We start from the raw sequence: 57,671 nt of genomic DNA, 5'->3' as shown, positions 1-57,671 counted from the left end.
ACGTTTTTAGTTATGCCACTCGAGCCTGACGAAAATATCACCTTATTCGGCGAAGTCGATACAAATAACCCACTTGCGAGCGAATATGCCAATACGGTTAGCTACGATAAGCAAACAGGCAAACATTTAACTAACTGGGATATTCGCGAAGTTGGCGTTGGCTGGCAAGTAATTGATAGCTTTAGAAAACTTCATTTTGGCTACTTTGCAGGGCTAATAAGTAAAATACTGTGGTGCGTAATTGGTTTGAGCCCAGTGTGGCTAGCAGGTACTGGTTTTTACTTGTGGTTTACCCGCCGTAAACGTAAAAAACAATCACAAAAAAATCGCTCAAGTAAACGCAGTACAGCAAGTGCTTGATTAAAAACCCACCACATTGTAATGTAAAATTTAACAATGGAGTGGGTTTATGATGTTTTATAAAATAGCAGTCTGTATTACTTTTTTATATTTAGTTGGATGTAACACAACCAAGGTTCACCAAGTAGAACAACAAATAGAGCTTGAACAACTATTAAACCATTCTTTGTTTAATAAACTCGACACTCCTTCTGAGTACAGTATTTTCGAGCTGCCAAATGCTGAAAAAGAAAAATTTTTAGCCTATGCCGAAAAACAAAAACAGTCTGAAATCCGTCATGACCGCATTATTTACAACTACCTCGAAAGCAACTTAGCTAACTTTAAATACCACGGCGATACACTTACTTCAGCCCAAACCTTAAAACTTTCGCAAGGCAACTGCATTAGCTTAGCTGTTTTAACACAAAGCTATGCACAAGCTCTCGGATTAGAAACGAGCTTTCAAGAAGTAACAAGTCAGCCTGTATACGCAAAAGAAAATAATGTTGTTTATGTAGCAAGCCACTTTAGAACAAGAGTATACGCCCCAAAAGTAGAGAAAAAAGATGATAATATTGTTGAATTTTTCAGAGCGGGCACCTTAATCGACTACTTTCCTACCCGTCGCAGCTTTTATTCAAGCAGTGCAGATTATAACGATTTAGTTTCTAAGTTTTACAGTAATTTAGCTGCAACAGCGCTAGCAGACAAACAGCTGGATATTGCTTACTCACTTATTTTACAAGCAAACAAATACACTCCCAATGATCCTGAATTATTTAATATAGCGGGCGTTTTGCATCGTCGGGCAGGTGATTTACAAAGCGCTAAAAATATCTATCAAACAGCACTTAGTAATAATGAAATAAGCATTAATTTAATCAGCAACTATCAGCTTTTAGCTAAAAAATTAGGCGACAAAGAGCTTGTTAAAGAGCTCACGTCACAATTAGTTAATAAAGAAAAAGACCCATATGAATTACTAGTAATCGCTAAAAACAACTTACAAGCTGGCCATGCTCATCAGGCTAAAGCACACCTTGAGCAGGCTATTACTAAAGCGCCTTACATTGCTGAGTTATACTTGGAACTCGCAAAAGTTCGCTATCAACAAGGTAATATTAAACAAACACAAACCTTGCTTGAGAAAGCTATCGAACTAGAACGTGATAACCAAAAAATCGATGTATATCAAGCTAAGTTACTATCCTTGCAGATGGATAAGTAACTTAGCCAATTAATATTTATAGCGAATAATAAAAGCTCAGCCACGCTCGCATTTCATCCTCAAAACTGTCGTCTTCTACTCGCGACAGTCCCATATTAAATATTAAGTCATTTATACCAGCAGGCCCCATTCCAAAACTAAAATCACCTTGGTGTTTTATCCCGTAACTTTGTGCATATACGGTGCCGTCGAGTTGATGCTGCTTGTAATAAAGCCACGGCATGCCTTCTTTAAAGCTAAAGCCGCCACCGTAACCTTGATAGCGCTTTGCAGCTGCGCTATAAAAAGGCAGCTCAGATGAAAGTACATATTCACTATTTTGCTGCTGATTAATAAGATTTGAGCTAAAGCCACCTAATGCAAGGCTCCTGTCGTCACGTTGCTTTTGAGAAAAGTTTGCATAAAGAGGAATACCAAACGCTTTACCAAAAATTTTGGCGGCTAAATCATAACCTTGCCAATTATTACTTTTGCTACTGCCATCGTACCAACTCGCATAAATACTTTGGCCTATAGCAAAGTCTTGACGATCATATTGCCAATTTTGAGCAATACCTAAACGCGTCCAACTTTTATAGCTTTGCTTATAATCAGTGTAATTGTAGGCAAGCTCTGGCGTTAAACTTAACTGCCCAAATTTAACGGGGTAACTTATTGCGGCAAAACCACCACGGGCATCCATGTCTGCACTTAGACTTTGCTGAGACTGGCGCGATGTATCTAAATTGTAGTCAAACAGTGCAAGTTTCAGTTTTACATCAAGCGCATTATATTTTGCCTGCACATAACCACCGTGCAATGCCCCATCGTGTAAATCAGTGCTATAACCCGCTTGTAAGTCGAGCTGCTTTAATAAGTCGCTACTTTTAATGCTTAAATCTAACAAACTGGTAGAAGCCGAATAATACTGCGTCCCTAGTGCAAAAGTAGCGTGCTGCTCGAGCACGTTGTAATTTGTTTGCTGCGTTGTTTGATGCGTATATATTTTAGCTTTTGGAAGCGTATGTTCGTTTACAATGAGCAGCGATGCTTTTTTATTAGCCGAAAATTCAGTAACTACAGTGCTGTTTATAGCTTTTGGCAATGTTTTTACATTTGGCCCATCTGCGGTTATCGAAAAATAGAGTAACGAGCTATCAGCCATTTCAATCGGGTGGGCAACGGCTTCCTGCCCTTGGGTTAACTTGGTGAGTTTTTTACTCTCTATGTTGTAGTTATAAATATCAGTAGCGCTATTTAAGCCTGCAACAAAGTAAAGTGACTCGCCATTATGGCTAAAGCTAGGCTGACTTAAATATTGATACCCGTTTGGCATAGGTACTGACAGCTGTTGTTCGCCGTTTATACCTTGTATATACAATTGCCAATTTTCATTTAATGACGTTGATAAATAAGCTAATTTAGTTTCATCAGGACTGAGTATTGGGTAATCGTAAGTTGTCTCAAGGCTTTTTGTAAATAATGGTGTGATGGTTTGCGTATTGAGATCAACCTTTACTAATTCAGAGTAGCCATCTCTTATTTGCTCGCCATACAAGGTTTCGCCGTTACTGGTTACGCTAAATCGTCGTATACCAGCAAGTTCGGTAAGCTGTGTAATATTTCCAGTGTCAGTGTTATAGCTAAATATATCAGACACTTTGTTATAAATACCCGACTCTTCATTGCTGTACGCATTAAAGTATAACGTTGTGCTATTTACCCATTGCGGGTTTGCAATACCGGCTCGATTAATTTGATTAAGCACTTGTTTTTGTTCGCGCTTAAACACACTTGGCGCTGTATCGGGGATGTCCTGTGCATCGTTTTCGAGTAGCTCTTTTTGCGCTTTAGTAAACTCTTCTTTCGCCTTTATGTTGTCATCCGTGCTATAAATTACAAGCTTGGTATTACTCTCTTTATCTCGCTCAACAATCGCAATCTTACTACCATCTTTTGAAAGTGCTGGGTTACTTGCATATAAGTTAAGCTCAAGCCAAAGTTCACTATTAAGTAACACCTCCCCTTGCTCTATTTGCATTGCTTTATAGGTATATTCAGCTATAAATCGGCGATATAGCTTGGCTGCACTTTGCCCAAACACACCGCTAAATGCCTCATCAAAGTCACGCGTTTTTACGCCTTGCATTCGCGTCCAAACACTATCGAGTGTTTGCTCTGAATAGTTTTGCTCTAGCCAATTTAAAAAGCGACTACCCATTAAATACGCCATTGAGCCGCCCATAAAGCCCTGCTCGCCATTTAATTGCCCATAGGTTGGCAAAGCACCTTGCTGAGCAAATTCTCGCAGTATTGACTCTGAGTAGTTATCAAATAAACGCCCACGGCCCGTCATTTTAGACTCAATCAATGTGGCATAACCTTCGGCTACCCAGCGCGGTGTATCACTGTAAGTTAAGTCGTATAAATCCCATATGCCACGTACTTTTTGCTGCCAGTGATTGCGTGTAGGCTGTGCTAAATGCACTAAGTGAATATATTCATGCAGTACAAGTAACTGCTGCCAGCCAGCGCTGTTTGATATAACGGTGTCGGATTGTGGTGGGGTTGTAAAAAGTGCCATTACAGGATTATTTGAGGTAGGTAGCGCAAAGCCATTTGCCGCATTTAGGGGATCAAACACCACTACATCAACTGTTTTATCAAGTGCTCGGCTTTGCTGTTCAAGCACTTTGGTGCGTACTATTTCAAGCTCTGCTGCAGTTGATTTAGCAAAATCAGCATGCTCAACACTGTAGTGAATGTTGAAATGTTCGGTATGAATAGTTTGCCAATCGGCTGCAAAGCTCGGTGCTGCTAACAATAAAGCCGATGCGATAAGTGTTTTTTTCATGAGCGTCCCTAAAAGAATTCCTTAATACCATCTAGGGTATTATTAAATGTCTTTCATGGGCAGTAAGAAAGTGTAATAAAACATGTGAAAATGGGTATTTCCACATGCTTTATTAGGGAAATTTACATCCAACTGCGAGTATCTGACTCAATCTGCTTAATTGTAAAATCAATAATAAAGTCAGCATCTTGCTGCTTTATGTAGGGCATAAATGCAAAGCCTGAAGCAAGTTGTATATACAGGCTTTTTAAGCCAGATTTTCTCATTAAGTACGTACTTATACTGCGTGCACTTTGCGCTTTATAAAGCTCAAAAACACGGTAATGAACGCCAATCATACCTTTACGTACAACCATGTAAAATCGGCCATTATCCTCATGCATGTAATAACCATAACGCTGATACGACAAAGTAACCAACCCAGAAAACACCACTAAAACACCAAGGCTTATCAAAGTATTAATATCAGCAATAAAACAAAAGCCAAACACTAATACACAGGGTAACAGTGAATAAAAGCCTAAATTTTTATACAAAAGCGCGCGCTCTGCGCGCTTAAAAGCGAGTTTTTTACTATTAAACCACGGGTAAATCCATTGGCATACACTATCAACTTGTTCGCTATTTAATACAGGTAGTACTAACGTTTGTTTATTTTTTTTAGCCGCCACACCGGCTGCTATTCCGCCGCTACTTGCTTGTAAACACTCAACGGTAAATCGCTTTAGTAATCGCCCCATTAGGTTTTGTTTAATAACAATAGATTGCACCTTGTCCATGCTCATTGAAAGCTGATGGCGCTCTAACAAGCCAGCAATACGTTTAAATTTTTGACCTTTAAAATAAAGCTCAAAATTATAAAAGCGAATAAGCGACATAGTCACCGATAGCATTACAGCCACCACAACTAACAAACCAATTAAGGTGATCATCGCAAAGGTAGCAGCGCTGGCCAGCATACCAAGCTCTTGTTGATAAAAGCCTTCTACTTTCGCAATAATTTGCTTCTCTAAAAAATCAACAATTAGGTTTATAAAAGGGGCAAAAGCAGCGATTGCTAAAATAGCCATATTCGACATTAAACCAAATTTGGCTATTTCTTTATTGCTAATGCTTAGGCTGTTTTCGATAGTGTCTGTTTCGCTTTGTTCAATATTTGGTGCTTCTTGCTGTTGCTGCGCTTTAAAATCAAATATTTGTTTACGCATTTGCTGTGCATAATCTTTAGTAACACCAGGTAAAACAACTTCTTGCGACACACTGCCAGCGGCATCAAAAATACAATTAACTAAGTTTACGGGGGTAAAATAAAACGGCTCGGCAATATTAACGTTTTGCACACGGCCAAATTTAAGCGTAAGTCGCTCTTTTTTAAATACACCTTTGTTAAGCAATATTTCGTTGTCGCTACTAATACTAAACTTAAAATTTAAATAATATAAAAATGAGTAAACAAGTAGCAAAATTAGTGCAATACCGCCTGCAACCTGCGCCCAGAACAATTTATTTTCTACTTGAGTAACAAACACGACTAGCATGGGCAGTAAGTTTAAAAGGCCATCTTTTACAAAGCGCACACTAAAGTGCACAACAAAATATAAAAGTGCCCAGGGCGATACTTTTTGCCAGTAAATAGGGCTGGCTTTATCTTCGATAGTTGTATTACTCATCGACTAAAGCTGCCTGAGTAGTTGCGTCGTCTTGGCGGTAGTTTTGTACAAATTGGCGCATATTTTTACAATCATCATGGGTTAGCCCACTAATTTGTAAATCGGCACTTACACCGCCAGCGCTAAATAATTTAATACTCGCAAGGCTAAGTTTTCGCTCTATTGGCCCTTGGTGTATTTCCATATGCTGTACACGCGCTAAAGGTAATACCGTCACTTGTTGCCAAATAACGCCTTTTTTAAAAGCAATGTCATGATCTCGCACTGCAAAACCTCGCAACCTCACACTTATTATGTTGTACGCCATAGATACGGCCACCAAAATTGGCATACCAATTAGCAAATACGTTTGTGCGTTATTAGCAAAGGCTTCATTAAAATAACAAACAGCAATAAGCGCTCCAATTAGCGGTACATAAAACAGAAGCGAGCTAAGTTGTGTATGTAATAAGGCTTTATCAGCCAATGGCTTAAAGCTAATATCACTATGCTTTGGTAAATCCATTATTTGTTGATTGTTAAACACTATTTGTCCCTATTTCTGCTTTTAATTATGACTAGCTTACCAACTAATGGTGGTTATTAATGTGTGGCTTTGTTTTGGCTCAAGCGTTACTTTATCTGTCAGTACATTAGCGGCCTCTAGACACAGCATTGTTTTATATTCATCATCAGCAAAGTTAGATAAGCGTTTTGACTTTTCTATCCATGGATTCCACAGCACACACGAACTTGAGTTTTCGCGGCTCACATTAATAACACCTTCTGGCGTATTAATGCTTTGCACTGTACTTGCTTGTGTATAAACCATATCGGTTTCGCGATTAAAGCTTACAACATCATTTTGTACAAATGGCCCTTCACTAAACTCAATATATTGCGCGCCTTGCAAACCATCTACATGGGTGTTTGTAATATCTGAGGTAGGAAAATAGGTATGCAGTGCTTGAGTAAAGCTAAATGGCACACTACCTAAGTTAGTGGTCGTTAAGCGAACCTGTAATTTATCACTTAATACAAACTCAACTTTTAATGCGCACTGATGCGGCCAATACGTTGTATTAACAAGTTTCATGGGGAGCTTTAAACTAACTGTAATTTGCTCATCAGATTCGTGTACTTCATCGGCTTGCCATACGCTTGTGCGCGCAAAACCGTGGGCAGGCCACCCATCATTAGCGTGTGTACCAAACCACGGCCAACAAATAGGAATACCGCCTCGAATACTCGCCCCTTCTTGATAGGTTTCCTCTTGTGAAACCCAAATAAGTGGCTTGTTATTTTTAGGGATAAACTCGGTAATTTGCCCACCTTGCAAAAATATTTTTGCGTCGCACTTTTCACTAGCTACTTTAATAAACTCAAGTCCGGATTCGCTTTGCTCAATGCTAACTGATGGCGATAATTTCATACCTTCCCCTATAATACTGATACTAAAGATTTTTAATGTTTACATCTAAACAATAATGCATGCTTAAAGTATACGCTATTGATATTAAATATTGATTGCTGAATTTGTTCATTGCCGATTAATACATATACAGTAAACTCACAAACAATTACTTTGTACTAACAGCTGTAAATGAATAATACTAAAGTCTATACAATAAGACTTGCCAATTATTCACAACATACGTACTGTGCGCAACTTAATGCACACAAGGTGCTAAGAAAATTTACCAATATTTAAACAATATAATTTTACATTAGTTACTGCTCTAACTATTAAAAACCAATAAAAGCGGGCTAAAGTACAATATATTATTTGAATTCAATTTATTTGATGTGTAACATTTCGCGATTACGGCAAACTACCGCCCCATCGACGAGATAAGCAAATGCAAAAATATGACGAGTTATTGGTTTCTTTACGTAAAGTTATCCGCGCGATTGACTTACATTCTAAGCAGCTAAATAAAACTTCGGGTTTAACTGGCCCACAATTGCTTATAATGCAAGAAGTGCAAAAAACCGATGGAATAACGGCGAGCCGTATTGCTCAAAATGTAAATTTAAGCCCAGCAACGGTCACCAATATTCTCGACAGAATAGAAAGCAGAAACTTAGTAACACGCGTACGCAGTCAAATGGATAAACGCAGAGTGAGCTTATACCTCACCGATAAAGGAAAAGAGTTACTTGATAAAGCACCTCAGCCATTGCAAGAACACTTTATTGAAAAGTTTTCTGCACTTGCTGAATGGGAACAGAGCCTTTTACTCTCATCAATGCAGCGTGTAGCCGCAATGATGGATGCAGATAAATTAGATGCATCGCCCCTTCTAGAAGTTGGTGCGCTTACTCAAGCTCCTAAAGAATAAATAATAAAAAAAATACATAGTTTTTGTACTTACCCTAAACGTAAGGCGTTTTTTTACGTCTTGAATTTTTTATTTTTTAATCAAAATCTGAGCGGCAATTATGACTAAACTCTCAAAATTAACACTAGCACTAGTTCTAGGTGGTGTTACAAGTACTTCTTATGCGTCTGATGATCTAGACACGTTACAAAGCCAACTTAAGCAGTTAAAGCAACAAATGCAACTGCTTGAAAATAAGTTAGCTGATGAAAAAACAAAACAGCAAAAAATTAATGAGCAACACAAGCAAGAAGTTGCAAAAATTAGTAAAAAAGCTGATAACAAAGAAGTTGTTGTTGCTGCCGCCGAATCTGAGAAAAAAGACGAAGGCGTTAAAATTGGTGGCGCAGTGCGTTTTAATTACAGCACTAATTCATACGATGAAGACACTCAAGATCGTAGCGGCGACTTAGATTTCGAAGTATTTCGCATTAACTTATCTGGCGAAATAAACGATATTTCTGTTAATGGTGATTTTCGCTTTTACGATTACATGACCATTGTTAAGTATGCATACTTAGGTTACGAATTTACTGATGGCTGGGAAGCACAAGCTGGTATTGCACCTGTCCCTTTTGGTAATGGCCCATACAACTCACACAGCTACTTTTTTAGCACTAACTACTATGTTGGCCTAGAAGACGACTTTGATTTGGGTGTAACAGTAAACCGTAAACTAAAAGATAACTGGAAACTAGACCTAGGCTTTTTCAAAAATGATGAAGTAGGCGGCGTTGATGGCAGCTCTGAAGTTAACGAACGCTACTCTTTTGATATAGTTGGTAGCCGTGCAACAACCGAAGGTACATACGATGCACCTGGCTCTCGCCTTGGTGAATACAACACATTTGCAGCTCGTACAGTGTACCAAATTGAGCATGGCGAAAACGCTAAAACCGATGTGGGTGTATCACTATTAAGCGGTGGCTTACATGATGGTAACGACCGTGCAGGTAACTACGGCGCATGGGCGTTCCACGTAAACAGCCAAATTAATAATTGGAATATTCAATTTCAGCACGGTGAGTACGACTACGACCTAGACGACAACAGCAACCGCTTTGTTGTAGGTGCGTTTGACTACTACGATACCGTATCAAGCGAAGCTACCATGACTAACTTTAACGTAGCTTACGACCTATCGGTTGATTTAGGCCCTATAACAGACGTACAGTTTTACAACGATTACGGGATCATTTATGACAAATCTGACGACAGTGCAGATACATGGATGAACGTAACAGGTATGAGCGTATCAGCAGGCCCGTTATTTACCTACTTTGACTTTATTCAAGCACGTAACCAGCCATTTATTGGCGGAACAATTATTGGTGATGGCGATACAGAGCGTCGCTTTAACATCAACGTAGGTTACTACTTCTAGATAAGTAAAACCTATTTTATAAATTTAAAAGGGCAAACTTAGTTTGCCCTTTTTTATGTTTTTACACTTCGATTTTATAACTATTTGACCTACAATCGAAAGTATCAGCCATTACTAAAAAGAGCCTAAGTGAATATAAAAGCAGTGTTTATTTGTTATAAAAACTTATGGTTTAAAGCACTTGGCTTAATACTTGTAGCCTTGGGCATTATTGGCATTGTGCTGCCGGTCATGCCTACCACTATATTTTTTATTTTAGCGCTCACCTGCTTTACTCGCTCATCACCCGCGCTTGAACAATGGCTGTTAAACCACCCTCGTTACGGTGTAACTTTGCAGCAATGGCAAGCCCATAAAGTAGTGCCTGTAAAAGCCAAATGCTACGCCGCCATTGGCATGTTAATTGGATTTACATTTTTACTGTATTCAGCCGCCCCTATTTGGGTTATTTATCTCGTTGCAGTAATAGAAGTATTGGTAATGATTTACCTTATTTTAAGACCTTCCAGCCCTCCTAAGCGTTAAATATTCATTTTTTACCTGCTTACCGCCTTTGTTTTAAAGTTTTTATGTAAAGATAAGTAAGTAAATTTGTAATAGCTAATGCAAATCATTATCATGCTGTAAATTTAATTTATTTACTGTTTTTATGTCGTTTATTAACAAGCGGGCTTTGTATAGCACAAGCCGTGCTCTACATATTTATATTTCTACAGCTTTGTTTTTTTTGCTTATCTTATTTTGCGTTAGCGGCATTGTGCTCAACCATATTGATTGGCTTAAAAACGATAAAAATAATGGCCAAGTAACGGCGGTAATTCCAGCAGAGCTAGTTACCAAAGCGAATGAGCAGCTAAATACGCTGCCAACGCTTTACCCTGAAATAGAAGCTTACCTAGCCGAGCAATATGCACTTACAAAAGTAAAAAGCATTGAGTGGGAAAAAGAAGACGCGCTTGTCATGCTCGACTACCCACTGCCTGCTGGGTTTGCCTACGCAGAGCTTGATTTTACAACTGGCGAGCTAAATCTTGATTACCAAACAGGTGGCTTTTTAAGCCTTATTGGCGACTTACATAAAGGCCGCCACAGCGGTGAAGTATGGAGTTGGGTAATTGATATATCTGCCGTACTAATGATTTTATTTGCCATCACCGGCATGATTATTTTGTTTCAAAATAGAAAAAAACGCTTAGCAGGAATATGGATAACCGTACTAGGAGTGGCAACTCCACTGGTTATTTATTTATGTTGGGTTCCACAAATAAAAGGAGTGTCTTAATGGTTAAATTTAAATTATTTATAAGCGCCGCATTACTGCTCGTAGCTGCGTTTTTTCAAACAACGGCGCATGCGCAAACACCACAGCTAGAGGTTGAATTAACGCTTCCCGACTTAGAAGTACAACCGTATCACCGCCCATACGTTGCAGTTTGGCTTGAAACACCAGAGCGCAAACACGTTACAACGCTTGCACTTTGGGTGCAAAAAGCAGAATGGTTTAAAGACTTACGCCAATGGTGGCGTAAAGCTGGTAAAAGCGATGCCAACTTTGACGGCATTAGCGGCGCAACAAAACGCGCAGGTACTTACACCATAAATTGGCAAGGTAATGATTTAGACGGTAACCCAGTAAAACCAGGTAAATACTTACTAAATATTGAAGTTGTACGCGAAGAAGGCGGCAGAGACTACACCCGCGTTGAGCTCGATTTAACTAAATCAGGCAAACTAACAATTGATGGTAAAAACGAGTTTTCTAAAAGCTTCGTCACTGTAAGCACTAAGTAGCTGCTACTTAATCATTTGAATTTAAGGAAATACAATGAAAATTAATTTATTAAAAACGGCATTAATCGGCGCATTGAGCTTATCTGCTTTAGTGTCAACTTCAGCAAGTGCACACGGACGTTGGTTACTACCTTCGCATACATCTTTATCAGGCGATAAAGCGCATTACGTAATGATTGACGCTAGTATCTCTAACGAAATGTTTGCACCAGACAAAGCCTTTAAACCTAAAGAAAAAGGCGCCGAGTACGACGACACATTATTAATGGCACTTGCGCCTAATGGTGAGCCAGTATCTGAAACCATTCGTGCTTATTACTTAAAGCGTAAAAGCTCAGCTGCGGTAAGCTTAACAGAGCAAGGCACTTACCACATTGCAATGACCCAAAAGCCAATGTACATGACCTTCTATAAAAACGAAGAAGGTAAGCGCAAGCGCGTATTTGGTAAAAAAACAGAAGCCGAGTTACCTAGCAATGCAAAAGATGTAACCACAACGAAGGTTGTTTCAACAGTAGATACATTTGTAAGCCGAAATGGCACCTCAAAACCTGCACAACTTGGTTTAGGCCTTGAGCTTAGCGGTCCAACGCATCCAAACGATTTATTTGTAGGTGAACAAGCACGTTTTCAGTTACTACAAGATGGTAAATCTGCTGGTGAAGGCGTTGAAGTAAGTATTTTAAAAGGCGACACACGCTACCGTAACGAGCGTGGCGAAGTAAAAGTAACGACCGATAAAGACGGTATGTTTACAATTACGTGGAAAGAGCCAGGCCTATACCTAATCGAAACCTCTAACAAGGTTACCGTAAATGAAGAAGGCGTAGATGCAGGACGTTATGCATTATTTACAACGCTTGAAGTTGCCCCTGAATAATTTAAATTACTAAATTTAAAAAATTGAAAGGCCAAGCATTTGCTTGGCCTTTTTACGTCTTACTAACTTTTATCTAAAATCCCCTTGAATTCGCAACCATTCGACACAAGATTGCAACTACAACGATCCAAACGCCTATATCACGCGTAGACAGTGACCTTACTTGTTAACAACTTAGAATATCTTAGATAGTTTTTATCTTTGCACTAGGGTAGTCGCTTCTATATGATGCGCTCCTTTTTAAAATCAATAGTCAGCAGCCCTCAAGGGAATCAACATCATGTTAAAGCCATTATCAGCCAAAAAAGTAGCACTTAGCCTGGCCGTTTCTTCTGCACTTAGTGCACCCTATTCTTCTGTATTTGCTGCAGAACAAGATGTTCAAGCCGAAAAAAGCATTGAAGTGATTTCAGTAACAGGTACTCGCCGTAGCTTACGCAGTATTGCCGAAAGCTCAGTACCTGTAGATATTATTACCAGCGGTGATATGCAAAGTACGGGTCAGCTAGAAATAAGCCAAATACTAGCAAACCAAGTACCTAGCTTTAACTACCCAAGTGCCACTATGGGTGATGGTACTGACCATGCAAAACCAGCTGTTTTACGTGGATTAGCACCCGATCACACATTAGTACTTATAAACGGTAAGCGCCGCCATGCCGGTGCGCTATTAAACTTAGCAGGTGTTGTTGGTCGAGGCTCTACCGCTGTTGATTTGAACATGATCCCAACCTCTGCAATTAAACGTGTTGAAGTACTTCGTGATGGCGCAGCCGCACAGTACGGTTCTGATGCAATTGCTGGGGTAATTAACATTGTACTTAAAGATGCCTCAGAAGGCGGCAGCGTTAGCGTAACGTACGGTAAATACGATACTCAAATGGCTGGCGTACCTCAGCTAGAAAGCACCTACGCAGATGCAAACGGCGACTTAGCCTTTAATACCGGTGGCGACAGAGAAGTAAACGACGGTGCAACACGCACTGTCAGCGCAAACTCTGGTTTTGCGTTATCTGATAACGGCTTTGTAAACGTATCAATTGAATACCGCGATAACGACTCAACGCAGCGCTCAGGCTTTGACCCACGCGAACAATACAGCCGTCTTGATGATGGCAGCCTAGACCCACGCGAATTTACTATCGATCGTTACAACCACCGTTTTGGTAAAGCAGACCTTGAAGATTACGCGTTGTTTTACAACATGGGTTACGATTTAGATAACGGCTTAAACCTTTATTCATTTGGTAGCTACTCAAAGCGTGAAGGTAATTCAGGTGGTTTTTACCGCCGTGCAAAAGACAGCCGTAACGTTTTAGAAGTGTACCCAGATGGATTTTTGCCGCAGATTGAAACAGACGTACAAGACTACTCATTTGCACTGGGCTTAAAAGGCGAAACTAACGACTGGACATGGGATGTAAGTACCAACTACGGCCGTAACGACTTTGGCTTTGGTGTTGTAAATAGTATAAACACATCACTAGGTGCCGACAGCCCAACCGAATTTGATAACGGTGCACTGGTTTACGATCAGTTTTTAGTAAACGCAACAGCCAATACCACACTCGATTTAGGCTTACCTGATGACGTATTTTTTACCGTAGGTACTGAATACCGCCACGAAAGCTACAAAATAGAAGAAGGCGAAGAAGCGTCTTACATCACCGCACTTGATAGCGACGGTAACCCAATTGCAGCCGGTGGCGCGCAAGTACTTGCTGGTTTTGGACCAGAAAGTGCGACTGACGAAAGCCGTCATAACATCGCTTTATTTGTTGAGTTTGATACCTACTTAACAGAAAAATGGAACGTCGTTTTAGCGGGTCGTTATGAAGATTACAGCGACTTTGGCGACACGTTTACCTCTAAACTTGCCTCGCGTTACAGCATTACTGAAAACCTATCACTGCGCGGAGCAATTAGCACAGGTTTCCGTGCACCATCTTTAGCGCAAAGCTCGTACCGCCAAATATCAACCGTACTTGAGAACAACCAACCATTTGAAGTTGGTTTATTCCCAACCGATTCAGCCGCAGCGCAAGCACTCGGTGCTCAGCCGTTAGATGCTGAAGAGTCAGTAAACGTTACTGCGGGCTTTATGTACACGCAAGGCAGCTTTAGCTTAACCGTTGATGCGTACCGTATTGATATTGATGACCGTATTGTATTGTCTGAAAACTTAGAAGGCGATGCAGTTGTTGAAATACTACAAAATGCCGGTGAGCTAAATACCGAAAGCGTACGTTACTTTACCAACGCTATCGATTCACGCACGCAAGGTGTAGATATAGTTGCCACTTATAACCTAGATTTAGACAACTTAGGTGATTTACGCCTAAACGTAGCAGCTAATTTTAACGACACCGAAGTAACACACGTAAACGACAACCCAAGCGAACTTAACTCACTAGGTGACGACTACGTAGTGTTTGCGCGTCGTGAAGTAGGTCGCTTTGAAGAGGGCACGCCAGATAGCAAATGGAACCTATCAGCAGTGTGGAACTTTAACGAATGGCAAACAACGCTTCGTGCCACACGTTATGGTGAAGTCGCTGACATATCAACAACAGCTGATCGCGATGAATACTTAGACCCTAAATGGATCACCGACCTAGAAGTGGCATACCGTCCAGACGAATATTGGAAATTTGCCGTTGGTGCAAACAACTTGTTCGATCAGTACCCACAAGCCACCGTGGATAACATTGGTTACTCTGACTTTGGTCAAATATTCCCGTACACACCGTATGCACCTTACGGATTAGACGGACGTTTCTTATACGGTAATATTACTTACAGCTTTTAATTAGTTTACTAGGGCGTGTTGATCTTTGGTGGGTGAATTTGCAGCAGTATGTTTGGTTTTTAGGCAAGGCAGAGCCTATGTAGTGTGGTTATTCCCCATAAATAGGCGATAACGCAGCATAAATACCAAACATGCGCTGCCCTTTGGGTTCTTTCTAGGGACGATTAACTCTTTGTTGCTCGGTTTTTACTTAGTCCACTAGGTTACAAACCTCGCGCCGCGATTTAATCGCCCCTAGATTGAACAAATTTCAATCCACAAAGCTCAACACGACCTAATAAAAGCAGAGCAATTATAAAAGGATGCATCGCGCATCCTTTTATATTAATAATTAGTTATTTTAACCACTTATTAGTATTTCAACTTTCATAAAAAACCACCACCCTATATAAAACAATAACTTACATTTCGGCCTTATTTTTGCTCTATATTGTTTATATAAATACAAACAATAAATACCAAAGGACTAAACATGAGCTCATCAACTGTATCTAACATTACAAAACCACTTTCACTTATTGGCGGCATTTTATTATTAAGTGGCTGTGTATTTCACATATCGCCAAGCGTTGCCTCAGTAAAGCAAACTCAACAGCTATCACTGCCAAGCAATAATCTTGAATATTTAAATGTATTAAGCGGTGCAGGTAGCCTTGAAATAAAAGGCTCAAAAACGGCCACCAGCATTAGTGTTGATGCCACTATTTACACAGCCGACATTGAAGACGAATACGAACTAACGCTCGAGCAAGACGGTAAACAAGCAAAGCTTGTTGCCCAAAATAAAAGCCGTAATGGTATTAGCTTTTACAGTGGTCAATCTCCAAGTATTAATTTAGTGGTTACTGTGCCAAGTAATCTAAATTTAGATATTGATGATGGCTCTGGCGATATTTTAATAAGTGCTATGCAAAGCAATATTGATGTTAAAGACGGCTCGGGGAATTTAACGATAAGTGGGGCTAAAAACCTAACTGTTGACGATGGATCTGGTGAAGTAAACCTTGAAAACATCGCAGGTAATTTAGAATTAACCGACGGCTCTGGCAGTATTCATATAAACAACGTAAGCGGCAATGCAACTATTGACGATGGTTCTGGCGAAATGCTCGTGAGCAACATAACCGGTTCGCTAAACGTTGAAGATGGATCGGGTGATTTAGTGATAAGCCATATAAGCGGTGCTGTTAATGTTGATGATAACTCTGGCGACATGGTCATTGAGCATATTGGTTCAAGCGTAACAATTGAAGACGGTTCGGGTGATATTCGCGTTAACCATGCAAAGGGGCTGACTATTACAGAGTCGGGCTCGGGCGATGTAAGTATCGATAATATTAGCGGTTCAGTAAAAGTAGCTGACTAACTTTATTTAAGCGTTATTTAACTGCCATTTAATATACTTTATGCCCTATCAATCTGGGCATAAAGCACTCCCCTCAAAGTATAAATTATTTAAAATCAGCACTGTTTCGCGTTAACTATTTCCTAAAATAATGAAAATTTATTTATTTGATTTATTTTTTTGCTTTATATCTAATTTAGGTACATATTAATATTCAACTTATTAAAAGGATATTAATATTATGAAATGGAAGTTATTAGTTTTAATTACTGCTTTATTCACCCTCGTAGCTTGTGGCTCTGGAGGTTCAGACCCCAAAACAGTAACTAAACCGCTCAGCACTAACACAAAGCCTATTGCGGTTATTACCACCGAGCAATCGGAGTTTAAAGTAAATACCACCCTCGTTTTTAGCGCAGCACAAAGTAGTGACCCCGATGGCGATGCACTCACCTATCAATGGCAATTAACCAGCAAAAACGAACAAGTAGAAATACCGATTACGGTTAATAACGAAAGTACCGTTGAGTTTTCAGTATCTGAAGCACAAGAATACCAATTAGTATTAACCGTGAGTGACGGCAAGCTTTCAAGCAGTCCTGCACAAAAACAATTCACCGTTACTGCAAATACCCAACTAACGGCTAACGCAGGTAGCACACAAACCGTTAAACAAGGTGATGTTGTGCTTTTAAATGGCGCGCAAAGTAGCACAACCAGCGGCGCCATTAATCAATACAAATGGCAATTTATTACCAAGCCCGTAGCAAGTAATGCAACGCTTGAAAATGCGACTCAAGTAAAAAGCCAGTTTGTTGCCGACGAAATAGGCGAGTTTAAGGTTGAACTTACCGTTACTAATTCACAAGGTGATACAGCAAGCACTGTCGTACTCATAAAAAGTGAATCGCTTAATTCTAACTCATCGCCACAAGCGGTTATAAACGTAGAAAATAATACAATTGCCCCAAATGAAGTTGTTACGCTTTATGGTAACCAAAGTACTGATCCCGATAAAAACGATACGCTTAGTTATGCTTGGGCAATTACATCAAAACCCGAGGGCAGCACGCCAGCTCTTTCAAACATGCAAAATCATACCGCTGGGTTTTCAGCGTCAACAGCTGGAGATTACACGCTTTCACTCACCGTTACCGATCAACAAAACGAAAGTGATACCGCATCTGTTACTTTAACTGTTACCACAAGTAATAAAGCCCCCGTTGCAACACTTGAATCCGAACGTGATATTACGTTAAACGAATCAACCACTTTGCAGTGCCAACAATGTAGCGACCCAGACGGAGATACGCTGAGTTATAACTGGCAGTTACAAGCCAAGCCTGTAAATAGTACATCACAACTCACTAACAACACATCAGCAACGCCCTCTATTGTTGCCGATAAAGAAGGCAACTACGTTGTAGTGCTTACAGTGTCTGATGGACAATTAAGCTCAAACCAAGCAACCTCAGCACTGCATGCCAGTAGCAATAAAAAGCCTGTTACTTTGGTAACTTATGAAACCTCTATAACGGTTGATGAACAAGTTTTACTTGATGCTTCCAATAGTTACGATCCAGAAGGCCAGCCACTAAGTTACCAATGGGAAATCATTTCGTCGCAAGGCCAAGCAACGCTTAGCAGTAATACAATATCAAAACCAACGTTTAGCGCATCAGTAGAGGGACAAGTAGTTATTTCGTTACGCACTAACGATGGCGTGCAGTTCTCTGACACAAAAACCCTAACAATTGATGTAATACAAAACGCATTGCCAGTAATTAGCTTCACGGGGGAGCAATCACGCTACGATGTAGTGGGCAATGCAGTTAAATTTGATGTAAGCCAAAGTTACGACCCAGAGGGAACCTCTCTCGATTACGCTTGGACGCTATCAGCGCCTTCAGGCTCGAGCACCAGCTTAAGCAATATAAACCAAAGTATTACCGAATTTATCGCCGATATGACAGGTAGTTACACGCTAACCGTTATAGCAACTGATGCTGATGGATTTTCAAAAAGTGTGCAATTCTCAATTACAGTAACTAACTCTGCCCTACTTACCGGTCGTATTAAAGGACAACTCACTAATGTGCAAAAAGCGGCTATAAGCAATGCACAGCTAACAATTAATGGACAGCAGTACAGCACCAATACAAATGGCTTTTTTGATGAAGAGGTTAATTTAGCGCAAGGTGAAAAAATAACGATAAAAACAGCAGATCAAAGGCTAGCAACTGGGGAATACAACTCTGTAGCAATTACGCAAAGCAACTTTACTGTGGATATAGGCCAAAATAGCATGCCCGTTTTACAAGCTGTTGAGGTTTCGGTATTTTTGTGTGCTGAGTTTTCAGGCCCCGACACAGTTAACCTACGCTTTAACATGGTAGATACACTTTTAGCGTCAGATAGCTTTCAATTTAGCTTTGATCAAACAAAACCACTTACTTTGCAAAAAAGCGGAAGTACTTACCTCGATAGCGAATTAGACATCGACCTACCTGCATCTGCCGAATTTGAAGTAACAGCAATTGAAACAAACGTTGAAAATACAATCAGCTCAAACATTACTATTTACCATTCTGATTCAGGCCAACCAAGCTCAGCAATTATAAGTATTTGTAATATTTAGTCCCCAACAAGCCCTTCAACACAAAGTGCTATTTTTAGCCCAGTAGTTATAACCATTAGTGTTATAGCTACTGATAAATAAGCAACTTTGAGCCATATAATCCATTGTATTTTATAAGCAGCTAAGCCATTCTAAAAGCCTTGATGTTATTAGGATAAACGCGTGTTAGAAATTGCTTTAATTTACTTAGCAGCAGCCATAGTCGCTGTGCCTATTGCTAAACGAGTCGGACTTGGCTCAGTATTAGGTTATTTAATTGCCGGAATACTCATTGGCCCTTATGCGCTGGGTGTTGTGGGCGATCAAACTGATGTAATGCACTTCGCTGAATTTGGCGTAGTAATGATGCTGTTTTTAGTTGGTCTTGAACTACAACCTTCGCGTTTATGGACATTACGCCACTCTATTTTAGGGCTTGGCGGCTTGCAAGTTGTGTTAACGGCAGCGGCAATTTTTGCATTTTGTTATTGGTTTTTTGCCATGCATTGGCAAACCGCACTCGCCATTGGTTTAATGCTCGCGCTCTCCTCTACGGCTATTGTGCTGCAAAGCCTTGAAGAAAAAGGCTGGCTAAAGCAAGAAGCCGGACAAAACGCGTTTTCGGTATTGCTGTTTCAAGACATCGCAATTATTCCTATTTTAGCCCTATTGCCACTGCTTGCATTTGCCCCGCAAACTAGCACAAAAGAAATCAGCGATTCAATTATTGCAAGCTGGCCTGTATGGCAACAAGTATGTGTATCGGTTGCGGTTATTGCCGCTATTATTGCCGGCGGTAAATATGTATCGGCCCCGTTATTTAGATACATTGCCCAAACACACATGCGTGAAATATTTACTATTTTTGCACTGTTTTTAGTGGTCGCTATTGCACTGGTTATGCAAAGTATTGGTTTATCGCCTGCTTTGGGCACATTTTTAGCGGGCGTTGTACTTGCCGAGAGTGAATTTAGACACGAATTAGAAGCCGATATAGAGCCCTTTAAAGGCTTACTGTTAGGATTGTTTTTTATAACTGTTGGCGCATCAATTAACTTTGAACTGCTATTTAACGAGTTTAGTACCGTTATTGGCTTAGTGGTTTTACTTATTGTAGTTAAAGCCTGCATTTTATTTGCCCTTGCCGTTACCTTTAAAATTAACCGCAAACAGCAGTTATTATTTGCCTTAGCGCTTGCCCAAGGGGGTGAGTTTGCCTTTGTACTTTTAAGCGTAACCACCACCTTAAGTATTTTAACGCCCGAGCAAACCAGCCTTGTTACCTTAGTTGTGGCGGTATCAATGCTAATAGCGCCGTTATTACTTATGGTTTATGAGCAAATACAAAAACGCAGCAGCAGTGCTCTGCCTGAGTTTGATAAGCCAGAGCAAATTAGCACCGCTAAGCACGTAATTATTGCGGGCTACGGACGTTTTGGGCAAATTATGGGGCGTTTACTGCACGCGCAAGGCTACGAAATTACCGTACTTGATCACAGCCCTAGCCAAATAGAATTACTACGCCGTTTTGGTAACACCGTATTTTATGGCGATGCCGCACGCCAAGAACTCCTTGAAGCCGCAGGCGCGCACACAGCGCAAATGCTGGTAATTGCAATTGATAACCCCGATAAAACCATTGAGATAATTAAGCTCGCGCATAAAAACTACCCGCAGCTTAAAATAGTTGCTCGCGCAATCGACCGCCGCCATGCGTATCAGTTACTTAATTTAAAAGTAGATGCGTTTAACCGCGAAACAGTCGACTCAGCTATTAACCTTGCCGTAGAAGCACTCGAGCTATTAGGTAACACTAAACAAGATGCAGAGCGTGCTGGTAAGCTGTTTAGAGACCACGACCGCGCTGCGGTTGTGCAACTTGCCGAGCTGTGGGGCGACGACGCCAGCTACGGCGTAGCAGTTCGCCAACGCATGGAAGATTTAAAACAAGTGCTGCAACAAGATAAACAAGCACAAAGCGATTTAAATACCTGCGACAGCGGCGATTGCGAAGATGGCCTAACAGAGCTAGCTGATAGACCCAAAAAGCCTGATGATGCTCATTTGGAGTAGTTTAGGTGATTAGTAAACTATGATATTGCCTCGTTGAGAGGCAATAACGAATAAAATAATCTAGTAGTAGAAAAAGACGATTATTGTTCATCTGATTGAATAGTTCACTGTCCAGCTATTTGCTCTTTTTTTGAAATATTCAGTTCCATTTTAGAGTGAGCTTCAAGTAACTTTTCATGAAGCTCACTCAGACTAGCTACTTTTAGTCCAAAACCAATCTCTTTTAATAAAGAGCCCACCATTGAAGATATTGTTTTTAAAGCTTCTAATTCTGGCTGAAAAAAATCGTCAATATTACTAAAGCGGTATCTCTCATTAATGAATCTTACGAACTGAAAAACCTCCTCGTTAGACCAAGTCTGAAGAGCTGCTTTGACAATATTTACATTAAGATTTTGAAAAAATGGCGTGTGCATCAAATTTTGGTGAGCTTCATTTTTTACACTAGCCCATGATGCTTGAAATTTTTGAGAAAATTCCGAGTTTTTATTACTAGCCTTTAAAGTTTCTAACTCTGCTTTCTTCAAGTTAAATCTTTTATCAACCTCTTCATTGTAAAAACTAATACGGCTTCTTTGATCAAAATCATCCTCTACTGCTGTAATTTTAAATTGATTAACGTCAATATCATCACATAATCTTAACAGGGTAGCTTTCGTATACGTTGTCGATTCGATCACTTTGTTAGTCTGCATATATATGTATATATCACAAGTGCTAAACCACTTGTAAATATCTATATCATTTTTAGAGAAGATGTACTCTTCTAGTAATTGAACTCCCTGTTTAAAATCACTTTCTGATAATTGGTTTTGAACCCATATAGATTGCATAGCATCTAGGAGCGTCTGTCTCATTGGTAAATTTAGTTCAACTTCTAAGTTGGAGAATTCATAAAGCCCATCACAACAGTAACTTAATAACTTCTGATTCGATCCATTAATCGCGCCTTCAAATATTGCATCTAATTTTTTATAACCTTCAATTTCTGCTTCGTCATTACTTTTTTTTATTTGCCTTATAACTCTCGAATCAATTGCATCGATAATTTTTTCTTTAGAGAAGGAATGTTCAAACTTCGCACAACAAATTCTTACTATATCACTTAAAATTCCCGACAGTGCTTGGTCAAGCACAACATTTTTTATTTCAGATACTTCTCTTTGAATACGTGTAAACTTTGATAAAGCTCTTTTTAAAACTCTAATATTTTTAGAGTTTATTGCAGTAATATTTAAAAGAAGCTCGTTAGCTAATTGATCATCAAGGTTTTCATATTCTGCTTTAAGGATTGAAACCACCTCCTCATGTGTAAAGCTAAATTTATATTTATCCGCAAATACTTTTTCAATATCGTTTTTACAATTAAGTTTGTCCTCATTTGCAACAACAACTACTTTTATATTTTTTGACTCAGCTAAACTTAAACTCTCACCTAAAATATTTTTAATTAGCTTTTCATCAGCAACACGCTCCAAATCATCTAAAATCAATATACAATCATCAAGCTCACCATATAGTTTGTATTTATATGCTCCAGCAGCCCCACTTAACACAGCACCAATCCCTCTTTCCCCAAGGTTCTGTGCTGCTCCATCAATGGCTTTAGAGAAATACTTTGCGAATACAGAAGCCTCTTCTTTGTCAGTCAGCGATAATGAGATGATTTTATCTCTAAAGTCATCGATACTTGAAATACCATAAAGAGAGAAAAAATAGACTTTTTGACCAAATAGCTCTTCAATTTTTGCTCTTAAATAGTGCTTAATAAAGTGTGTTTTACCACTCCCCCATGCTCCATCAAGTAATACAACCTGAGGGAATGATGTGTCTTGTAATAGCTCTATAATTTGATCCGCTTGCTTCATTGTAGCCCCAATGATCACGATGTTAGTTGATATATTACCAATGGACATTTTTCCTAATTTTATCGTATCAATGTCCCTATGATGAGAACTTCTATTAATATCAAATAGTGTAAATTATTACCAACTATAAATATGCTGGTAATGAAGAGTTACTTCAAAGTAAGAAGAAGCCTGCGTGATTGGGTTATTTGGGTGGGAATGGCTTATTGAATATTGGCTTGTAGCTCATAGCCACCTATTATTTTTAGCTATGAGCTACTACATTTAAAAACGCTAAGACCTAGTGGTGATGCCCGCCTTGAATAGCCTCGCCCTGCTGGTTGTAAAAACCTGTTGCGCTGTGTTCTATAAAACCAAGGTTTATCATTTTAGCCAAAAATGGGTCGCCTTCGTTATCGCCAATGTCGGCGTAATCGGTGGTTTGAAAGCGATCCCACTGTGCAAATTGAGCACTAATTAATGGCACATCAGTGCTTACATTATTAAGGCTTAGCAATGTACTTGTTTGACCTTTTTTATTACTAATACTAAATGTTTTAACTAATTTTGAATGCGTAATAAAGGCAAGGTTAAAGTCGTTGCCATTTTCGCTCAGTGTATAGTTTTTTACTTCATCACAGCCTTTGCCTTGTGTGCTCACTAAGGTCATTTTTTCGATTAAGTGGTTATCCACCAGCTGACTTTTAGCACTCCAATTTTGTACGCCGCGTACCTCAGATGGTTGGTATTCTATACCGCGTTGCTGGGCATTAAAGTAACGTATTGGGCGTATTTGATTATTGGCTAAGTGCTGCCAAAGCTCGGTTATTACTTCACTTTGATGCGCTACTTGCTGATTGTTTCGCCAAAGGGTAAGTGACTCGCTACTTTGCTGCGCTTTATGGCTGTTGGTAATTTTATAATCCGCTTTTAAACGCTTGGCATCAATATCACATTGTGAGGCAAAGCTACTTGTACTTACAAGCGTGGCAATTATTAATAACGCTTTTTTCATTTAGCTATCTCTTATTTATATTTCAAGTTTATGGCAATAACATAACGATTATAAATGTCAGTTTAATGACAAAAACCCCGCAAAGTATGCGGGGTTTTTTATTTAGATATATTTAACTAAATTTATAACTAGGCGGTATTTATTGCGCTAGTTTTTCGTCTGCTGCTTTTACAAAGTCAGCGGCAAAGTCCATTACATGGAATAAAAAGCTTTGCTCGTTTGTGCCTGTTACCAAGTGTGCACCTGGTCCCATTGCATAAACGCCTACGTCTTCACCGGCATGTGTTTCAGAGCCCATTGGTACAAGTGCTTCTTGATGAAAACCAGGTGTTGTTGTATCAACATCTGTTAAATCAACACGCCCTGTAACAGGTGCAAAGGCATAACCTGCATCGGCATCTGTCTCGCTACCTAAGTTTCTAAAGCCACCACCATTGGTGTAACCAACCGTTGTATAAGGCATATCGTCGGCAGCTAAGCTTGGCTCAGTAGCGCCTACTGCAACCACTTTACCTAAAATTGGGTTACCGCGTTTAGGGTAACCAGCAATGGTAAATACATGGCTGTGATCGGCAGTTACAACTATTAATGTTTCTTCTGGGTTGGTGTTTTCCATCGCCACTTTAACGGCTTTGGCAAGCTCAATAGTGTCGTTTAACGCGTTATAAGCATTACCCGCATGATGCGCGTGGTCAATTCGACCCGACTCAACCGTTAAGAAAAAACCTTGCTCGTTGTTATCAAGTACGTTTATTGCTTTTTCGGTCATTTGTGAAAGCGAAGGTTCGCCTGCTACATCGTTTGCGCGGTCAGCTTCGTACTGCATGTGGGACTCATTAAATAAGCCAAACACTTTAGTGGCGTCGTCACTTATTGCATCAAAACCGGTTTGATCCATTACGTACGTGCCATTTGGATATTGCGTTTTCCACTCTGCGGTTAAGTCGCGGTTATCTGTACGATCCCCTTCAACAGCACTTACTGCATCGGTTGAATTAAACGCAGCATCTTTTGGTAAAAAGTGACGACGACCGCCGCCCATTACTACGTCAATACCGTCTACATCAACACCACTAAAGCGTGCTTCTAGATTGGCTTCAAAGTTAACCAGTTGCGATGCAATATCTTCACACGTTGCAGCACTTTCTGGCATATCGGAGATATCTTCCCAGTTACGCTCTGCCGATTTAGCATACGTTGCAGCTGGTGTTGCGTGAGTAATACGCGCTGTAGAAATAATCCCTGTTGCTTTGCCTGCAATTTCAGCAAGCTCTAACGAGGTAACAAGTTCGTGCCCTTTGCCTGATGCACAATTACCACGTTCAACCGCTTCATCAATACCAATAACGCCTGCGTCGGTTTTAACGCCCGATGCCATTGCAGTCATAGTGCCTGCCGAATCTGGCGTTTGCGCATCTACGTTGTATGTTTTTACAAAGCCCGAAAAAGGCATAGTTTCAAAGCTTAACTGGTGATCTTCACCCATTTCGCCCTCTAACTGACCCGCTAAAATACGTGCTGCGGTTATGGTAGAAATACCCATACCATCGCCCACAAATAAAATTACGTTTTTAGCTTTGCCTGATTCAGTAACAATGTTGCTACTGGCTGTTTGTGCTGCACCTAATTTTGTTTGTGCTTCACTAAACCAAGTATTGCTAGTGAGCGAGGCTAACTGCTCACTTGTTAACGACGTTGCAGGTGCATTACACACTAAATTAGTTGAGTTAACTTCGTCGCTATCTAGCACGTCGTTATTATTGGTATCTGCGCCTACTTGCGTCTCTACACCGCCGTTAATACACTGCTCAGAGCCCACTGCAATAACGTTATCTACTGCGATAATATTGTTTTCATTTTTGTTATCGTCACTCGAGCAACCTGCTAGCGCGACCATTACTGCCAAAGAAAGTACCGTTAATTTGTTCATGTTAGCCGCCATTATTGCTGAGTTAGTTCAAGAGCTTGATTAATTAAATGAAATACAACGTTTTGTTCAATTACGCCTTGTGCTAGCTGAGCACCAGGACCTTTCGCATGTAAAGATATGTCTTCACCTGCGTGTGTTTCTGAACCCATTGGTACAGTTGCTTCTTGGTGAAAACCTGGGGTTGTTGTATCAACGCCATTTAGCTCAACACGCCCTGCTACAGCAGCACTTGTGTAGCTTGCATCAGCATCAGTCTCGTCGCCTAGATTTCTAAAACCTAAGCCATTTGCGTAACCGACTGTGGTGTACGGCATATCGTCGGCGGCTAAGCTTGGTGTTGTTTCGCCTACTGCAACTACTTGACCTAAAATTGGATTACCACGCTTAGGGTAGCCAGCAATGGTAAATACATGGCTGTGATCGGCGGTTACTAAAATAAGGGTTTCTTCTGGGTTGGTGTTATCTACCGCTGCTTGCACGGCTTTAGCAAACTCAATGGTGTCGTTAAGCGCGTTGTATGCATTACCCGCGTGATGCGCGTGGTCAATTCGACCCGACTCAACCGTTAAGAAAAATCCATTATCGTTTTTACCAAGCACTTCAATTGCTTTAGTGGTCATATCGGTAAGTGAAGGCTCGCCCGCTACATCATTTGCGCGGTCAGCTTCGTATTGCATGTGGGATTCGTTAAATAAACCAAATACTTTAGTGGCGTCGTCTGCTATTGCATCAAAGCCTGTTTGATCCATTACGTACGTAGCATCTGGGTATTGTGTTTGCCACTCAGTCACTAGGTTGCGCTCGTCAGTACGATCGCCTTCTATAGCGCTTACTGCGTCTGTTGAGTTAGCTGTTTCGTCTTTTGGTAAAAAGTGACGGCGACCGCCACCCATTACAAAATCAAGACCGTCTACGTCGGTCCCTACAAATCGTGCTTCTAGGTTTTTTTCAAAGTTAACCAGTTGCGATGCAATGTCTTCACAGCCACCCGTTACGGCATCTTCTGGCATATCTGATACGTCTTCCCAGTTACGGTCAGCCGATTTAGCATACGTGGCAGCAGGAGTTGCATGAGTAATACGTGCTGTAGAAATAATACCAGTAGATAGCCCTTTAATTTCAGCCAATTCGGTTGCGGTAATTAGCTCGTTACCTGCCACTGTTGAACACACACCGCGTTCAATATCTTCGTCTACACCAATAACGCCCACATCGGTTTTTACACCCGAAATAATAGCCGTCATCGTGCCTGCTGAGTCGGGAGTTTGAGCATCTACGTTATACGTTTTAACTTGTGCAGAGTATGGGAACTCTTCAAAGCTTAAATAACCTTCTTCGCCAGATTGGTTATTACGCTGCCCTTGTAAAATGCGCGCGGCGGTAAGTGTAGAAATACCCATGCCATCGCCCACAAATAAAATGACGTTTTTAGCTTTAGTGGCTTGTGTAGCCTGCGCTTGTGCTGTTTTTGTTGTTAGTTTAGTTTGCGCAGCGCTATACCAGCTGCTGTCTTTTTGGCTTTGCGGTAGTACATCAGCATGGCTAACTGCGCTAAACGCAAATGTTAGCGCGATTGCCGCAGCGACTTTTTTAATTTTCATCCGTAATTCCCATTGTTTAGTGGTTATTTTTTGAAATGTGTAAACACAAAAAAGATCAACCGCTGCACTATAGAAAACAGATGTGACTGATAAAGGTAATTTTAATGAAAGTAAAATGACTAAACTATTACAAAGATAAGTCACAAAAAAGCGCAACGTGTAAAACGTTGCGCTTGTAGGGAAATTATTAAGAGAATTATTTAAATATTAAAAACGTGCTTTAAACGATACCCCAAAGTAGCGCTCTGCATCACGTGGTATTTGGTAACGGAAGTTATCGCCACTGTAGGTAGTTACGTAGCTTTCATCGGTTAAGTTTTTAGCAATAAGCGACACTCTAAACGCGTCATCTTTAAACGATAAACCCACACTTGCGTTTAAAATACCGTAATCTGGTAGTAAAGCAGCTGGATTAAATTCGCCTACGTTGTCTGGTAGGTCTGAGTATTGCTCATCGGTGTAAATGTAAGAGCCGTTTATGTGTACGTTGAAACCATGGTCGGTTTCAATAAAGTAATCAGCCGTTAGTGAATATTTAAGATCTGGCGAAAATGGTACATCTAAACCTGAGCGGTCAGTACATGAACCTGCGGCTACCTCTGCCGGACAATTAAACTCGTCAATTTCAGCTTTAATATAAGCAACACCACCGGTAAGCGTTAGCGACTCTGTTGCAGCCCACATAAAGTCAACTTCAACACCTTGTGTACTTACATCACCCGCATTGGTTAAGCGCGTAATACAAGTGCCGTCTGAACAGTCAAAGTTGTTAGCTTGAAAGCCTTCAATTTCGGTTCTGAAAAGCGCCATGTTAAATACAAATTCGCGGCTTGCGTATTTGTAGCCTATTTCATAAGCGTCAGACTCTTCAGGTGCTATTTCGCGACTATCGGTGTCTGGGTTAAAGTTATAATAAATATTAAAACCAGGGCCTTTGTAACCTTGCGAGTAAGTACCGTATACCATTTGACCATCGCCTAAATCGTATTGCATACCTAAACGACCCGATACGTTGGTTTCTTCGGCTTTGCCTTCATCATCTGTATTTAGTGTTGCTGGGCGCACGCCTACACCGGTGCGGCCATACACATCATTACTTACACGGCGATGCGTGTACGACACTTCATCGTCGGTGTAACGAATACCAAATAATACGCGTAAATCTTCAGATAAATCGTAAGTACCATCGGCAAAAGCGGCCCAGTTATTAAATTCTGTGCTCATAAAAGCAGTGGCCGATACAATATCGTTTGCGTTACAGCTAACACCTAGGCCTTGTGTGTAACCTTCTAAATCAGCAAGCGCTGTATCAAGCTCAGCGCCCGATAAGTTATTTTGCGCGTAAAAAGCCATTGCGCTATCAAGCTGGCCACCATTATTTTGACAACTAGCATCGCGAGTAAAGTTACGTTGTGAATCCATGTTCCAATAAAATAAGCCAGCAACATAGTTAAATGGCCCAGCTAGGTTTGATGTAACTCTAAATTCTTGCGAAAACTGATCCCATTGCTGTGCACCTAAATCGTGTAATTGAAACGGCGCGTCAAATACCGGCTCGCTGCTGTCGCCAGCAATAGAGGTAAAGTCGCCTTCACGGTACTCTGTGTTATCCCACGAACGCTGTGCAGTAATTGAAGTATATGTATAGTCGCCAATTGTTTTATCAACCTGTACCGAAAACGCGCTATGTTCGTCAATTGTGCGCGACTCGTAATCGTGATCAACGCTGCGTTGGTCTAAATCAATATCGGCTACGCCATCAACAATACCGTTACTGTTTGGTACTGATTTTGAATCTGGATTACGGCCACTTGGTAGTGCTTCTAAGTCGGCACAACAGTCGTCATCTGCGTTATAAAATTCAGCAATAAATTTTACGCTTAAGTCATCCTCTGGCTCGTATTTAAATACAGCACGTGCACCTTCACGGTCGTAACCGTTTACTTTTTCGTTGTTGTAAACGTTATCAATGTAACCGTCAAATTTACCTTTAAATACCGTTAGGCTTGCCGCTAGGTCGTCGGTTAAACCGCCGCTTATAACGCCTTTAAAACGGTATTCGTTATCTTGATAAAACGAGGTTTCTACGCTGCCTGTTGTGTCGTACGAGGGATCTTTTGTTGTTATGTTTACCACACCTGCTGAGGCGTTTTTACCAAACAATGTACCTTGTGGCCCGCGTAATACTTCAATGCGGTCTACGTCGTATAAATCGGCAAATGCTTGACCCGAGCGCCCAAGCACCACGCCATCAACAACAGTTGCTACACTTGGCTCGGCAGCAATACTAAATGAAATAGTACCAATACCACGCACTGTTAGCGCTGAGTTACGGGTTGTGGTGCCTTTTCTAAAGCTAACTGAAGGGACAAGTGACTGTAAGCCTTCCATGTTATTAGCAAAAGCTGAATTAATTTGATCGCTATTAAGTACCGATACCGCAACAGGTACTTCGTTTAAACTTTGCGTTCTTTTTTGTGAAGTAACGACTATTTTTTCAAACGTATCGTTTTTAGCTGTTTCTGTTTTTTGTTGTTCTTGTTCGGTTTGCTCTTGCTGCGCATGTACCTGCGCGCTAAGCGCTAAACCGGTTGTCATTGCTAACGTGACTGCCAAGCTTAAGACGGACTTTTTAGCTCTCATGTCATTCTCCATATTGTGCGTGTGTGCTGTGTGGTACCGCGCTAGCAATTGTGTGTGTTGCTAATAAAGCGGTGTCAGTGTGTGATACTTTCCTTAAAGCTCTTATATCTTATATAAGAGCTTTAAATTTAAACAAACTATCTTACTAATGCAAACATTATGTGAATTAAATGTGATTTAAGTTTGGTATACAGAATATAGCCGCAGGTTATGCGGCGTTTTTAGCACCAATACGCGCTAAGCTATTTTCGTAACTAACCTGCCAACGACGTACACTCCACCAGCTAAGCACTAAGGCTGTAGACCATACAGCAGCTAAACTTGGTACAAAGTACACACTGGTTCCACCAACCAATCCGAGTGGCGAAAATAATATATATAAGCTAACAATCAAGCTTACTAATACAATTGCGCAAGGTAATGCGTATTTCCAAGGGTTAAGGTCTACCTCAGCTTTGCGTGTAAATTGCCATGGTGTTTTAAGTGGTTTGTAGTAACCAATACCCAGCATTATCACCAATTCAATTAAGAACAAAATGGCGTAAATATGAATAAAGTTAATGTCTACATCCCATACAAATTTAAGCAAGGTGTAGGCAATAATATGGAATATAATCGCGACTTTAGCGCCCAGTGCAGGCACTTTTCGAGTAAACAAACCTACCAATACAATTGTGATGACCGGAATGTTGTAAAAGCCTGTAAACACACGAATTATGTGCCATAAACCTTCAGGTGCGAACATCAATAATGGCGCAGTTATAAACGACAATATGGCAATAACAATACTAGTAATTTTGGCTACTTTTATAAGTTGGCTGTCTGTTACCTTATTTTTTTTCATTGGCTTATAAACGTCTAAGCAAAACAAGGTTGCCGCGCTATTGAGCAGTGAATTAAATGAGCTAAATACAGCACCTAGCAATACGGCCAAAAAGAACCCAGATAAATACTGTGGAAGCACTTCTTTCACTAAATGTGGGTAAGCTAAATCGATAGTGGGTAGGCTTTCGTGTTTATAAAGATGGTAAGCAATAACGCCTGGGATCATCATCATAAACGGTACTAACACTTTAAAGTACCCTGAAAACAACACGCCTTTTTGCCCTTCTACTAAGTTTTTAGCGCCCAGCGTACGCTGGATCACGTACTGATTAGTACCCCAATAAAACAAATTAGCGAGGATCATACCTGTAAAAATAGTGCCAAATGGCACGGGATCATCTTCGCTACCAATAGCGTTGAGTTTTTCTGTATCGGTGTTTACAAGGGTGCTTAACCCTTCTGAAAAACTACCGTCGCCCAGTGCTATCAAACCCAGTGTGGGCACTAGAATACCAATAATTAATAACCCAACACCGTTAATGGTATCTGATACCGCAACCGCCTTTAAACCGCCAAAAACAGCGTATATAGCGCCAACTGAGCCCACTGTAATAATGGTCACAATCAGGCTTGCTTCGTAACTCATATTTAATAAGGTAGGAACATCAAACAGCCTAAGTACGGCTATTGATCCTGAGTACAAAACCGAAGGGATCGTTATAAAACAATACCCTACCATAAATAAGATCACCGTCATGCGTCGTACGGTATCGTCAAAACGATCTCGTAAAAATTCAGGCAAGGTAGAAAACGCACCCGCTAAATAACGAGGCAAAAAGATCAACGCCATAATGATGGTTGATACTCCTGCGGTTACTTCCCAAGCCATTGAGCTTAGGTTGTAACCATAGGCTGAGCCATTAAGGCCAATTAGTTGCTCTGCTGATAAATTTGTGAGGATCATCGACCCTGCTATAAACGTACCCGTTAACCCACGACCCGCTAAAAAGTAGCCATCTTGGGTGTTAACTTCTCCTTTGGTTTTTTGGTACGAGATATATCCCACCAGCGCCATAAACGCCAAGCACGATAGCAGTGTCATGGTAATGTTCATACCTTCCATCTTGCGCCCCTTTTAGCTTACTTTACTCGGTAAAAAGTAAGCTAATATCTTTATTATTGTGTGTTGTATGTGTGTAGTGTGTTTTTTATTAAGCCGAGATTTATTTAGGCCATGCTGTTAATTGGCTCATGTCTTGTTCTGTGTGTTGAACCTCTGGGCCAAGCATTAGGCTGTCGCCTTCGCGTACAAATACTGCCATTTCTTCAAGTGCGAGTTTGTGCTCGTAGTACTTACCACCTTCGTAAGATTGTTTATCAGGAAAGCGAATCCAGTTGCCTTGTGGTAAATAAAACTTCACTTTACCGTTTGGTACGACACACGGCACTACTAACAATTTTTCACCGCACATAAATTGCTGATCAAAACTATGCGCTAGCACATCATCAGGAAATGCTAAAACCATTGCACGCTGAATTGGCAAGCCAGTTTGCTGTGCTTGTATGGCACATGTTTGTAAGTACGGAATTAACTGGTAGCGTAATTTAAGCGCTGCAAATACCGCATCACTTGCTTGCTCTGTGTAAGACCAAGGTTCGCGAGGACCAATACCATGTAAGCGCATATGCGCACTAAATACCGACGCTTGCGCCCAGCGTACATAAAGCTCTGCATCGCGGGTGTCTTTGTAAAAACCACCAATGTCGGTTGCAAAAAATGGCCCACCCGACATACCCCACGCTAAACTGCCACGAATGCTTGCCGCTAAACCCTGCCAATCGGCCTGTGGGTCGCCGCCCCATTGTGCAGGAAAACGTTGGCTGCCAGTCCATGCTGAACGGCTAAACAAAAATGGCCCTGTTTTACAGTATTTTTCGGCGGCCTCAAAAACGCAGCGGTTATACAACATGCTGTAAACGTTGTGTAATCTTATGCCGCTGTCGCCACTGTGCGATACCATGTTTTCGTCTTCTAGCTGTTCGCCAAAGTCTGCTTTTATCATATCTACGCCAAGCTCAAACAATGGCTTGTGCGATTCGAGCCAGTATTCGTAAGCGTCGGGGTGCGTAAAATCTAAAATACCCGACTCAGGTAGTGGCGTAAGTACTTCGCCAAATGGGCTTAAATCCCACTCGTATTGATACGCTTTACCTGTGCGTTTGTCTTTTATTAGCCAACCGTTTTCGGCCGCTTTAGCAAATAATGGGTTATTTACCGAGATCATCGGGTATTCCCACACACAAATTTTAAAATCCATCGCTTTTAGTTCATCAAGCACCGGTTTTGGGTCTGCGTAGCGTGCTGGGTCCCATTCAAAGGCAAAACGAGTATCGGTGTCTTGCCATGCACGGCCATCAAGAGTAATTACATCGCACGGCATATTTTTAGCGCGTACTTCGCGGGCAACACTAAGTAATTCGTGAGCATCTTTGTAATACGCTTTTGATAAAATAACACCAAAGCTCCACTGCGGTGGTACCGGTGCAAAACCTGTTAGCTCGCAGTAACGGTTGATGCTTTGGGCTGGTGTTTGTTCTTGATATAAAAATACATCTAGCGCCTCATCTTCAACTAAACATACATATGCGCGTTGCGACCATAATGCATAACCTACACCATGGGTAACAGGCGCGGCTGTATGTACAAATAAATTCCAGCCTTCTGGGCTCCATGCATACGGGGTGTTTTTATAAGACTTTTCGGCGTTAACGCCTAGCGCATCGTGGTTGTATGAACGAATAAGCTGGCCGCGTTTATCAAGCTTTCCCCATTTTTCGCCAAGACCATACACGGCCTCATCGTAGTTAAGCTCTAAGCTTAATATCCAGCCGTTATCAGTTTTAGCCAGTGGCGGTAAACGATGCTGGCGTACAAAGTGGCCATCGGTTGCTGATTGCTGCACTAGCTCATCGTTTTTATAAAGTTTGAAATGAAAAGGGTCGCAGTAAAACTCTAGGCGATATTCGCCACCACTTACACTGTAATCATTATTGTTTTTGCTAAGTGTGAGGGGGTATTCTGATGGGGTTGTGGTTAATATTCTAAACTGCTCGTCATGCGTGGTGCCTGCATTTAAACGTAAACCAAACTGGCTTATCGTTACGCTAATATCACCAAACTGAGTGGGCAAAACCAACACATTACCTTGTAACTTTGGCTGTGCGGTTAAGCGTGCTGGCTCTATTGCGTTCCAGTCTGGCTCACGTAATTCAAATGCATTCATGGGAGTTCCTTAACCAATTATTAGTCTTGTATAAGACACAAGTTAAATAATTGTAATCCCCATGTCAACGTAAATAAACTCAAGATGAATTATTTACATCGCAATTTTTAAAAAATGCCAGGTGCCGATGTAGCCACCAGCGATACGCCGCTCAGTCCTAGTAACGTAATAGCTATAATGCGTATCCATTTAGCGTCAACGTAAGGCGTTAATTTACGAGCAAAATGCGTAACTAACAACACTAAGGGAATAGCCGCTGCAATTAAAAACATAATGTCGAGCCCCGGCAAAGTACCAAATAAGGCGATACCTACACGTACTAACCCGCCGATAGTAAATACCGCTAATAACGTACTGCGAATAGCTTCAATAGACCAACTTTGCTTATAACACTGAAACACAAGCGGCGGCCCTGAGGTTGAAAACAACCCACCAAGTAACCCACTTACTCCACCGGCTATTAAAAATGAACGAGGACGACTTTGTTTATTTGCACGCTCGCGGCCAATCAGCATTAAAGCGCAGCAAAGCAAAATGCTTACACCTAAAGCAAAATTTAAATAGTGTGTTAAATGCGACGACATATACTCAAGTAGCACAAAACCTAACAGCATTAGTGGAATACCGGTATACAACATAAGTTTTAGCTCGGGTACTTTTACCGAACTGCGGTTTTTAACGACCACGGTTGTTGAATTAACTAACCCCAGCAAACTCACTAAAAATGTAGTTGCCGTAAGTGGTAATACATCAAGCAACGTAAAGCTTGCAACCACCAGCAACCCAAAGCCAAACCCGCTAAGAGTTTGCATTACAGTGGCAAGGCTTAGGCACAGCGCCATAAGCAAAATGAGTTCAAAAGATATACTGAGCACTTTTAATTCCCTAAGGGTGAGCTATTGTAGTGTAACGATTTGTTTTTAGGCATAATGTATATTCTGCGCCTATTAAACACTACAGCAGTAGTTCACGTTTAATTGAGCTAGCGCAAATATGCGTAAAAGGTTTCACCTATGCTATAACTACAGGTGGATTAAATTTAATGGTAAATAATAATGAGTAACTCTATGTTTGATCACAAATTAAGTGGCCCAAGCTTGGCTTTTCAACCACTTTACTTACAAGTGGCTGATTATATTAAACAGCTCATTGTTGAAAGACGTTGGGTACCTGGCGAAGCACTACCAAGCGAATTTCGCCTTGCTGAAGAATTTAACGTAAGCCAAGGTACGGTTCGTAAAGCACTTAATTTATTAACCGACAATAAAATAGTGACTCGTCGCCAAGGCGTTGGTACGTTTGTATCAGAGCATACTGCGCAAGATGCCTTATTTAGGTTTTTTCCGTTACAAGCCGACGGTAAAGGTGCCGATTTGCCAAAGGCTGAACTGCTATCGGTTGAGCTTTGTGCAGCGCCCGCTGAAGTAATAGAAGCGTTACAACTCAATAAAAAAGACAAAGTTACCAAGCTTGTTCGTAGGCGCATTCTTAATAACGAATTTTGCATGAGCGAAACTATATACCTACCGCAAAGCTACTTTCCTGATATACATCAAAGCAGTGATATTCCGCATACATTGTACCATTACTATCAGACCAAATTTAACCAAACTGTACACAAAACCCAAGACAGTATTAAGGCCGTACTTGCTACAATGGATGATGCCAAAATGCTTGCTATAAAAGCTGGCGATCCACTGCTGTTGGTATCACGCATTACCGAATCAATCGAAGGTAAACGTATTGAATACCGCCAAAGCAAATGCCGTAGCGATCATTACCACTATCAAATTGAACTTGATTAATTAAAAGCGTGTTTAGTGCTAAAAACCCACTTTAGCGCATAATAATTAAATATTTTTTAAAGGCAGCAAACGCTGCCTTTTTGCTGCCTGTAGGTTTTTTAACCCACCCATTTACTGCTTTGCTGTTAACACAGTATTGACACTGTTTGATTCGTATAATAACTTATGTCTTATACAAGACCCAAGTCATTATGCATTTTTAACAGGAATTCCCAATGAGTTCATTAAATAATATCCCTCCAGTAGGGTTCGGTTTATGGAAAGTAGCACAAGAAGATTGTGCGCAAACGGTATACCAAGCCATTAAGGCAGGTTACCGCCATCTTGATTGCGCATCAGACTACGGTAACGAAGAACAAGTAGGCGATGGCATAGCCCAAGCAATAAACGATGGTTTATGTACTCGCGAAGAATTATGGGTAACATCAAAACTGTGGAATACCTTTCATGCACCAGAGCATGTTGGCCTCGCGATTGATAAAACACTGAGTGATTTAAAGCTAGATTACCTAGACTTATACCTAATTCATTTTCCGATTGCGCAAACATTTGTGCCAATAGAAACCCGCTATCCACCAGAGTGGTTTGTTGACCCAGACGCGCAAAATCCACAAATGGAGCTGGCAAAAGTGCCGCTATATTTAACGTGGCAAGCAATGGAAGAGCAAGTACATAACAACAAAGCTAAACGCATTGGAGTATGTAATTACTCAAGCGCGCTGCTTCACGATTTAATGACCTACGCAAATATCAAACCCGCTATGTTGCAAATTGAGTCGCACCCTTATTTAACGCAAGAGCGATTAGTAAGATTAGCTAAGCAGTACGATATTCCGGTTACTGCGTTTTCACCACTGGGTGCGCTTTCATACCTTGAGCTAGAAATGGCTGATAAAACTGAATCAGTTCTTGAGCAAAGCGTTGTTAAAGCGGCTGCACACAATCATGGCAAAACGCCAGCACAAGTAGTTCTTCGCTGGGGCGTGCAACGCGGCACAGCCATTATTCCAAAAACTTCAAAACTTGCACGCATGAAAGAAAACCTCGCACTGTTTGATTTTGAATTAACAGAGCAAGAAATGGCGCAAATTTCTGCGCTTAACAGTAATCGCCGATTTAACGACCCTGGGCACTTTTGTGAAGCTGCCTTTAACCGTTTTCACCCAATTTACGATTAGGAACATACAATGTCAGCTACCGAAATTAACTACGCCTCAGTGCCAACTCAATTAACATTCGATGATTCGGTTTTTCCGTGCATTGTGGTTAATAACAATAACGCCAGCACCGTTGAAGAAGCGGTAGCTTTCATTCGCGCGAATAAAAGTGAACTGGCTACAAAGCTTCGCAGCTCAGGTGCTGTGCTGTTTCGTGGCTTCCCGGTAAATAGCGCCGAAACCTTTGATACTTTTTCAGCAGGGTTTGATTACGACAATTTTACTTATAAAGAGTCACTGTCTAACGCGGTACGTATTAATTTTACCGAGCGTGTATTTACAGCCAACGAAGCGCCAAAAGATGTAGAAATATACTTACATCACGAAATGGCGCAAACGCCTATTTCGCCAAGTAAGTTATTCTTCTTTTGTAAATCGGCCGCAGAAGAAGGTGGTGCAACACCTCTTTGCCGATCAGATAAGTTATTTAGCGCATTAAAAGAATACGACAGTAAACTTGCCCATGATTTTGAACACAAAGGCCTAAAATATACCACCTATATGCCAGCCGCTGACGACGCAACATCAGGCCAAGGCCGAAGCTGGAAAAGTACGCTAAGTGTAGAAACCAAAGACGAAGCACATAATAAATTAACCGAACTTGGTTACGAGTGGGAATGGCTTGAAGACGGCTCACTAAAAGCCGTTACACCGGTACTGCCTGCGGTAGTAACTCTTGAAAATAACGTACAGGTTTTTTATAACCAACTGATTGCCGCTTACATGGGCTGGAAAGGTGTACGCGAAAACCCATCAATCGCCATTACTTTTGGCGATGGTAGTGCAATACCCAAAGCAGGACTTGATAAAATTGTTGAGCTTTCTAAAGTATTTACCTTTGATCTTGCATGGCAAGACGGTGACGTTGCTTTAGTTGATAACGAAATGGCTATGCATGGTCGTCGCCCTTTTACAGGTGAACGTAAGCGCCAAGTATTAGTAGCACTTACCGCAGCTAAAGCGTAATGCAGCGCTTAAGCAGTAAATTAAGCTGTAAAATATCACCTTTATGGCAAGGTGCCAGCATTACTGCAATGACTGGCCTTGCCGCCTTATTTTTGAGTGAGCATTACGGCGCGCCAGCCATGTTGTTTGCTTTGTTACTGGGTATGGCAGTCTCATTTTTGTATCAAAGCGATAGCCCTTGCGCCAAAGGTATCGATTTTACCGGCACCACGGTTTTGCGTGTAGGTATAGTACTGCTAGGCACACGCATAGCGCTGGGAGATTTAGTAACACTGGGTTGGCAAACAGCACTTATGTTAGCGGGCGCCATATTTACCACTATTATTTTAGGTGTAGTGCTAGCGCGCGTATTTGGCTTACAAAAACGCTTTGGTGCACTAACAGGTGGCTCGGTTGCTATTTGTGGAGCGTCTGCTGCGCTGGCTATCTCGTCTATTATGCCAAACAGCGAGCATAAAGAACGCGATACCCTATTAACCGTTATTGGCGTAACAGCTATGTCGACTATCGCTATGATCCTCTACCCTATCGTGGTTAATTATCTTGAGTTTGACGCCCATAATGCAGGCGTATTTTTAGGTGGCACAATACATGATGTAGCCCAGGTAGTGGGTGCAGGTTATTCGGTATCACCCGAGACAGGCGATATAGCAACTCTAACTAAGCTAGTACGTGTTGCAATGCTACTACCCGTTGTACTTATTATGATGGTTGTTATTAATCACTCAAATAAAGAAAAACACGGAGAGTTACCTAAAGTACCTGGGTTTTTAATTGGCTTTGTAATACTTATGGTAATAAATAGCTGCTTTTCAGTTCCTACAATAGTACTTGAAACCGCTAACGAACTTTCACAGTTCTTTTTAATTGCTGCTATTTCAGCCATAGGTATGAAAACTAATTTAGGAAAACTAACCGAAGTAGGTATGAAACCCATTATTTTAATTGTGGCTGAAACACTTTGGATTGCGTTATTAATACTTGGATTTGTAATTTGGAGCTAAAGAATTACATTATTTAGGGTATATCTCAAAAAAATTAGTAGGTAATTAGGTCATGTTTTAACCAATTAAAAGCTGTGTTCTGCCTACTTTAAAACTACGCACAAAAACAGGCTTAACGTATTGATTAAACAAAGCTTACCTTTATTTTAAAAGTATAAAATATCATCTTAATCATAACTAATTAGTTAAAAAAACAACAAACAAATAAAGTACTTACTCTAAAATAAATTTACAATAGGGCTTGGTATATACTTTAATTTACTGTTATCCTGCCTCGCATCGGGTTGACAGAAAACCCTATTTATTTGTAAGTACCACGTTGTTTTAGTAATAATCCTTCGCGTTATCCTCAGTTAAATGTATGTTTTCTTCCTGTTAAATTGCCTAATTTAAGGCGCACTTTTATTAATCCTTAGGATACTATTATGTCTACAACTACAACTGGTACAGTTAAATTTTTCAACGAAGCAAAAGGTTTTGGTTTCATCGAGCAAGAATCTGGTCCTGATGTTTTCGCACATTTCAGCGCAATCTCTGGCGACGGTTTCAAAACTCTAGCTGAAGGCCAACGTGTACAATTTACTGTTACACAAGGTCAAAAAGGTCCACAAGCTGAAAACATCGTTAGCATCTAATTGCTTTCGTTAAAATGGGTTAGCAATAACCCATTTTGAATACTAGTTTGAAAGAAGTTTTGTTTTATTTGTTAGTACCCCGTTGTTTTAGTAATAATCCCACGCGATATCCTCAAGTTAACTATTTTTTCCGGCTCAATCGCCTCTTTTCAGGCACACTTATATTAATTTTTTAGGATACATATTATGTCTAATACAACTACTGGTTCAGTAAAATGGTTTAACGAAGCAAAAGGTTTTGGTTTTATCGAGCAAGAATCTGGCGCAGACGTTTTTGCACATTTTAGCGCAATCTCTGGCGACGGTTTCAAAACTTTAGCTGAAGGCCAACGTGTACAGTTTACTGTTACTCAAGGTCAAAAAGGCCCACAAGCCGAGAACATTGTTAGCATCTAATTGCTAAACAATTTAGTGGGTTAGAGATAACCCACTAATATATTTACCTTTATAATTATTTAGTCGAATATCTTCAAAACCTCCTCTGTAAATATTTTCCAAGCGCAATCTCATTTGTATACACAACTCATTAATTAGTACATTTTTAAACACATTTACTACTATCTCTCTTGAGCGAAAGCGTTGTATTGCCTACAATAGCGCATACTTCATTCAATATAGAATATGACCATGAACGACACTACCGCAAAACCTGCTTTACCAGATCGCCTTTCTATCAACCCACGTAGCCCACATCATGTGGAAGAAGTTTTTGAACACGATATTGGTATCACGTTCAACGGCAAAGAGCGTTTTGATGTTGAAGAATACTGCATCAGTGAAGGTTGGATAAAGTTTGCATCTCCAAAAGGGCTTGATCGTCGCGGACAACCTCTTTTACTTACAAGAAAAGGCACTGTTGAAGCCTTTTATAAGTAAGCTAATCATACTTACTAAAAAGCGACACCTTATTAGGTAGTCGCTTTTTTTGTGCATTTTTATAACTCATTTAATAGGTTTAGCTTTATTCATGCTCAACCTGATGAAGTTTCATTATAATTTTTTAAAAAATATGTTTGAATAGCGCCATATTATTTAGACATATAGAAGTCCATAAGTGAAAAAGGTAACAATTTTAGATGGCGGCATGGGACGTGAACTTAAGCGCATTGGCGCACCGTTTACACAGCCACTGTGGAGTGCACAAGCATTAATAGAAGCTCCGCATTTTGTAACGCAGGCTCATCAAGGTTTTATAGATGCCGGTGCTGAAATAATTACAGCTAACAGCTACGCCTGTGTGCCCTTTCATTTAGGTGAAGAGCTATATCAAGCTCAAGGCGCAGCCCTTGCACAGCAAGCTGCCGTTATTGCAAAAGAAGTAGCTCAAAATGCTAAACAAAATGTATTAGTAGCAGGTTCATTACCACCAGCATTTGGCTCTTACCGCCCTGAACTATTTGAAAGCGAACGCGCATTTACTATTTTAGATACGCTATACAAAGCGCAAGACGAGCACGTAAATTTATGGATTGGCGAAACTATATCGAGCATTGAAGAGGCGCACGTTATGGCAAGCGTCCTTAAAGGCTCAAACAAGCCATGTTATTACGCATTTACTTTAACTGATGTGATAAGCGAGCAAGCGACACTTCGCTCTGGTGAGCTGGTAAGTGACGCAGTAACGGCTTTGCTTCAACAAAATGTTGCTGGTATTTTCTTTAACTGTTCAATACCTGAAGTTATAGAGCAAGCCTTTAGCGATACCAACGCAGTATTAGCCAAGCAAAATAAAAGTGTTGTTTTAGGGGCGTTTGCTAATGGCTTTACACCTATAGCACGCGATTACAAAGCCAACGAAGGCTCACAAGCGTATCGCGATATTTCACCTTCAGAATATCTAGACTTTGCTAAAAAATGGCACAGCCAGGGCGCAAGCATTATTGGTGGCTGCTGTGGTATAGGCCCTGAGTTTATTGAAGTGCTGGTAAACTGGAAAAAGGAACTTGAAAGCGCCTAAGCTTTTAATGCCTTTTAGGGCTTATTGGCTACACCAATCGTGTTAAGTTATTAGGCATTTATAGCGACAGATAAATAGCGTGATAACAAGGCATAAATATCGACATGTAGCTGTTCTACATGAGAAATTTATAACGCTGTTAGCGCTCTATTTAGCACGCTAGAATGATTAAATATTTAAGTCGATTGGTGTCATTCCCAACACCCAATCAAGCCCTTGTATTGCTGTAGTAGGAAATGCGGTTGCATGGCTCGCCCCTTCAATAACAACGCTTTTTAATTCAATATTGTCACTGCTAAGTGCATTAATTTTTTGCGTTAATAGCTTTGCCCCTGCCACCATATTTTGCCCTTCACCAAAGCTTGGCGTTTCCTTTGCCCCTACCGATATATAAACCTTTGTTGGCACTTTAGGCTTATGTGCTTGTAGCGCTAATACTGCATTGCTGTTAAACCAAACCGATGGGCTGCCAATTATATAATTGTTAAATAAATCGGGCATCGTAAATAAAATAGTGGCACCAAATAACCCGCCTAAAGAATTACCTATATAGGTTTTTTGTGTGCTACTTGCTCGGTAGTTACTTTGTATAAATGGCAGCACAGTATTTTTTAAAAACAGCGCATGATTTTGAGCGTTACCGGTTTGCTTTTTCCAGCTTTGAGCCTTATTTGGGGTGTAGTCTCTAATTCGACTATTAGACCCTCTAGATCCTTTTTCGTAGCTAATCGCCACAATAATAGCCTCTTGCATATTGCCGCTATTCATAGGAAACCGTGTAGCACCCGCCACAATAGGAAACGTATACGGTGCATCGGTTAAATAAATAACTGGATATATTTTTTCAGGCTGCTTTTTATATGACTTAGGGAGCTGAATAAAAACAGGGTATACCCGTTTAGTAGCAGGCTCAGTTAACTCAATAACACTACTTCTAGGGATTTGGTACGGAGTATTTGCGCTTAATTTTAAACACACTAAAGCGCAAAGTAGCAGCAGGGATTTTAAAGCAGTATTCATTTATATTAATTAACCTAAGCCAAGCGTAATAATCGATATTGAATGACTACTTTAACTCACTTTTAGCTTTAGGCTATTAAAAAACAAAGTTAAATATTGAAAGGCAGTGCTACATGTTAGCTGTTTGTAGCACTGATAACGCTAAGCTGCCTGATCAGTTTCAGCGCTTGAACACGGGCAGTTATCGTCATTTTGTTTAAGGCATTGTTGGTAATTAAACCAATGAGCTACAGCAATAAAAACCGACCCAATTAAAGTAAACGCTTTTTCGGCAACCTCATGCCCTAGCAATACCGCACATATCATAAAGGCTAACCCAATAACGCCGCAGGCCATATAACGTAAACGCTTATGCTTTTTACAGCCTAAGCTTAATGCCAATAAACTTGTTGGCAGTACCGCCGCAAGAATCCATAAATGAAATTGTTCACTATCTATTTGCAGTACAGCAAAGCTTGGCAATAGCGCTAAAATAACCGGGGTTGCAAAACAATGTACTGTGCACATTAACGAGAACCCAATCGCCATGCGATCCATAACACTTTGACTCGACTTCATTACTTCCTCTACTCATCAATTTATAAACAACGGCTTTACGTTTTAAAAGACATTTAAGTAACAATAGTTAATTACTGTTGATACATTATAACATTTCTCGCATAATTGATATAATATAACATCCACCAAGGTAGTCAAATGAAACGTAGATCACAATTAGCTGTTCTCATAGCAGCTTTATTACCTGCAAGTGTGCTTGCATCCACAATAGAGGGCGTTGTTTTAAACAACAAAGGTAAAGTAGTTACCAATGCAACAGTAGAAGTTGAAGGCTCAGACCTTAAAGTAACCACCGATGAAAACGGTAAATTTGTAATAGCAGAGCTAAACAATGGCTTAAAAGAGCTACATGTTGTAGCCCCTGGTTATGCTCACCTTCATCGCGATATAACAATAACGAATGATGAAAACCAATCGGTTACTTTTAATTTAAAGCGCTCGCCTATTGAAGTTATTGATATTGAAGCAACCCCTATTCATATGTCGGCAATGGAATCTGCGTCGCCTGTTAGTGTTTTATCTGGCGAACAACTAAGACGACAACAAGCAGCAACCCTTGGCGACAGCCTTGAAAAACTCCCAGGCGTTAATACTAACTTTCACGGGAAGGTAGCCAGCACACCTATTATTCGTGGTTTAAGCGGCCCTCGTGTACTTATTACTCAAAATGGCCTTGATGTAAGTGATGTGTCTCGCGTTGGCCCTGATCACTCTGTTGCATCAGAGGCGTCTACAGCACAACAAATTGAAGTATTACGCGGCCCTGCAACACTGTTTTATGGCAGTGGCGCCATTGGTGGCGTAGTAAATGTAGTAGATAACCGCGTACCAACCGACAGCACAACACGCGGCGAGTGGAACGTAGAACATAACTCGGTTGATAACCAAAAAGTGGCCTCGTTTAATGCCACCACAGGTACAGACTCGGTGGCTTTTTATGCCGATGCGTTTTGGCGTGAAGCCGACGACTACGAGGTACCTGTAGCTGCTGATATAGATAGCGACGGCGAAGGCCATAGTGGCGATTACAAAGTTGAAAACAGTAATGAAGAGTCTGATGGTTTTACTGTTGGCGCTAGCTATTTAATAGATAACGGCTTTATTGGCTTAGCAGTAGAGCAATTTAATCGTCAATACGGTATTCCAGGCCATACGCACGGCGAGGAGGAAGGAGAAGAACACAGCGACGAAGAAGAAAGGGTATTTGCTGATTTAGAGCAAACTAAAGTGCAATTATTAGGTGAGTACAACCTAGATAATAAATGGCTAAACAAAGTTAACCTGCGCGCTGGCCATACCGACTACGAACACGCTGAAATTGAAGGTGGCGCTGTAGGCACCACATTTAAAAACGAAACAAACGAATTACGCATAGACCTACTACATAACCAATTTAGCGAGTGGAATGGCGGCATTAGCTTTCATTACAAACAAAGCGATGTTGAAGCACAAGGTGAAGAGGCTTTTACTCCTCCATCAGAGACCGAAAGCTTTGCTGTAGCGTTAATGGAAGAAAGGCACTTTGGGGATTTTTTAGTGCAGTTAGGTGGGCGTATTGAGCGTGTAACAATTAAAGCAGGCGACGTATTACTGCCAAATATTGACGCTCACGCACATGATGAAGCGCAAGAAACCGACGAGCATGATCACGACCACGAAGAAAGCGCAGAAACCACTCGCGTATTTGACGTAGAGCATGAATTTACGCCAATCAGTTTATCGGCTGGGGTAGTATGGGATTTTACACCTAACTATAACTTAGGGCTTTCGGTATCGCGCTCTGAACGCGCACCTTCTGCCTCTGAGTTGTTATCGTTTGGGCCGCATATTGGCACTGGCACTTACGAAGTAGGCGCACTATTTGATTTAGATGAAGATGGCCATTTGGGTTTATCTGATCAAGCAATAGATCTGGAAACAGCCAATAATATCGATTTAACCCTACGTAAAACCCAAGGTGATGTTGGCTTTATTTTAAATGCCTTTTACAACCAAGTAGATAACTACTATTACCAAATAGACACTGGTTTATACGCACAAAGTGGCCACGACCATGGCGATGAAGAAGGCGCTGACGAACACGACCATTCATCAGAACTGCCTGTTTATTTATTTAAAACAGACGACGTAATTTTACACGGTTTTGAAGCGCAAATTGCGTGGCAATTAACCGATGAGTTTAAAGTAGATTTATTCTCTGATTACGTGCGTGCACGCCTTAAAGACGGCGGCGATTTACCCCGTACACCACCGCTTCGTTTTGGTAGCGAGTTAAGCTATCAAACAGATCAATTAAGTGCGCATATTCACGTTACTCGCTATCAAAAGCAAGACCGCACAGCCCCACAAGAAACAGCAACAGACGGCTACACATTGGTGGATGCAAGCATCTCTTACGACCTTTCAGTATTAAACCAAGATATGTCTGTTTACCTGCGAGGCACCAACTTAACAGATACAGAAGCACGCGTGCACAGCTCGTTTGTAAAAGGTATAGCACCACGTCCAGGGCGTAGCTTTGCGCTAGGCATTCGCGGTTATTTTTAAGCATTAAAAAATTATAATTAAAGGAAATAAACATGAAAAAACTATACAAATTAAAGCTTATTGCACTGGCTATTAGCACTACATTTATTACAGCCTGTGGCGATGCAGAGACCAATATTGTAGAAAAAGATCCTATTGTTGTAGAGGACGAGCACGATCATGACGATGATGATCACGACCATGACGATGATGATCACGACCATGATGATGGCTACACAATTGATTCATTAGGCAGATTAGCTGTGCTTGCAGGCAACAGCAACGAAGCCAGCTTTTATGACCTAGATGACAACGCTTTACTTGAAACATTTACCCTGACGAATGATTCAAACACGCTGTCGTCATCACCTGATTTTCGTTATGCCGTTATTGTAAGCAGAGCACAGGATTACTTAGGCTTTATTGATGGTGGTTTATGGCGTGAAGACCATGGCGAGCACCTGCACGATTATGAGCAAAGCCCAGCGGCTAGCAGCTATGAGTTAACAAGTGGCAGTCGCCCTACTCACTTAATAACTCACGACGGGCAATTAGCTGTTTTTTATGATGGTGATGCAGACTCAGGTACGGTTGCCTCTGTTGAAGTATTAACAGATAACGACATAACAAGCGCAACAGCAACACTACCTGGTATTAGCTACGATATGAATATGCACGGTGTAGCAGAGCCTCGCGGTGAGCATTTATTATCAACACTTCGCCGTGATGACAGCGAAAGCACATCGGTTGCTAAAGTACTGCCAGACCAAGTAGGTGTTTATCACTTTCATGATGGTGAATACGAGCTTGAACAAACCTTAGAAGTTACGTGCCCTGATTTACACGGCGCGGCACAAAACCACGACTACGTAGTATTTGGTTGTAGCGATGGCGTGTTATTAGCCCACCAGCACGAAGATGAATACGAAGCTGAAAAAATAGCGAATATTGCAGCCGTTGGCGATTTACGTATTGGTAGTATTTATGGCCACGAAGATAGCGAGACCTTTATTGGTGTAGCGTCTGGCCATGGTGGCGGCGAAGCCGTAATTGTAACTATTAACCCAGCAACAGCACAAATGGAAGAATTAGAATGGCAACTAGCCGATGGCGCAAGTGCTGTGTCGTACTCTTTTTCTGCCCATGGCGAGCACTTTTTAATATTAGACAGCTTAGGCTTTTTAAATGTATTTAGCGCACACGACCATGATGGCGAAATGCATTGGGAGCATGAAGGCCAAGTTGATATTACCGAGCAAGATGTATCAACCATGCCAGAGGGCATGAGCTTTAGCATGACAGTGGCACAAAATGGTCAGTTTGCTTATGTAGCCGACCCTATTGCTCAGCACGTTGTGCAAGTACACCTTGAAGACTTAGAAATTGAAAGTGAGCTAGAGTTAACTTTTCCACCTGCAAGCATTACCTGGTTAGGGATTGCACAAGAAATAGAAGATGAAGATCACGACCATTAATTTAAAACTAACGCTTTAAGTTAAAGCCACAAAGTAAAAAACCCGTAATTAGGTTTACTAATTACGGGTTTTTTACAGCTATTTATTTAGCTCTATTGTTACTTACGGCGCCAGCCACTCCATACATCATCTATATCATCCGCTTTATTTTTTTTCTTTTTCTTGCCTGTACCTTCTGGTTTTGCCATCGGCTTTTCATTTTTAAGCGCCTCGGCAGCATCAAGATTAGCTTGGTTAACGGCAAAGCCTGTAACCCCTTCACGCTCTAAGCGGAGTTTGTTTTTCTTCTCAATAATTTTAAAGTGATGAAAGTCTTCATAATCAATTAACGATAACGCTAAACCAACTTCACCAGCACGGCCGCTTCGACCAATACGGTGCATATAATCAGAAGGGCTTCGTGGTAGATTAAAGTTTATTACCACTGGCAGCTTTTCAATATCTAAACCACGTGCAGCAATATCGGTGGCTATAAGTACTTCGATTTCGCCAGCTTTAAATTTTTCTATTACGCGAGTACGCTCACTTTGGCCTTTATCACCATGGAAAACTTGTGCGTTAACACCGCGTTTTTCAAGCTTAGCCGCTAGGTGCTCACAGTCTTTTTTCGCGTTCACAAAAATCAATGCTTGGCGCCATTTATGTGTTTTAATTAAATGCGCTAAAACCGTGGTTTTTTCGCCTTTATTAACCGTAAAAACACGTTGTACTAAGGTGCTTTCGTCTTTGCTTTGAACTTGTATTTCAACTGGCTCGTTTAAAAGCTCTTGCGTTAATAGCTTAACTTGCTCTGGGAAGGTCGCTGAAAACAACATGGTTTGTTTTTTAGCAGGCATTAACGCTAAAAGATCAGCCAGCTCTTCGGCAAAGCCAAGGCTTAGCATACGGTCGGCTTCATCAAGCACTAAGGTCGTCACTTTATCGAGCTTAATAGCATTGCTTGAGATTAAATCAAGCAAACGACCTGGCGTTGCAACAATAATATCGGCGCCGCCGCGCAGTGCCTGCATTTGTGTATTAACCGACACACCACCAAACACGGCCACCGTTTTAATTGCGCCATTAAAGTTAGCAGAATACGATTTAACGCTATCGGCCACCTGCGTTGCAAGCTCGCGAGTAGGTACCAAAATAAGCCCAGTAACAAAGTTACCTTTGCTGGCAGTATTTTTAGCGCCCTGCTCTAAAAATAGGGTTTGTAGCATAGGTAAAGCAAACGTCGCTGTTTTACCTGAGCCAGTATTTGCCCCCGCAATTAAGTCACTTCCCGTCAAAATACTCGGAATTGCTTGTGCCTGAATAGGTGTAGGTTGTGTGTATTCAAGATCAGACAATCGAGCAATTAGCTCTGGAATTAGGCCAAGATCGTTGAAATTACTAGGATTTGCGGCTGAGGTCATAAAATTTGCGGGCTCATTACTAAAATAGCCTGCAATTTTAGCGTATTTATTACCCGTTAAGTAGGGGTTAGTGATTTTAATGTGGTTTTAGAAAAAGAGAAAAGCTGTTACTCCCTTTTCTCTTTAAATATATAACAATCGAGTTGGATTAAAAAGTGGTTATGTTTCGTCTTTGCCTAAAGCTATTTGTAGTCTAGCTTTTGTTTCTTTTAAGTAATTTATATAAGGGTATGAGTCATCTGCAATTGCTAGAGCAGATTCCATATTTTCAAGCGCTTGACGAGTATCCCCCTGCATTTCATAGCCATAAGATAAGGCTGAAAGCGCATCGACTGATTTTGGGTAGTTTTTTATATTGTACTTAAACACCTCTATAGCGCGGGTAAACTGCTTGCTGCCCGTTAAGTTATAACCGAGTGATCTAACAGCGCGGTCTGGTGGCGCAACCTGCTCGCCCCATTGTTGAGATAAGTTTTGATAATAAGCATCAATAGAGGCTACATCGTCAGTTAAATCACTTATGGGCATTTGTTTAGGCAAAAATAAGTTGTGATAGGCATTAAATGCACCAGCAACGGAAGTCAGGTTATGCGAGACACCGTCAAACGCATTACTAAAGAAGCGTAGCTCTCGCACTTTATGCGATTGCAGTGATTGCTGTAATTCATCGTATCTTTCACGCATTATGCCGGCTTCTTCGCCAATATTGATATAAACGTAGTTATTCAGGTCTTTTGTTTTAGCTATAAACGATTTTGTACTTTTTACCGATGCGCCATAGTTCCACCAAACGGCAGGGCTGTAAGCAATATGCGCTTGGAAAAGCTCAGGGTTAGCTTGCATAGTATAAAGTGCAAACACGCCTGCTGCTGAGCCCCCAGCAATCACATTAAAGTTATGCGTACGATAGTTTTTATTAATTAAGGGCATAAGCTCTTGCTCAATAAATGCTAAAAACCTTGCTGCACCACCACCTTCACCTACCGGGCCTTGTGGCTCTTTATTAACTGTGGGGTATAAATCTCTTAAGCGATTGGTGTTTTCAATAGCGACAATAATAACCTCAGGCGCAAGATTATTATTTTGCAGTCGATCCATTACAGCACTTATAAGCGGTATGTTACCCGCGCCATCTAGGCGATAAATAACTGGATAAACTTTGTTTGGATTAGCTTGGTAACTCTTTGGAAGTTGAACTACAACGGTACGTAGCTCATTTAAAATTACTGAATTGATAGTATGCGTTTGTTGCTTATAGCTAATGGTTTGCTGTTTTAAATCAGGCTCTGCAAGTGTGTTATTAGAAACTATAAATAAGCTACATATAAAAATAGCAGTGAATAAACGCATAGCTAATCCTTTATAAAATAGTGTGTTATTTAATCTAACAGGCTTTGAGGTACAAAAAAAGGCGCATTGAGCGCCTTTTATCTTTAACAGGTAATTACCAACCTATTGATTTTACTCAACAGTAACTGATTTAGCTAAATTACGTGGTTGGTCAACGTCGGTACCTTTAATTACTGCTACGTAGTACGACAGTAACTGTAATGGCAGTGTGTAAACAATTGGCGCAATAATGTCGTCAGTGTGGTTTACGTTGATAACACGCATTGTGTCGTCTGACTCAAAGTGTGAATCTTTATCTGCGAATACGTAAATAATGCCGCCACGTGCACGTACTTCTTCTACGTTTGATTTAAGCTTTTCTAATAGCTCATTGTTTGGTGCTACAACAATAATTGGCATGTCGGCATCTATAAGCGCAAGTGGCCCATGTTTTAGCTCGCCCGCTGCGTAGGCTTCTGCGTGAATGTACGAAATCTCTTTAAGCTTAAGCGCACCTTCCATTGCGATTGGATATTGTGAGCCACGACCTAAAAACAGTGAGTGATGCTTGTCAGCAAATTCTTCTGCAAGGTCTGCAATGCCATCTGCAAGCAGTAATGTTTCTTCAAGCTTAGCAGGTAGTACTTTTATAGCATTTACAATAGCACTTTGATCAAGCTGTTTTTCTTGAGCTATAGACGCAGTAAGCATTAACAAACCAACTAATTGCGTTGTAAATGCTTTAGTAGAAGCCACGCCTATTTCAGCGCCAGCTTTGGTCATAAAGGCAAGGTCTGATTCGCGTACAAGCGATGAACCAGGTACGTTACAAATGGTCATTGAGGCCATGTAACCTTGCTCTTTAGCTAAGCGTAATGCAGCTAGCGTATCGGCAGTTTCACCCGATTGAGAAATAGTAACAAGTAAGCTATTTTCATGAACAAACGACTGACGGTATCTAAATTCAGAAGCTATTTCTACATTACAGCTAACACCCGCAAATTGCTCAAGCCAGTAACGTGCAACCATACCTGAGTGGTATGACGTACCACAGGCAATAATTTGTACGTGTTTTACATCTTTAAATATTTGCTGAGCGCTGTCGCCAAACGCATCAATTGCTACGCGATCGTCGTTTAAACGCCCTTCAAGCGTATTACGTACTGCAAGTGGCTGCTCGTAGATTTCTTTTAGCATGTAGTGGCGGTAATCGCCTTTGCCTGATGCATCTTGCGTAATGTTTGACTCAATCACTTCACGCTCAACTGCGTCGCCATTTTCATCAAAAATTTCTACTGTGTCACGTGTAATACGCGCTACATCGCCTTCTTCTAAAAAGATGAAGCTACGAGTAACAGGTAATAGTGCTAACTGATCAGACGCAATAAAGTTTTCGCCAAGGCCTAAACCAATAACAAGAGGGCTACCTGAGCGCGCTACAATGATTTCGTTGTCGTTTGCTTTATCAAATACAACTGTACCAAACGCACCTTCAAACTGTTTAACAGCAGCTTGTACTGATGCTAGTAAAGTCGTGTGCTGCTTACGAAGCTTATGAATTAAATGCACCATTACTTCGGTATCGGTTTCAGATAAGAACTCGTAGCCTTCTTCTTTAAGCGATGCGCGTAGGCTTGCGTGGTTTTCAATAATACCGTTATGCACAAGTGCTAGCTGGTTATTTGATACATGCGGGTGAGCATTTGCTTCTGTAACGCTACCATGTGTTGCCCAGCGTGTGTGTGCAATGCCTGTATGACCACTAACGCCTGCTTTTTCTAGCGCAGCTTCTACGTTAACTACCTTACCTACTGCTTTAACAGTATTAAGTGTGTTGCCATCAAGCAATGCTACGCCTGCTGAGTCGTAACCACGGTATTCAAGACGCTTAAGGCCTTCAACTAAAATTTTGTTTACTGGACGTTCTGCAACTGCCCCAACTATTCCACACATAGTGTCTCCATTAATTTTTTAAATACTTGCTACTCAGTAGCTACTGTATAATCTCTGCGCAAATTAGTTTTACACCACACGCCTCAATTGCTTTGCGTTTATCGTCTGCTAAGCCATTGTCGGTTATTAATGTGGTTACTATTTTCCACGGTAATTCTAGATTTGGTATTTTTCGGCCAATCTTATCTGATTCAACCATTACAATTACTTCACGAGCCGCTTCTGCCATTACTTGGCTCAAACCAACTAACTCATTAAAGGTTGTTGTGCCACGTTTTACATCTATACCATCAGCACCAATAAAGAGCTGATCGAAGTCGTAAGAGCATAATACATTTTCGGCAACTTGCCCCTGAAACGACTCAGAATGCGGATCCCACGTCCCACCGGTCATCAAAAGTGTTGGCTCGTTCTCAAGTGCTAATAAACGACTCGCTACTTTAATTGCGTTTGTCATTACAACTAGCCCACGCTTATCAGCAAGCTCGGGGATCATCGCAGCAGTAGTACGCCCGCTATCAATAATAATGCGGTTATGATCTTTTATAAGTTTTGCTGCAGCCTTAGCTATTGCGACTTTGCGCTTTGAATCTATTTCATCGCTAACAATTTCTTTAGGCAGAGCAATAGCACCGCCGTAACGGCGCAGCAATAAGCCACTTTTTTCAAGCGCGGTTAAATCTTTTCGAATGGTTACTTCAGATGTTTGAAACTGCTGTGCTAACTTTTCAACGGCTACTTCACCTAATTCATTAACTTGAACCAGTATATTGTGACGACGCTGCTGTGTGTTTCGTTTAGTCATAAAGCTCGTGAATTAAGTTTCATTTCGAAAGTTATGCGATTTTAAACGAAACAACCTAAATGGCAAGTGAATGAGTAAAAAAAGCGCAATGTGCGCTTTTTAATTTAACAGCATGTAGATGTGGTGAAACATTCTAACTTGCTCAGTGAGCTAGAAACTAGATTACTGAGCACGCTATTATTTTTTAGTTCAAATAAGGATATATTAAAAACTCACTACCTAAAATATATAAACTCCAAGAATCACGCTCATCTTTTTGAATTAATACATCGTGGTAATTATTCGAGATTTGTGGACTCTCCCAAATAACTTGATTTGATAACTTATCCACTAGGCTAATTGTTTTTTCTATAGAGTAATGCGCCAGATAGTTTCGGCCATAAACGCCACCTATAGCTTCATCGAGGATTTTCTCTTTGTGGTAAATTGTAAAGCCCTTAATTTGTTGTTCGTCCAAAATTTCTAATGCTTTCGTTTTCGTATCTAATACTATTAAACCACCTTCTTCATCGAAAGTACCAAAAGTACGATAATCAATTATTAGCTCTAGTTGAGGATCTGAATCTAGCTGAATAGCATGTACATGCGCTACATGGCTTGTTGTTTCTTGTAAGAAATCTAAAGGTACAGGCCAATTGCTACTGTCAATTGAAATGGGTGATAAGCTTGGATTTTCGTAAAAAGCTATACCTAAATCGTAATAACCTATTATTATTTTTGACAACTCCTCAGACGGCAAGTAAGGAAAGTAGGCTCTTGATACGACTTCTCCTGTTTGTTTAGCGATTGTGTAATATCTAATATCACTTTTAAAGCTCAAGTGTGTTTCGGACTCTGTAAAAGCAAAATCATACGAATTAGAAAAAGTCACTTCTGCAACGCTAGTTTGCCAAATTACACTGGTTGAACCTGTATTGCGTTTAACAATAAATGTCTCGTTGTTAATTTGAGTTAATGAATACTCAATTTGATTTTCATTATCTTGCGTTAACAGCATCTCTCCAGTGAAAGTAACAGGTGCATTATTGTGCGTTACCTTAGCCGAACGGCCAAAATCTGAAATGCTAACCGTATCATCAACAGCACCAACAATATGAAGATTAGGAAGTTGACCTTGAGCCACTGATGAATACTCAAGCTGCCATAGCCCATTCTCATAGCTAAAGCTTTGCATCGCATATTCTTCGTATAAATAACTTCCTTCTAAACTATCTGTTTTGCTTACTAATAATGACTGTATTCCATCATTATCAAAATCAACAGCACCTATTACTCTCCCAATGGGGTTTTCAGCAATAGATACAGAGAACAATTGCCACTGCTGATCAAAGTAATAAAGCTCTTTTGAATTAGAAAAATAAACATGACTATAAGGACTATCTACTTCAAGGCTAATCGAAATACCATCATTGAAATTAGTCTCAAACTTTTCACTACCCACCTGCAGTTCACCACCTTCCCACCATATTAGTTCACTATAATGTTCGGAGGCCTTATATCTAGTTACACGACAATTATCACCACTGGTAAATGCCTTAAATTTATATTCAGAATAGGGTCCTATCAGGTATTTGTTCTGTTTGACATCAAATATACTTTCCCTATCAATTAACTCTTTAAAGCCGTCGTTATTCAAATCACAAACTTGAATCAAGCGATTTGAATAATTAAGTGAAAGGTCCGGCGCAACAATAAGCGTAGTGATAGAAAGATCATTTCCATTAATAAGATAGCTATCATACGAATGCCCCGCCGAAAGAAGAATATCTTCAATACCATCGCCGTTGTAATCAAATACCATAGAGTTATAATTTTCAGCCGAAACATCATCTATCAGCAAACTACTTGAGCCCTCATTAGTTAAAAATATTTGATGCTTAGCTGCCTCTTGGTTGTAAGTAATACTTAGCCAATTTAGTTGCGTCCCTGACTGATTAAGAAATGCACCTACATGCTCAACATTTGAAGGTAAGGGAGGTATCCATTTATTGTATTCTAGCAACCCTGTCTCACTGAGACTTAAGATATAATTATCATTACCGCGTAATACACCCCTTTTTTGGTTCGAAAGCTTAATTGAAGCTACACTGGATGTTGAGTTGTTCACATAACCAACTGAGCGATTATCTACGCCACCGAGTGATTGAAGGTTGATTTGGTGCTTAATTCTTATTTGATTGTCAGAGTTTGAGATATCAACAGCAAAATTTACGTTTAAATTACTACCAAAGTCAGGCGCGTTGCTTAACCAATTAATCTCTCCTTGTTCTGAAATCGAGATATTACTTGGCCCATAAGCAATTTTGTATTCAAAAGGACCATCGAACTCATCATTAGATAAGTTAATCATGGCTGTATAGTGTTCACCTAATTCTATTTCATCATATGCAGTAATGTCAGAAAAAATTGCTGGCAGTTTTTCTAATTTAAACTCATGCTCCACAGTATTTTCTGCACCACTTGGGTCTACAACTGTTAACGAAATACGATAAAGGCCAGGTAGGTCTCCAATAAAGTCAATTTTGCTACCGGTGCCAAGTTGCCAACTAGCATTCTGCGGAAAAGTTATTAATTTCCACTCATAACCTAATGGTTCAAAATCAGGGTCCTTGGACTGCGTTGCATCAAGAGTAAGGATAGAGTGTCTTAGAGCTTTGTTCGAGCCTGAAATACTTGCTATAGGAACAGAGTTGGCAGTATTGTTATAAACATTATCTAAGTCAGTTAAATAAAACTCTAGTGGTAAAAATTCATTAGATAGATGTATGGTCGAAATGCCATTAGCTTTGAGATCTACACTGGCAGTATTTTGTGATATTAGGGTGTACTTTGCTCCTATTATTGAAGGCAGAGATATATCATTGGTTGGATAAAACTCATCAGTTTTTATTGTTAGTTTTCCTAAATCACTAAAATAAACTTCACCATTAAAACCAATACCATACCCAACATTCGTTGCATCTAAAACAGCATCAAGCCTTACATTAGAGAATAAAATATCAAGCGAATTTTCATCAGCACCTTTAAATTGAATATTCACAGTAGCGCTACTGTCACTATTTACTCCCTGACTATTAGCAATAGCAAAACCTTCTGTTAAATAGGTAACCCCAAGCACTTCGTTACTAATTGTTAAACTAGGTACTACCCCATATTCTAAAACAAATTCAGCGTTAGAGTTTTCGATATAAATATCAGATTGCCCATTAAAAACCCACCCAGCAGCAGAGCAATTGTTATAAGTAATTATATAGTGCTGATTAGCCTCTTCCTCTTTCATGTCAGCAGAGCCAGTAACACAACCGAAATTATCAGATTGGTTATCTAGCACTGGGTCGTGGAGAAATAGATTTTGATAATCCTCTCCAAATACTATGGAATTTAGGCTATCTATTAGATATGAGTACTGAGTTGTTAGTTGAGTTACATTACTTGCTGTTATTTCGAATAAAGATAACTCACCGTCATAGGTAGGCGTATTTTGATAATCAGGCTTAACAAATTTAGTTTTTTCAGAAGAACCAGAATCATTATTAGCAGGTTGGCTGGCATCATTACCCCCTCCCCCACAACCGGCTAAAATAATTGTTAAACAGAATAATTTAGTTAGTTTATTTAATTTCATTACTTACTCCTTGTAACATGAATTTTACATTATTAAAGCTTTTTTAAAAAGGAATATAATAAAAGTCAAAATTTGTTTAAAACCTTTTTAGCCCATACAAAAAGGTAATAACAACTTTTCAGTAAAATACATAAGCATGAGATAATACTTAATAATGTATGCATATAAATGAATAACAAACTCAATGAAATTATTTAATAGCGTGACTAAGCCATATTTAATGCAAAGAAAACAAACAGGCGAGATATGCCGATTATTCAATAAAAGCCCGAGCAAAGGTAATTTAAAGCGTATTAAAGAGCTGTTCGCACAATGCGGTGAAGAGGTAATTATAGAATCAGGTTTTCATTGCGATTATGGCAATCAAATAGTTATTGGTGATCGTACTTTTATAAATATTAATTGCACACTTCTCGATTCGCCATTAGCCAATTACTCAATCACCATAGGTGATGACTGCTTAATAGGCCCGAACGTTCAGCTTTTAGCTGTGTCACATGCTACTAATCCAGCAGAAAGGCTTAATAAGGAAAACTTTGCAGCACCTATCGCGTTAGGCAATAACGTATGGATTGGCGCAGGCGCTATTATTCTTGCTGGAGTTAATATAGGCGAAAATAGTATTGTGGGTGCGGGTGCTGTGGTTACTAAAAATGTAATGGCTAATACCGTAGTAGCGGGTAATCCAGCTCGTGAAATAAGAACACTATAATGTGATTTTAACGTTGGGAGTCGCTGTGCTCGCCCGACCTACGTGATGGTGTTGCTATGAGTGTGTTAATTCGCACATTTCATTTTCTGCAGACGTAAAAAAACCGACTATTTCTAGTCATGCTCTCTACAATTTTAAGCCTTGTGATGTCGTAGTGCCCACAGCGGTGGAGAGTCACAGTGAAATGCTACACTCTCTTTGTGTCTT

General features: G+C 40.5%; 42 protein-coding genes (1 of these 42 running past the window's edge). 23 read left to right on the top strand and 19 right to left on the bottom strand.

Annotation, left to right across the window (positions count from 1 at the left end):
- Positions 1-360: the end of a PepSY domain-containing protein gene (locus tag H5089_RS14615; protein ID WP_182712516.1), read on the top strand. It extends 774 nt beyond the left edge of the window; 360 of the gene's 1,134 nt are visible here — the last part of the coding sequence; its start codon lies beyond the left edge, outside the window; its stop codon occupies positions 358-360.
- Between the two features lie 49 nt (positions 361-409).
- Positions 410-1,570 carry a lipopolysaccharide assembly protein LapB gene (locus H5089_RS14610; protein ID WP_182712515.1) on the top strand — a complete coding sequence of 387 codons (1,161 nt, stop codon included), beginning with the start codon at positions 410-412 and terminating at the stop codon, positions 1,568-1,570.
- Between the two features lie 16 nt (positions 1,571-1,586).
- Here the strand turns inward: H5089_RS14610 and H5089_RS14605 are convergent, their stop codons facing one another.
- From H5089_RS14605 to H5089_RS14590, 4 genes are all read right to left on the bottom strand, one after another.
- Positions 1,587-4,403 (bottom strand): PD40 domain-containing protein, encoded by a 2,817-nt coding sequence (locus H5089_RS14605; protein ID WP_182712514.1) that lies wholly within the window; start codon positions 4,401-4,403, stop codon positions 1,587-1,589.
- Between the two features lie 122 nt (positions 4,404-4,525).
- A complete protein-coding gene (locus H5089_RS14600) occupies positions 4,526-6,073 on the bottom strand; it encodes a PH domain-containing protein (RefSeq protein ID WP_182712513.1) in 1,548 nt (515 codons plus the stop codon).
- The gene (locus H5089_RS14595; protein ID WP_182712512.1) at positions 6,066-6,599 is read right to left on the bottom strand and encodes a PH domain-containing protein; all 534 of its coding nucleotides are present in this window, start codon (positions 6,597-6,599) and stop codon (positions 6,066-6,068) included. Before H5089_RS14595 ends, H5089_RS14600 begins: the two co-directional genes overlap by 8 nt.
- A gap of 36 nt (positions 6,600-6,635) precedes the next feature.
- Entirely contained in the window at positions 6,636-7,484 is an 849-nt protein-coding gene (locus tag H5089_RS14590) for a D-hexose-6-phosphate mutarotase (RefSeq protein ID WP_182712511.1), read from the bottom strand.
- A 427-nt stretch (positions 7,485-7,911) separates the two neighbouring features.
- Between H5089_RS14590 and H5089_RS14585 the strand changes: the two genes are divergently transcribed.
- The 10 genes from H5089_RS14585 (at position 7,912) to H5089_RS14540 (ending at position 21,332) form a co-directional block, all read left to right on the top strand.
- Positions 7,912-8,394, top strand: a complete 483-nt coding sequence (locus H5089_RS14585; RefSeq protein ID WP_002960189.1) for a MarR family winged helix-turn-helix transcriptional regulator — start codon at positions 7,912-7,914, stop codon at positions 8,392-8,394.
- A 100-nt stretch (positions 8,395-8,494) separates the two neighbouring features.
- Positions 8,495-9,817, top strand: a complete 1,323-nt coding sequence (locus H5089_RS14580; protein WP_182712510.1) for a carbohydrate porin — start codon at positions 8,495-8,497, stop codon at positions 9,815-9,817.
- Positions 9,818-9,946: 129 nt separating this feature from the next.
- On the top strand, positions 9,947-10,342 hold the full coding sequence (locus H5089_RS14575; RefSeq protein WP_024596096.1) for a YbaN family protein: 396 nt from the start codon (positions 9,947-9,949) through the stop codon (positions 10,340-10,342).
- Positions 10,343-10,466: 124 nt separating this feature from the next.
- Positions 10,467-11,099, top strand: coding sequence for a PepSY-associated TM helix domain-containing protein (locus tag H5089_RS14570; RefSeq protein ID WP_024596097.1), 633 nt, complete (start codon positions 10,467-10,469; stop codon positions 11,097-11,099).
- Positions 11,099-11,608, top strand: a complete 510-nt coding sequence (locus H5089_RS14565) for a DUF2271 domain-containing protein (protein WP_024589611.1) — start codon at positions 11,099-11,101, stop codon at positions 11,606-11,608. The genes H5089_RS14570 and H5089_RS14565 overlap by 1 nt, the downstream gene beginning before the upstream one ends.
- 34 nt (positions 11,609-11,642) lie before the next feature.
- The gene (locus tag H5089_RS14560) at positions 11,643-12,488 is read left to right on the top strand and encodes a DUF4198 domain-containing protein (protein ID WP_024596099.1); all 846 of its coding nucleotides are present in this window, start codon (positions 11,643-11,645) and stop codon (positions 12,486-12,488) included.
- A 280-nt stretch (positions 12,489-12,768) separates the two neighbouring features.
- Positions 12,769-15,297 (top strand): TonB-dependent receptor, encoded by a 2,529-nt coding sequence (locus H5089_RS14555; RefSeq protein ID WP_220486977.1) that lies wholly within the window; start codon positions 12,769-12,771, stop codon positions 15,295-15,297.
- A gap of 472 nt (positions 15,298-15,769) precedes the next feature.
- A complete protein-coding gene (locus H5089_RS14550) occupies positions 15,770-16,663 on the top strand; it encodes a hypothetical protein (RefSeq protein WP_182712509.1) in 894 nt (297 codons plus the stop codon).
- A gap of 220 nt (positions 16,664-16,883) precedes the next feature.
- A complete protein-coding gene (locus tag H5089_RS14545) occupies positions 16,884-19,280 on the top strand; it encodes a PKD domain-containing protein (RefSeq protein ID WP_182712508.1) in 2,397 nt (798 codons plus the stop codon).
- Between the two features lie 162 nt (positions 19,281-19,442).
- The gene (locus H5089_RS14540) at positions 19,443-21,332 is read left to right on the top strand and encodes a monovalent cation:proton antiporter-2 (CPA2) family protein (protein WP_182712507.1); all 1,890 of its coding nucleotides are present in this window, start codon (positions 19,443-19,445) and stop codon (positions 21,330-21,332) included.
- Between the two features lie 104 nt (positions 21,333-21,436).
- Here the strand turns inward: H5089_RS14540 and H5089_RS14535 are convergent, their stop codons facing one another.
- The 8 genes from H5089_RS14535 to H5089_RS14500 form a co-directional block, all read right to left on the bottom strand.
- Complete coding sequence (locus tag H5089_RS14535) at positions 21,437-23,200, bottom strand: P-loop NTPase fold protein (RefSeq protein ID WP_182712506.1); 1,764 nt, start codon at positions 23,198-23,200, stop codon at positions 21,437-21,439.
- 280 nt (positions 23,201-23,480) lie between these two features.
- Positions 23,481-24,194 (bottom strand): hypothetical protein, encoded by a 714-nt coding sequence (locus H5089_RS14530; protein WP_182712505.1) that lies wholly within the window; start codon positions 24,192-24,194, stop codon positions 23,481-23,483.
- 139 nt (positions 24,195-24,333) lie between these two features.
- A complete protein-coding gene (locus tag H5089_RS14525; protein WP_182712504.1) occupies positions 24,334-26,124 on the bottom strand; it encodes an alkaline phosphatase in 1,791 nt (596 codons plus the stop codon).
- Between the two features lie 11 nt (positions 26,125-26,135).
- Positions 26,136-27,725, bottom strand: coding sequence for an alkaline phosphatase (locus H5089_RS14520; protein WP_039486975.1), 1,590 nt, complete (start codon positions 27,723-27,725; stop codon positions 26,136-26,138).
- A 207-nt stretch (positions 27,726-27,932) separates the two neighbouring features.
- On the bottom strand, positions 27,933-30,368 hold the full coding sequence (locus H5089_RS14515) for a TonB-dependent receptor (protein WP_182712503.1): 2,436 nt from the start codon (positions 30,366-30,368) through the stop codon (positions 27,933-27,935).
- A gap of 208 nt (positions 30,369-30,576) precedes the next feature.
- Entirely contained in the window at positions 30,577-32,316 is a 1,740-nt protein-coding gene (locus H5089_RS14510) for a solute:sodium symporter family transporter (protein WP_182712502.1), read from the bottom strand.
- A gap of 100 nt (positions 32,317-32,416) precedes the next feature.
- Complete coding sequence (locus H5089_RS14505) at positions 32,417-34,477, bottom strand: alpha-xylosidase (RefSeq protein WP_182712501.1); 2,061 nt, start codon at positions 34,475-34,477, stop codon at positions 32,417-32,419.
- 107 nt (positions 34,478-34,584) lie between these two features.
- Positions 34,585-35,352, bottom strand: a complete 768-nt coding sequence (locus H5089_RS14500) for a sulfite exporter TauE/SafE family protein (protein ID WP_310735811.1) — start codon at positions 35,350-35,352, stop codon at positions 34,585-34,587.
- A gap of 180 nt (positions 35,353-35,532) precedes the next feature.
- On the opposite strand from H5089_RS14500, the gene H5089_RS14495 reads away from it, so the two are divergent.
- The 8 genes from H5089_RS14495 (at position 35,533) to H5089_RS14460 (ending at position 42,061) form a co-directional block, all read left to right on the top strand.
- Complete coding sequence (locus tag H5089_RS14495; RefSeq protein ID WP_182712500.1) at positions 35,533-36,282, top strand: GntR family transcriptional regulator; 750 nt, start codon at positions 35,533-35,535, stop codon at positions 36,280-36,282.
- A 215-nt stretch (positions 36,283-36,497) separates the two neighbouring features.
- Positions 36,498-37,460, top strand: a complete 963-nt coding sequence (locus H5089_RS14490; RefSeq protein WP_024595866.1) for an aldo/keto reductase — start codon at positions 36,498-36,500, stop codon at positions 37,458-37,460.
- A 9-nt stretch (positions 37,461-37,469) separates the two neighbouring features.
- Positions 37,470-38,465: a TauD/TfdA family dioxygenase gene (locus tag H5089_RS14485; protein ID WP_024595867.1), complete on the top strand. Its 996-nt coding sequence runs from the start codon at positions 37,470-37,472 to the stop codon at positions 38,463-38,465.
- On the top strand, positions 38,465-39,469 hold the full coding sequence (locus tag H5089_RS14480; RefSeq protein WP_182712499.1) for a YeiH family protein: 1,005 nt from the start codon (positions 38,465-38,467) through the stop codon (positions 39,467-39,469). The genes H5089_RS14485 and H5089_RS14480 overlap by 1 nt, the downstream gene beginning before the upstream one ends.
- A 425-nt stretch (positions 39,470-39,894) precedes the next feature.
- Entirely contained in the window at positions 39,895-40,104 is a 210-nt protein-coding gene (locus H5089_RS14475; RefSeq protein WP_024595869.1) for a cold-shock protein, read from the top strand.
- Between the two features lie 186 nt (positions 40,105-40,290).
- Positions 40,291-40,500 (top strand): cold-shock protein, encoded by a 210-nt coding sequence (locus tag H5089_RS14470; protein ID WP_007580429.1) that lies wholly within the window; start codon positions 40,291-40,293, stop codon positions 40,498-40,500.
- 231 nt (positions 40,501-40,731) lie between these two features.
- Entirely contained in the window at positions 40,732-40,980 is a 249-nt protein-coding gene (locus H5089_RS14465; RefSeq protein ID WP_002963088.1) for a DUF3297 family protein, read from the top strand.
- A 178-nt stretch (positions 40,981-41,158) separates the two neighbouring features.
- The gene (locus H5089_RS14460; protein ID WP_182712498.1) at positions 41,159-42,061 is read left to right on the top strand and encodes a homocysteine S-methyltransferase family protein; all 903 of its coding nucleotides are present in this window, start codon (positions 41,159-41,161) and stop codon (positions 42,059-42,061) included.
- Positions 42,062-42,229: 168 nt separating this feature from the next.
- Here H5089_RS14460 and H5089_RS14455 read toward each other — a convergent pair whose 3' ends face one another.
- Positions 42,230-43,081 (bottom strand): alpha/beta hydrolase, encoded by an 852-nt coding sequence (locus H5089_RS14455; RefSeq protein ID WP_182712497.1) that lies wholly within the window; start codon positions 43,079-43,081, stop codon positions 42,230-42,232.
- Positions 43,082-43,222: 141 nt separating this feature from the next.
- On the bottom strand, positions 43,223-43,639 hold the full coding sequence (locus tag H5089_RS14450; protein ID WP_182712496.1) for a MerC domain-containing protein: 417 nt from the start codon (positions 43,637-43,639) through the stop codon (positions 43,223-43,225).
- A gap of 138 nt (positions 43,640-43,777) precedes the next feature.
- On the opposite strand from H5089_RS14450, the gene H5089_RS14445 reads away from it, so the two are divergent.
- On the top strand, positions 43,778-46,186 hold the full coding sequence (locus tag H5089_RS14445) for a TonB-dependent receptor (RefSeq protein WP_182712495.1): 2,409 nt from the start codon (positions 43,778-43,780) through the stop codon (positions 46,184-46,186).
- Positions 46,187-46,218: 32 nt separating this feature from the next.
- On the top strand, positions 46,219-47,640 hold the full coding sequence (locus H5089_RS14440) for a 5-methyltetrahydrofolate--homocysteine methyltransferase (RefSeq protein WP_182712494.1): 1,422 nt from the start codon (positions 46,219-46,221) through the stop codon (positions 47,638-47,640).
- Between the two features lie 98 nt (positions 47,641-47,738).
- Here H5089_RS14440 and H5089_RS14435 read toward each other — a convergent pair whose 3' ends face one another.
- The 5 genes from H5089_RS14435 to H5089_RS14415 all read right to left on the bottom strand — a co-directional run bounded on the left by H5089_RS14435 (position 47,739) and on the right by H5089_RS14415 (position 56,752).
- Positions 47,739-49,040, bottom strand: coding sequence for a DEAD/DEAH box helicase (locus H5089_RS14435; protein ID WP_182712493.1), 1,302 nt, complete (start codon positions 49,038-49,040; stop codon positions 47,739-47,741).
- 159 nt (positions 49,041-49,199) lie between these two features.
- A complete protein-coding gene (locus tag H5089_RS14430) occupies positions 49,200-50,390 on the bottom strand; it encodes an alpha/beta hydrolase-fold protein (RefSeq protein ID WP_182696079.1) in 1,191 nt (396 codons plus the stop codon).
- A gap of 111 nt (positions 50,391-50,501) precedes the next feature.
- A complete protein-coding gene (gene glmS, locus H5089_RS14425) occupies positions 50,502-52,322 on the bottom strand; it encodes a glutamine--fructose-6-phosphate transaminase (isomerizing) (RefSeq protein WP_182712492.1) in 1,821 nt (606 codons plus the stop codon).
- 40 nt (positions 52,323-52,362) lie between these two features.
- Positions 52,363-53,127 (bottom strand): DeoR/GlpR family DNA-binding transcription regulator, encoded by a 765-nt coding sequence (locus H5089_RS14420; protein WP_182712491.1) that lies wholly within the window; start codon positions 53,125-53,127, stop codon positions 52,363-52,365.
- A gap of 184 nt (positions 53,128-53,311) precedes the next feature.
- Positions 53,312-56,752, bottom strand: coding sequence for a VCBS repeat-containing protein (locus H5089_RS14415; protein ID WP_182712490.1), 3,441 nt, complete (start codon positions 56,750-56,752; stop codon positions 53,312-53,314).
- A 184-nt stretch (positions 56,753-56,936) separates the two neighbouring features.
- Between H5089_RS14415 and H5089_RS14410 the strand changes: the two genes are divergently transcribed.
- Positions 56,937-57,464, top strand: a complete 528-nt coding sequence (locus H5089_RS14410) for a sugar O-acetyltransferase (protein ID WP_182712489.1) — start codon at positions 56,937-56,939, stop codon at positions 57,462-57,464.
- The last annotated feature ends 207 nt before the right edge of the window (positions 57,465-57,671 follow it).

Source organism: Pseudoalteromonas sp. SR45-1 (assembly GCF_014163655.1).
GTDB lineage: Bacteria > Pseudomonadota > Gammaproteobacteria > Enterobacterales > Alteromonadaceae > Pseudoalteromonas > Pseudoalteromonas distincta.
Note: the sequence above shows the minus strand (reverse complement) of the source record. Positions and strands in the feature narration are given on the sequence as shown.

Bases quoted from the DNA above. Each gene is read 5' to 3' on its own strand.
- H5089_RS14490 (WP_024595866.1), top strand. From the start codon at position 36,498: ATGAGTTCATTAAATAATATCCCTCCAGTAGGGTTCGGTTTATGGAAA.
- H5089_RS14455 (WP_182712497.1), bottom strand. From the start codon at position 43,081: ATGAATACTGCTTTAAAATCCCTGCTGCTACTTTGCGCTTTAGTGTGT.
- H5089_RS14525 (WP_182712504.1), bottom strand. From the start codon at position 26,124: ATGAACAAATTAACGGTACTTTCTTTGGCAGTAATGGTCGCGCTAGCA.
- H5089_RS14420 (WP_182712491.1), bottom strand. From the start codon at position 53,127: ATGACTAAACGAAACACACAGCAGCGTCGTCACAATATACTGGTTCAA.
- glmS (WP_182712492.1), bottom strand. From the start codon at position 52,322: ATGTGTGGAATAGTTGGGGCAGTTGCAGAACGTCCAGTAAACAAAATT.
- H5089_RS14580 (WP_182712510.1), top strand. From the start codon at position 8,495: ATGACTAAACTCTCAAAATTAACACTAGCACTAGTTCTAGGTGGTGTT.
- H5089_RS14560 (WP_024596099.1), top strand. From the start codon at position 11,643: ATGAAAATTAATTTATTAAAAACGGCATTAATCGGCGCATTGAGCTTA.
- H5089_RS14510 (WP_182712502.1), bottom strand. From the start codon at position 32,316: ATGGAAGGTATGAACATTACCATGACACTGCTATCGTGCTTGGCGTTT.
- H5089_RS14590 (WP_182712511.1), bottom strand. From the start codon at position 7,484: ATGAAATTATCGCCATCAGTTAGCATTGAGCAAAGCGAATCCGGACTT.
- H5089_RS14530 (WP_182712505.1), bottom strand. From the start codon at position 24,194: ATGAAAAAAGCGTTATTAATAATTGCCACGCTTGTAAGTACAAGTAGC.
- H5089_RS14480 (WP_182712499.1), top strand. From the start codon at position 38,465: ATGCAGCGCTTAAGCAGTAAATTAAGCTGTAAAATATCACCTTTATGG.
- H5089_RS14470 (WP_007580429.1), top strand. From the start codon at position 40,291: ATGTCTAATACAACTACTGGTTCAGTAAAATGGTTTAACGAAGCAAAA.
- H5089_RS14465 (WP_002963088.1), top strand. From the start codon at position 40,732: ATGAACGACACTACCGCAAAACCTGCTTTACCAGATCGCCTTTCTATC.
- H5089_RS14440 (WP_182712494.1), top strand. From the start codon at position 46,219: ATGAAAAAACTATACAAATTAAAGCTTATTGCACTGGCTATTAGCACT.
- H5089_RS14535 (WP_182712506.1), bottom strand. From the start codon at position 23,200: ATGAAGCAAGCGGATCAAATTATAGAGCTATTACAAGACACATCATTC.
- H5089_RS14550 (WP_182712509.1), top strand. From the start codon at position 15,770: ATGAGCTCATCAACTGTATCTAACATTACAAAACCACTTTCACTTATT.
- H5089_RS14605 (WP_182712514.1), bottom strand. From the start codon at position 4,403: ATGAAAAAAACACTTATCGCATCGGCTTTATTGTTAGCAGCACCGAGC.
- H5089_RS14610 (WP_182712515.1), top strand. From the start codon at position 410: ATGATGTTTTATAAAATAGCAGTCTGTATTACTTTTTTATATTTAGTT.
- H5089_RS14485 (WP_024595867.1), top strand. From the start codon at position 37,470: ATGTCAGCTACCGAAATTAACTACGCCTCAGTGCCAACTCAATTAACA.
- H5089_RS14555 (WP_220486977.1), top strand. From the start codon at position 12,769: ATGTTAAAGCCATTATCAGCCAAAAAAGTAGCACTTAGCCTGGCCGTT.
- H5089_RS14415 (WP_182712490.1), bottom strand. From the start codon at position 56,752: ATGAAATTAAATAAACTAACTAAATTATTCTGTTTAACAATTATTTTA.
- H5089_RS14495 (WP_182712500.1), top strand. From the start codon at position 35,533: ATGAGTAACTCTATGTTTGATCACAAATTAAGTGGCCCAAGCTTGGCT.
- H5089_RS14545 (WP_182712508.1), top strand. From the start codon at position 16,884: ATGAAATGGAAGTTATTAGTTTTAATTACTGCTTTATTCACCCTCGTA.
- H5089_RS14520 (WP_039486975.1), bottom strand. From the start codon at position 27,725: ATGAAAATTAAAAAAGTCGCTGCGGCAATCGCGCTAACATTTGCGTTT.
- H5089_RS14600 (WP_182712513.1), bottom strand. From the start codon at position 6,073: ATGAGTAATACAACTATCGAAGATAAAGCCAGCCCTATTTACTGGCAA.
- H5089_RS14505 (WP_182712501.1), bottom strand. From the start codon at position 34,477: ATGAATGCATTTGAATTACGTGAGCCAGACTGGAACGCAATAGAGCCA.
- H5089_RS14445 (WP_182712495.1), top strand. From the start codon at position 43,778: ATGAAACGTAGATCACAATTAGCTGTTCTCATAGCAGCTTTATTACCT.
- H5089_RS14435 (WP_182712493.1), bottom strand. From the start codon at position 49,040: ATGACCTCAGCCGCAAATCCTAGTAATTTCAACGATCTTGGCCTAATT.
- H5089_RS14565 (WP_024589611.1), top strand. From the start codon at position 11,099: ATGGTTAAATTTAAATTATTTATAAGCGCCGCATTACTGCTCGTAGCT.
- H5089_RS14570 (WP_024596097.1), top strand. From the start codon at position 10,467: ATGTCGTTTATTAACAAGCGGGCTTTGTATAGCACAAGCCGTGCTCTA.
- H5089_RS14475 (WP_024595869.1), top strand. From the start codon at position 39,895: ATGTCTACAACTACAACTGGTACAGTTAAATTTTTCAACGAAGCAAAA.
- H5089_RS14410 (WP_182712489.1), top strand. From the start codon at position 56,937: ATGAAATTATTTAATAGCGTGACTAAGCCATATTTAATGCAAAGAAAA.
- H5089_RS14585 (WP_002960189.1), top strand. From the start codon at position 7,912: ATGCAAAAATATGACGAGTTATTGGTTTCTTTACGTAAAGTTATCCGC.
- H5089_RS14450 (WP_182712496.1), bottom strand. From the start codon at position 43,639: ATGAAGTCGAGTCAAAGTGTTATGGATCGCATGGCGATTGGGTTCTCG.
- H5089_RS14515 (WP_182712503.1), bottom strand. From the start codon at position 30,368: ATGAGAGCTAAAAAGTCCGTCTTAAGCTTGGCAGTCACGTTAGCAATG.
- H5089_RS14430 (WP_182696079.1), bottom strand. From the start codon at position 50,390: ATGCGTTTATTCACTGCTATTTTTATATGTAGCTTATTTATAGTTTCT.